Source organism: Actinomyces lilanjuaniae (assembly GCF_003606385.1).
Classification (GTDB): Bacteria; Actinomycetota; Actinomycetes; order Actinomycetales; family Actinomycetaceae; genus Actinomyces; species Actinomyces lilanjuaniae.
Genome location: NZ_CP032514.1, coordinates 746,265 through 802,603 on the forward strand (window position 1 = coordinate 746,265; position 56,339 = coordinate 802,603).

Genomic DNA, 56,339 nt, shown 5'->3' on the forward strand with positions numbered 1-56,339 from the left:
CGGCAACGGCAACTACACGTTTGGTCTCACCGAGCAGTCCGTGTTCCACGAGATCGACCAGGACAAGATCGACCGCGTGCGCGGCATGGACATTACCGTGGTGACCACGGCCAAGACCGATGAGGAGGCCCGCTCCCTGCTCAAGCAGCTCGGCTTCCCCTTCAAGGAGAAGTGACATGGCGAAGACCGCTCTGATCAACAAGGCCAACCGCAAGCCCAAGTTTGGCGTGCGCGCCTATACGCGCTGCCAGCGTTGCGGACGTCCGCACTCCGTGTACCGCAAGTTCGGCCTGTGCCGTATCTGCCTGCGGGAGATGGCCCTGGCGGGCCAGCTTCCCGGCGTGAGCAAGTCCAGCTGGTAAGAACTTACGTCGCAGGTCCGAGAGGAAACCACGACGAGGAAGGGCCGAGGCCCACTCATGACTATGACAGACCCCATCGCAGACATGCTGACTCGTCTGCGTAACGCAAACAGCGCCCACCACGACTCTGTTTCCATGCCGTCGAGCAAGCTCAAGGTCAGTATCGCCCAGATGCTGAAGTCCGAGGGCTACATCGCTGACTACGAGGTGACGGACGCCGAGGTCGGCAAGACGCTCACGCTGACCCTGAAGTACGGTGCCAACCGCCAGCGCGCTATCCAGGGCCTGCGCCGGATCTCCAAGCCCGGCCTGCGCGTCTACGCAAAGTCCACGAACCTGCCCAAGGTCCTGGGGGGGCTCGGAGTGGCGATCCTGTCCACCTCCTCCGGCCTCCTCACCGACCGGCAGGCTGAGTCCCGGGGCGTGGGCGGCGAAGTCCTCGCCTACGTCTGGTGAGGCAAGGAGCGGAGGAAAACCATGTCTCGTATTGGACGTCTCCCCGTTCCGGTCCCGGCCGGAGTGGATGTGACAATTGATGGAAACGAGGTGACGGTCAAGGGCCCCAAGGGTACCTTGTCCCGGACCGTTGCCGAGCCGCTGAGCGTGACTCGTCAGGAGGACGGCTCCATCCTGGTGACGCGGCCCGACGACGAGCGCCGTTCCCGCTCCCTTCACGGCCTGTCGCGCACTCTCATCAACAACATGGTGGTGGGCGTGACCCAGGGGCACGAGAAGAACCTTGAGATCGTCGGCACCGGTTACCGCGTGGTCGCTAAGGGGCAGGGCATCGAGCTGTCGCTGGGCTTCTCCCACACCGTGACGGTCGAACCGCCGGAGGGAGTCACCCTGACGGTGGACGGCAACCTCAAGATCAAGGTGTCGGGCATTTCCAAGGAGCAGGTTGGCGAGGTCGCCGCTAACATCCGCAAGATCCGTCCGCCGGAGCCCTATAAGGGCAAGGGTGTGCGCTACGCGGGTGAGAACGTGCGTCGTAAGGTCGGAAAGGCTGGTAAGTGACCATGGCTTACTCGATCAAGAGGGGCAAAGGAAGCCCCCGGGCCGTGGCCCGCAAGATCCGCCACCAGCGCGTGCGCAAGAAGGTCAGCGGTACGCCCGAGCGTCCTCGCCTGGTGGTGACCCGTTCCAACCGGCACATGGTGGCCCAGGTTGTCGACGACACCATTGGCCATACGCTGTGCGCCGCCTCAACCCTGGAGCAGGCAGCCAAGGGTGTTGAGGGGCACAAGGTCGGAGCGGCCCGCAGGGTCGGCGAGCTCGTGGCGCAGCGGGCCAGAGCGCTGGGCATTGAGGCTGTCGTGTTTGACCGTGGAGGCAACAAGTACCACGGGCGGGTGGCAGCCGTCGCGGAAGGTGCCCGTGAAGGAGGCCTGACGCTGTGATCACCACGACGACAGAGACGACGAGAAAGCAGAGGAACATCTGATGGCTGCACCGCAGCGAGACGGGTCCGCGTCGTCTGACGGCTCGACCCAGCGTGAGAACGAGGAGCGCCGGGGCGAGGGCCGCGGCCGCCGTGACCGTGGCGGCGACCGTCGGGACCGTGGCCGGAGCAACGACGACAAGTACATCGAGCGCGTCGTCTCGATCAACCGTGTCTCCAAGGTCGTCAAGGGCGGCCGCCGCTTCACCTTCACCGCCCTGGTGGTCGTCGGTGACGGCGAGGGGACCGTGGGCGTGGGCTACGGCAAGGCAAAGGAGGTGCCTGCCGCGATCGCCAAGGCCGTGGAGGTCGCCAAGAAGGGCTTCTTCCACGTGCCGATGATCCGCCGTACCATCCCGCACCTGGTCCAGGGCGAGGACTCCGCAGGCATCGTGCTGCTACGTCCTGCCTCCCCGGGTACCGGCGTTATCGCCGGCGGCCCGGTGCGTGCCGTCCTGGACTGCGCCGGTGTCCACGACGTCCTGTCCAAGTCGCTGGGCTCCTCCAACGCGATCAACATCGTCCACGCCACGGTGGATGCCCTTAAGCAGCTGGAGCAGCCTGAGGGTGTCGCCGCCCGCCGGGGCCTGCCCCTGGAGGACGTCGCTCCGCAGTCGATGCTGCGAGCCCGCGCTGAGGGTGAGGCCGACAGGCGCGCCGAGGCTGAGAAGAAGGAGGCCGACAAGGCCGCAGAAGGAGTGCGTGCGTGATGGCTGACACCACGACAAGGCAGAGCGGTGAGCACGGTGCCAGACGGCTCAGGGTCACGCAGGTCCGTTCTGGCATCGGCGGCACCCACCGCCAGCGTGCCTCGCTGCACACCCTGGGGCTGCGCAGGATCCGTCAGAGCGTTGTACGGGAGGACTCCCCCTCCGTGCGGGGTCTGATTGCCACGGTGCGCCACCTGGTTACCGTTGAGGAGGTCTGAGATGGCTGAGTCCAGGAAGACACAGAGGGACACCCAGAAGGACACTGAGGGTGGTCCTGAGACGCAGGCAGCAGGTGGGTCCCGGGTTGTGCGGCTGCACCACCTGCGGCCTGCGGCGGGCTCTAGGAAGGCCAGGACTCGTGTGGGTCGTGGTGAGGGCTCCAAGGGAAAGACCGCCGGGCGGGGTACCAAGGGCACCAAGGCTCGCTACCAGGTCCGCCCTGGTTTCGAGGGCGGGCAGATGCCCCTGCACATGCGCCTGCCCAAGCTTCGCGGCTTCCGCAGCCCCCACCGGGTGGAGTACCAGCCGGTCAACGTGGGGCGTATCGCTGAGCTCTTCCCTGCTGGCGGCACGGTGACCGTGGAGGACCTGGTTGCTGTCGGCGCGGTGCGCAAGGGCCACCTGGTCAAGGTCCTAGGCGGCGGTGACGTGACGGTGGCTCTCACGGTCACCGTGGACGCCTGGTCCGGCTCCGCCAAGGAGAAGATCGAGGCCGCAGGTGGGTCCATCACCACCCGGTGAGCGGCGCACCCGTTTGCCCATGACGAACGCGTGACGGAGCCCGGCCCGTCCAGGAGCATCCTGGAGGCCGGGCTCCGTCAACGGTAGTCTGACCTGGGCGCATACCCGGTGTCCCACCCGTCTGGCGGGTGGAGCCGTGAGACACGACCGACCACACGACACACTACCGAGTACACAGGAGATCGAGTGCTCAGCGCGTTCATCCAGGCGTTTCGGACGCCCGACCTCAGGGCCAAGCTCCTCTTCACCCTGGGCATCATGGCTCTGTTCCGCCTGGGATCGACAGTGCCCGCTCCAGGCGTGGACATGGCCAACGTCCAGGTCTGCGTAGGAGAGGCTGAGGGGCAGGGCCTGCTCAGCCTGATCAACATCTTCTCCGGGGGGGCGCTGCTCCAGCTGAGCGTCTTCGCCCTGGGAATCATGCCCTACATCACCGCGTCGATCATTATCCAGCTGCTGCGCGTGGTCATCCCCCGGTTCGAGGAGCTCCACAAGGAGGGCCAAGCCGGTACCGCCAAGCTGACGGAGTACACCCGCTACCTCACTATCGGCCTGGGCCTGCTGCAGTCAGCCACCATCGTGTCGACAGCGGCCACCGGCCAGCTGTTCGTAGGCTGCTCCGTGGAGGTCGTGCCTGACGCCTCCTTCGTCACCCTGGCTCTCATGGTCGTCACCATGACAGCAGGGACCGGACTCATCATGTGGCTGGGCGAGCTGATCACCGAGCGCGGCATCGGCAACGGCATGTCCCTGCTGATCTTCACCTCCATCGTCGCCCAGTTCCCGGCCAACATGATCTCCATTGCCGGGGGCAACAACGGCCTGTCACGTTTCCTCATCGTGGTGGCGGTGGTTCTGGCGGCCACGTTGGCCGTGATCTTTGTGGAGCAGGCGCAGCGCCGCATCCCCGTCCAGTACGCCAAGCGGATGATCGGTCGTCGGCAGTACGGAGGGTCCACCACCTACATCCCGATCAAGATCAACACCGCTGGAGTCATCCCGGTCATCTTCGCCTCCTCGATCTTGGCTATGCCCCAGCTGGTTGCCGGATTCGGCCGCCCCACCGACGGGTGGGTCATCTGGATCATGAACAACCTCCAGCAGACTCACCCCCTCTACCTGAGTGCCTACGCCGTCCTCATCCTGTGCTTCGCCTTCTTCTACACCGCGATCACCTTCAACCCCGAGGAGACCGCGGACAACATGAAGCGCTACGGCGGGTTCATCCCGGGAATTCGTGCCGGGGAACCGACGGTGCGCTACCTGACCTACGTCATCAACCGTGTCACCACAGCGGGTGCCATCTACCTCGTCCTTCTCGCCCTGCTTCCGACTGTCGCGGTGATCTGGCTGGGGCTGGCCCAGACCCTGCCCTTCGGAGGCACCACCATCCTTATCATGGTGGGAGTGGGTCTCCAGACCGTCAAGGAGATCAACTCCCAGCTCCAGCAGCGCCACTACGAAGGGTTCTTGTCATGAGTGCACGCATGGTTCTTCTCGGTCCACCTGGCGCGGGAAAGGGGACCCAGGCCGCTCGCGTCGCTGAGCACCTGGGCGTCCCGGCGATCTCCACCGGGGACATCTTCCGTGCCAACGTCGCCGAGGGAACTGAGCTGGGGACCCAGGCCCAGGGCTATATCGACCGCGGTGAGTACGTACCGGACTCGGTGACCAACGCGATGGTGGCTGACCGGATCAGCCAGGAGGACTGCCGTGAGGGGTTCCTGCTGGACGGCTACCCGCGTACGCAGGCTCAGGTCGCTGCCCTGGACGAGATGCTGGCCTCCTCCGGGTCCCGCGTGGACCTGGTCCTGGAGATCACCGCCCAGGAAGAGGCCGTTGTCGAGCGCCTGCTGAGGCGTGCCAGTGAGCAGGGCCGCGCGGACGACACCGAGCCGGTCATCCGCCACCGGCTGAAGGTCTACGCCGAGGCCACCGCGCCGCTGGTGGACCTGTACACGCGTCGAGGCCTGCTGGTCAGCGTGGACGGCATGGGCGACGTCGAGGAGGTTACGCAGCGCATCCTCGCGGCACTGTCCCGGCACGACCTGGTCGGCTAGGACCGGCTGCGGTGGGATAGTGCTCGGGCAGCCGTCCGGGCAGAAGGGAGTGCAGCGTGTTCTCACGGGAGCAGATCCAACTGAGGACTCCTGACCAGGTCCGGCATATGCGTCGTGCCGGCCTGGTGGTGGCGAAGGTGCACGCTGCCCTGCGGGAGGCCGTGGCGCCCGGGGTCACCACTGCAGAGCTTGACGTGGTGGCCGCCGAGGTCATCGCACAGTCTGGTGCCAGGTCCAACTTCCTGGGCTACTACGGGTACCCGGCCACCGTGTGCGTGTCCGTCAACGAGGAGGTCGTGCACGCAGTCCCGGGGAAGCGCAGGCTGCGGGCCGGGGACCTGGTCACCTTTGACTGCGGCGCCTACGTCGTGGACGAGGAGGGGACTCAGTGGCACGGTGACGCCGCCTTCACCACCGTGGTCGGGGGTACCTATCAGGACCCTCTCGACGAGCTCGTGGACACCACGACCTATGAGGCCCTGTGGTCGGCTGTGGCTGCCGTCGCGGTCGCCGTCCAGAGTGGCGCCTCCGGTCGCGGGGGGAGGCTCAACGTGGTCGGTGACGCTGTCGAGGCCGTGGTGGAGCGGGCCGCTGAGCACCACGGGCACCGGCTGGGTATTCTCCGGGAGTACGTGGGGCACGGGATCGGCACGCAGATGCACATGTCGCCCGACGTGCTCAACTACTCGGTGAGCCGCCGGGGCCCCAGGCTGAGGCCCGGAATGGTCCTGGCTATCGAGCCGATGCTGACCGCCGGGCCGCCTCGGGTACGCGAGCTCGACGACGGATGGACCGTCGTCACCTGTGACGGATCGCGTGCAGCACAGTGGGAGCACACGGTCGCGATCCTCCCGGGGGGGTGTGGGTCCTGACCGCGCCGGACGGGGGAGCGCAGGGGCTAGAGCCTTTTGGCCTGGCGCCGGTGGTCCTGTCCTGACAGGCGGCCCTTGGCACGCGGTTGGGGGCGGTGCACGTCGGGACCACTCCCGATCAGGCCGACGGCAGGCCGCAAGTGTCGGTGTGTCCGGAAACACCGCGGACGTGGCCGCCAGGGCATGGTAGGTGACAGCGTTCCTGCCGTAGAGTTTGCTGCTGGACGCCTGTCCGTCGATCCTTCCTGCCCATGCACCTTGTCCTCCGGCAGCCGGTGCCGTGGACCAAGTTCCTGTGGTCGGCAGCGGCGTCCGCCGGGCGGCGCTCGTCGTCGGGCACGTTCGAGCGAACAACCACTGTTGGAGGGACATGGCTAAGAAGGACGGAGTCATCGAGGTCGAGGGATCGGTCGTCGAGGCCCTTCCGAACGCGATGTTCCGGGTTGAGCTGAGCAACGGGCACGTAGTGCTCGCGCACATCTCCGGAAAGATGCGGCAGCACTACATTCGTATCCTTCCCGAGGACCGGGTGGTCGTCGAGCTCAGCCCGTACGACCTGTCCCGTGGTCGCATCGTCTACCGTTACAAGTGAGAGCCGGCTCAGTACAGCCGACGGAGGAGCAGCATGAAGGTCAAGCCGAGTGTCAAGAAGATCTGTGACAGCTGCAAGGTGATTCGTCGCCACGGCCGCGTCATGGTCATCTGCGATAACCCGCGGCACAAGCAGCGACAGGGCTGAGTCCAGCCCACGCACCGTGGCCCCTGGCCACCACACAAGGCACCTGTCCCAGCCAGTCCTGCTTAGGCAGCGGGACCGCAACCCCCGGTTCTCGGAGGCCGGGGCCGCCCTGCGGGGCGGGGGAGACGGGTGACGACCTCCGGGAGCACACAGGAGAACCACATCGTGGCACGCATTTCTGGTGTTGACCTACCTCGCGACAAGCGTGTGGAGGTTGCACTGACTTACATCTTCGGGATCGGGCGCACTCGTGCGGTCGAGGCCCTGGCGGCAACGGGGGTCAGCCCCGACACCCGCGTCAAGGACCTGACTGAGGATGAGCTCGTCGCCCTGCGAACCCACATCGACTCCACCTACCAGGTAGAGGGCGACCTGCGGCGTGAGGTCCAGGCGGACATCCGTCGCAAGATCGAGATCGGCTGCTACCAGGGCCTGCGCCACCGTCGGCACCTGCCGGTCCACGGCCAGCGCACCAAGACCAACGCGCGCACCCGTAAGGGTCCCAAGCGCACGGTGGCCGGTAAGAAGAAGGCCAAGTAACACACAGGTAAGCAGACGCTGAGCGGGCTTGCGCCCGCCGCGTAGGACGATCTCACCACGAAGAAGGAAGAATGCCCCCTAAGACCCGCGCCACCGCGCGCAAGACGCGCCGTAAGGACCGCAAGAACGTCACCCACGGCCACGCCTACATCAAGTCCACGTTCAACAACACCATCGTCTCTCTGACTGATCCTCAGGGCGCTGTCATCGCCTGGTGCTCCTCGGGGCAGGTTGGCTTCAAGGGCTCGCGCAAGTCGACCCCCTACGCCGCCCAGCTGGCCGCCGAGGCCGCCGCACGGCGTGCCCAGGAGCACGGGATGAAGAAGGTCGACGTCTTCGTCAAGGGCCCGGGTCCCGGCCGCGAGACCGCTATCCGCTCGCTGCAGGCAGCCGGCCTGGACATCGGCCCGATCACTGACGTCACTCCCCAGGCGCACAACGGCTGCCGCCCGCCGAAGCGCCGTCGCGTCTGAGCCTCATTTGGACCTCACCGGGACGTGGCCGCCCCTGCGAGTGCTTTCTCCGAGCCTTCTAGGCCTTCTAGGGGTGCCGCGGTCCTTGAGGCCTCCAGCCGCTGTCGGCGGAGCGCCAGGGTCGGCACAGCCTTCTGACTGGCCGTCCAACCTGATCAGGAACGGCGTCATATAGCGGGCGCCGCGACGAAAGGAAACCACGTGCTTATCGCACAACGACCCACGCTGACCGAGGAGGTTGTCGAGGAGAACCGCCGGTCGCGGTTCGTGCTCGAGCCTCTCGAGCCCGGATTCGGCTACACGCTCGGCAACTCCCTGCGGCGTACGCTGCTGTCCTCCATCCCGGGAGCGGCTGTCACCTCCGTGCGCATTGACGGGGTGCCTCACGAGTTCCGGACTATCCCGGGCGTCAAGGAGGACGTCGCCCAGATCATCTTGAACATCAAGGAGATCGTCCTGTCCTCGGAGAACGACGAGCCGGTGGTGATGTACCTGCGCAAGTCGGGTCCGGGCGCCGTCGTGGCCGGTGACATCACCCCGCCGACCGGGGTCGAGATCCACAACCCCGAGCTGGTCATCGCCGTCCTCAACGAGAAGGGCAAGCTGGAGATCGAGCTGACTGTCGAGCGTGGCCGCGGCTACGTCTCCGCCAACCAGAACAAGGACCCTAACGCCGAGATCTCCCGTATTCCGGTGGACTCCATCTACTCTCCGGTCAGGAAGGTCTCCTACGAAGTCGAGGCCACCCGTGTAGAGCAGCGCACGGACTTTGACAGGCTGATTGTGGACGTGGAGACCAAGGCCTCGATGACCCCGAGAGACGCCCTGGCCTCCGCAGGCAAGACGCTGGTCGAGCTCTTCGGCCTGGCCCGTGAGCTTAACGTCGAGGCGGAGGGGATCGAGGTGGGCCCGTCGCCGGTGGACGAGGCCTTCCAGCAGGACCTGGCGCTCATGATTGACGAGCTGGACCTGCAGGCCCGCTCCTCCAACGCTCTCAAGCGGGAGGGCATCCACACTGTTGGTGAGCTGGTGTCACGCAGCGAGGCTGACCTGCTTGACATTCGTAATTTCGGTGCGAAGTCCATCTCGGAGATCAAGGACAAGCTGGCCGAGCTGGGGCTGTCCCTCAAGGGCTCGCCGGTCGACTACGTCTCCGACGACGACTACACCGCCAACCCCACGTTCAGCGACGAGCAGCAGGCCTGAGGCCACTCGTCATTCACCTAGGAGACAACCATGCCTCGCCCCACCAAGGGCCCCCGGCTGGGCGGTAGCGCCCAGCACGAGCGCCACATGCTGGCCAACCTTGCCACGCAGCTGATCGTCCACGAGTCCATCAAGACCACCGAGGCTCGTGCCCGCCGCCTGCGTCCCTATGTCGAGAAGCTGATCACCAAGGGTAAGCGTGGTGACCTGCACGCTCGTCGTACCGTGATGAAGAAGGTGACGGACAAGTTCGCCGTCTACCGTCTTTTTGAGGTGCTTGCTCCTCAGCTCGAGGGGCGCGACGGCGGCTACACCCGTATCGTCAAGACCGCGCCTCGTAAGGGTGACAACGCGCCGATGGCGGTCATCTCCCTGGTGCTGGAGCCGGTGGCGCGCAAGGAGGTGGTTGCCGATGCCGTGGCCACAGCCAAGCGGGCAGCGACCCGGGCCGCTGAGGAGGCTGAGGCCGCGACCAGCGCCGCCAGGAGGGACAACGACGCCTCGGCCCCGTCACAACAGGAGGCGGAGGACGCGGGGTCCTCGCAGGCTGGCAGCGAGTCCGAGAAGTCCGAGAAGAAGGACTACGCGGGCTCTGTCCGGCTGGCGGAGGGGTCCACCGAGGCCCCAGACGCTGACCACCAGGTCAAGGGGAACGAGGACTCCATGAAGTACCACGTGCCCGGTTCGCGCTGGTACGACGCTACTGTGGCCGAGGTGTGGTTCGCCTCGGCCGAGGCGGCACAGGCCGCAGGATTCTCCCCTGCTGGTGGTGCGGCAGCCCAGAAGGTGACCGAGGAGGCCTAGACAGCCTTCGCTTCCGGCTCGGCGAAGCCCCTTCCAGATGGGTGTCTGCTGACTGCGGGGTCCGTCTCACGCCTTTCGGTGGGTGAGACGGACCCCGCACTCGTGTATCTCGCGTTCCTGGGCGTCTTCCGGGACGGACCACCCCCTGAGGCGGGACCCGGCTTAGCGCCTGCGGCCTCAGGGGTGGGAAGGGTCTCTACTCCAGCGCGCGGATGATGTCCTCGACAGTGCCCTTGGCGTCGCCAAACAGCATAGAGGTGTTGTCCTTGAAGAACAGGGGTTCTGGACTCCCGCGTAGCCGGTGGCCATGGAGCGCTTGAAGACGATGACACGCCTGGCCTCCCACACCCGTAGGACCGGCATGCCCGCGATGGGTGAGCCTGGCTCGTCTGCAGCCGGGTTGACTGTGTCGTTGGCCCCGATGACCAGGACGACATCCACCTCCCCCAGGTCGTCATTGACCTCGTCCATCTCCAGGACGAGGTCGTAGGGGACCTTGGCCTCGGCCAGGAGCACGTTCATGTGACCGGGGAGGCGGCCAGCCACCGGGTGGATGCCGAAGACGACCTCGACCCCCTCGTTGCGCAGCATCGCTGTGAGGGTGGCAACCGGGTACTGGGCCTGTGCCACAGCCATTCCGTACCCAGGAGTAATGACCACCCGCCGTGCCTCCTGGAGGAGCTGGGCGGTGGTTATGGCGTCGATCTCGTTGATCGTCCCTTCGGCGGTGCCGAGCTCGGCTGTGACTCCCTCGGTACCGAAACCTCCCAGCAGCACAGAGACGAAGGAACGGTTCATCGCTTGGCACATGAGGTAGGACAGATAGGCTCCCGAGGAGCCGACGAGGGCGCCGGTGATGATCAGCAGGTCGTTGTTGACCAGGAAACCTGTGAAGGCGGAGGCCCATCCCGAGTAGGAGTTCATGATGGACACTACGACGGGCATGTCGCCGCCGCCGATGGCGACAACCAGGTGCACTCCCAGGGCCAGGGCGATAACCGTCATCGTCGCCAGGCACGCCCAGGCGGCAGGGGAGTGCTCGGGCAGGGCCATGAAAGCCACCATGAGGCCCAGGGAGACCAGCAGCGCAGCCAGGTTGAGCCAGTTGCGCCCAGGCAGCGTGACAGGACGGCCCGGCACTCGACCGGAGAGCTTGAGCGCGGCTAGCACTGAGCCGGTGAAGGTCACCGCGCCCACGAACACCCCCAGGAAGACCTCACCGCGGTGGAACACGCCGAGCGTGGCCGCCAGGCTGTCGGGAGCGACGTAGGAGCCGTATCCCACGAGCACGGCGGCCAGCCCGACCAGGCCGTTGAGGACGGCCACCAGCTGGGGCATACCGGTCATGGCCACACGCCTGGCCAGCACCATCCCGATGACGGCACCGACAGCAAGTGCCAGGGCGATCAGGATCGCTGTGGTCACCACCCCCTGTCCCGGGTCCGAGGTCAGGGCCAGGGCCGTTCCGGCAGCCACGGCTACAGCCATGCCCAGGGCGCCGGCCAAGTTGCCCCGGGTCGAGGTCTCATGCCGGGACAGCCCGGCGGCAGCCAGGATGAACAGGAGCGCGGCGGCTATGTAGGCGAGGGCCACGGGGGAGGGCAGGCCAGCCGAGGTGCCAGACGCCGTGGACGCGGGAGCCGACAGGGCAGGTAGCAGCATGGACGGTGCGGGTGGCATCGCCTCAGTCCTTCCTGAACATGGCAAGCATGCGGTGGGTCACCGCGAAGCCGCCGAAGACGTTGACGGAGGCCAGGACAACTGCCAGGAAGCTCACGGCGCTGACCAGGAGGTTGTCGTTACCGACCTGCGAGATTGCCCCCAGCAGGATGATGCCGGAGATCGCGTTGGTCACGGACATGAGTGGAGTGTGCAGGGCCGGGGTGACGTTGGAGATGACGTAGAAGCCCAGGACCACCGCCAGCATGAGCACGATGTAGTGGCTCGCCACCGCGACGGGTGTGACCAGGACCAGTGCTGCCAGGGCTAGGGCAGCAGCTACCAGGCCTGCCCGGCGGGCACGGGCGGCGCTCCTGGCTCGGTTCTGCGCCGCCTCCTGTGACGCCGCTGAGGTGTCAGGCGCCTGGGTAGCTGGTGGCACCGTGCCTGCCCCGGCCGTGGGGGCGGCGGACACGGTCACGGCAGGCGGGGGCCACAGGATCTCGCCCGCGTGGGTGACGGTGATGCCCCGTACCACCTGGTCCTCCAGGTCCAGTCTCAGCACGCCGTCCTTGGCCGGGGTCATGAGCGTGAGCAGGTTGACCAGATTCTGCCCGTAGAGCTGGGAGGCCTGGGTGGGAAGCCGTCCGGCCAGGTCCGTGTAGCCCACGATGGTGACGCCGCCGTCAGTAAGGACTACCTCGGAGGGGACCGTCAGCTCGGTGTTGCCGCCGTTGGCAGCAGCCATGTCCACCACGACCGATCCCGGGCGCATCCCCTCCAGCGCGGCGCGGCTCAGCAGCACCGGTGCCTGCCGCCCAGGGACGCTTGCGGTGGTGATGACGATATCAGCCTGGGCCGCCTCCTTGGCGTACAGGGCGGCAGCCAGCTCTGCCTGCTCGGCGCTCATCTGCCTGGCGTAGCCGTCGCTGGAGGCCTCCTGGTGCCCGGGCGCGGAGGGGACGGGGATGAACGTCGCCCCCATGGACCGTACCTGGTCCTCGACCTCAGGACGCACGTCGGTGCCACGCACCTGTGCCCCCAGGGAGGAGGCGGTCCCGATCGCTGCCAGCCCGGCCACCCCGGCACCGATGACGTAGACGGAGGCGGGTGGAAGCTTGCCTGCTGCCGTGACCTGGCCGGTGAACACCCGGCCGAAGTGGGCGGCAGCCTCGATGACGGCGCGGTAGCCAGCGAGGTTGGCCTGGGAGGACAGGACATCCATCGCCTGCGCGCGCGAGATCCTGGGTACCGCGTCCAGGGCGAGCCCGGTCAGGCCGCGTGCCCGCAGGGCCTCGACGAGCCTGGGGCTGCGTGCGGGGGCAAGACGTCCCACGTAGGTCGTACCCGGGCTCATGAGCGCCAGGTGCTCCTCGTCAGGGGCGTCCACCCCCAGCACCACCTCACAGTCCCATACCTGGGCCTCGTCAGTGACCCGGGCCCCGGCCTCCTCATAGGCGCTGTCAGGGAAGCTGGCGGCCTGCCCGGCGCCGCGCTGGACGTGCACCTCGTAGCCGAGACGGACCAGCCGCGACACCGTCTGCGGCGTCGCGGCGACAAGGGCCTGACCTGGTTTCTCACAGGGAATTCCAGTACGCACGTGTCACTCCTTCACCCCGGTCCTGGGCGCCGCTGCGTAGGGGGAGCCTGCGGGCCGTGGGAGGATCATAGGGAGACCCGTCAGCACTGACAAGACTAGCCGCTCAGGCGAGCCGAGTGACGTCTTTGCGGCACCGGGCTGGCAGCGGGTCCCTCCGTCCCGGTCAGCGGGCAGCCATGAGCCAGCAGCGTGCGCCTCCGGTCATGCCAGCCTCGTTGGGGACCACGACGACGTCGTCACCGATCCGGGTCAGCTGGGCGGCGGTGATCCGTCGTGAGTTCCCGCCGCCCAGGTAGAGGCGGTCCCACAGGTACATGGGCCGTAGCGAGTCCACGACGCGTCGCACGCGCCGCGACCAGTGGGCGTCGCCCAGCCGCAGCCGCTCGTGCTCGCCGATGTAGTCGTCGTAGGACAGCCCCCAGCGTACCGGCCCCTGGGACACCTCGACATGCGGTGCCAGGACGCCGTTGTCGAAGACCGCGTTACCCAGGCCGGTCCCCAGGGTGATGATCATCTCCAGCCCGTGGCCGGTGACGACGCCGGCTCCGGCGACCTCGGCGTCGTTGAGGACCAGTGTCGGAGCGTCGAGGCGTTGGGAGACCGCCCTGGCCATGTCGAAACGGGCCCACTGGTCCACCAGCTCGGGCAGGACCCGCGAGCGCGGTCCATCCCGGGTGATGTAGTGGGGGGTGGACACGACCACGCCGTGGCGGATCATCCCGGGCATGCCCACGGTCACTCGGTCGGCGCGGGGCAGCTGGTCCGCCAGGGCCTCGATGGTGTCCACCAGCTTGGTCGGGGGCAGGGGGTAGGGTGTGGAGGTGCGCACGGCACGTGAGACGGTGCTGCCCTCGGCGTCCAGGACAGAGGCCTTGATACCGCCGCCACCACAGTCGACGCACAGGGTGGTCAGTGAGCTCACGGGACTGATGCTAGCGCGTGCCGGGCGGCAGCGCCCGGCACGGCTGCGGGCGCCTGGACCGCCCGGGCGCTGGAGGCGTGTGGTCGGCGCGGCCGGAGTGGTGTGGTCAGAGCGGTCAGGGTGGCGTGGTCGAATAGGCCCATGAGCAAGCGGCGCAAGGTCGGCGGTAGCCCTGGCCCTGAAGGCGTGGCTGCGTCTGGTTCCGCGGACGGGGCGGGCACGGGTGTGGTACGGGTTCGTCTGGACCTCGCCTACGACGGGGCAGGGTTCAGTGGGTGGGCCGCCCAGCCTGGTCTGCGCACGGTAGAAGGTGTGCTGACAGCGGCGCTGACGACGGTGCTGCGCACCCCTGTGCGCCTGACTGTTGCGGGGCGCACCGACGCAGGGGTGCACGCTGTCGGCCAGGTCGTGCACCTTGACGTGCCTGCCGCTGCCTGGCAGGCCCTGCCCGGGCGGTCCCGGCGCGCCCCCGAGCAGGCGCTGCTGACCCGGCTCACTGGAGTCCTGGCCCGGGAGGCCCGGCAGGCGTGGCGTGTCCCAGACCTGCCGAGCACGGTGGAGTCGTCGTCGCAGGGGCCAGGAGGCGGGCAGGACGAGCGGGTGCCGACGGCGGGAAGCACCCGGGCGGCAGGGCGGGTGCCGCGTGGGGCCAGTGACGTGGTCGTCACCGCCGCCAGCCAGGTCGGTCCCGACTTTGACGCCCGCTTCGGCGCCCTGTGGCGCCGCTACACCTATCGGATCAGCGACGGGGCGAGCCTGCGGGACCCACGTCGTCGCGGCCACGTGCTGTGGACGGAGGGCGTGCTCGACGTCGAGGCGATGCAGGCCAGTGCGCTCCCGCTCCTGGGCGAGCACGACTTCCTGTCCTTCTGCAGACCGCGTCAGGGGGCCTCCACGGTCCGCGACCTGAGGCGGCTGTGCTGGCAGCGCGTGGAGGGGGCGGGAGCCGACGCCTCCCTGGTCACCCTGAGCGTCGAGGCCGACGCCTTCTGCCACTCCATGGTGCGCTCCCTGGTGGGGCGGGGCTGGAGGTGGGGCGGGGGCGGCGTCCCGTCGCCTGGCCTGCTCGGCTCCTCGCCGCCCGCAGCCGCCGTGGGGCGGCTCCGGTGGCGCCGCCCCACGGCTTGACCCTGGAGGAGGTGGCCTACCCGGACGCGCACGGGCTGGCGGCGCAGGCCAGACGCTCCCGGGTGCGGAGGTCCCTGTGCTGACTGCGTGTTCCCCGGGCTGGCAGTGTCGGCTGCCTCCGGGCGCTTCCGGTACTGCGGATACGTGGGCTACGTGGGATACGTGGTGGGATTCACGGGGGCGTGTCGGCCCGACTTTTTGACCGCTGCTGCTCCCGGCCGGTAGTGTGTGAGAGTCGTGCAGCACAAGGGTTGCGTGTCCACAGGTGTCTCCCACTCGCCTGGATCGCCCGTGCTCCGACCACTCACCTGACCATGGTGGTCTCGCCGAGCCGCGACGCTTTGACGTGCCTCGGCGCGTCCGCCCGCCAAGAGAAACGAAGGCAACGTCCGTGCGCACGTATACACCGAAGCCTGGCGACGTCGAGAAGCGCTGGTACGTCATTGACGCCACCGACGTCGTCCTGGGCCGTCTGGCAGCCCAGGCTGCGACCCTGCTCCGTGGGAAGCACAAGCCGCAGTTCGCTCCCAACGAGGACTGCGGCGACTATGTCATCATCATCAATGCTGACAAGGTCGTCCTGACCAACGGCAAGGCTGAGAAGAAGTTCGCCTACCGTCACTCCGGCTACCCTGGCGGTCTCAAGGCCGTGCCCTACACCGAGCTGTTGGCCACGCGTCCCGAGCGGGCGGTGTCCAAGGCGGTCAAGGGGATGGTGCCCCACACCAAGCTCGGTCGCGCCCAGCTCAAGAAGCTCAAGGTCTACGCCGGCAGCGAGCACCCGCACGCCTCACAGAACCCGCAGCCCTTCGAGATCACCCAGGTCGCCCAGTAGCGCCCTGCGCTCGGCACTCACGACAAGCAGACAAGCAAAGGACATACCGTGGCTGAGACCACTGTCGACACCGACGCGCTGGACGAGGACAACGTACCGTCCAGCTACACCACTGAGACCGAGGCTCCTGTGGAGGGCCGTGGCCAGTCCGTCACCGCTCCTGGCAGCGGCCTGGGGCGCCGTAAGGAGGCTGTGGCCCGCGTCCGCCTGGTGCCCGGCACAGGCCAGTGGACCATCAACGGCCGCACGCTGGAGGACTACTTCCCCAACAAGCTGCACCAGCAGCTGGTTCGTGCTCCCTTCACCGTCCTTGACCTGGAGGGCCGCTTCGACGTCATTGCCCGTATCAGTGGCGGGGGCGTTTCCGGGCAGGCGGGTGCGCTGCGTCTGGGGATCGCCCGCGCCCTCAACGAGATCGACCGGGAGGCCAACCGGGCCACCCTGAAGAAGGCTGGCTTCCTGACCCGCGACGCTCGTACCGTGGAGCGCAAGAAGGCCGGTCTGCACAAGGCCCGTCGCGCCCCCCAGTACTCCAAGCGCTGACCGGATCCGCCTCCGGGGTCACCACTCCACTAGCCCCCGTCGTCCTCGCGTGAGCGCAGGGCGACGGGGGCAGTGCTGTCGCCTGTCGTCCCACTACGCCTGCACCGCAGGTGTGCCACCGCGTGGTGGCGGCGGTGGCGACGCGAGCGGGGCTCCGCAGGCTCTCAGGTGCTCGCGGGGAGGAGTCTCAGGAATTCTCAAGGCGGGCAGGGAGGGCTGTCCGCGACTGGGCGGATGTAACGCGGGTGTGTCCTGGACCGGGGGCGCGCGTGGCAGGATGGGGCTGACGTAGTGACCGGTTTCCTGACCGTACACCAATCCCAGGAGGTTCTTCTCATGGCTCGACTCTTTGGAACCGACGGCGTGCGTGGCCTGGCCAACGACCTGCTCACCCCCACGCTGGCTGTCCAGCTCGGCGAGGCTGCGGCCCGGGTGCTTACCAGGGACGCTCCTGCTCCTACCGGGGCACGCGGCAGTCGGCCCCGGGCCATCGTCGGGCGTGACACGCGCGCCTCGGGGGAGTTCCTCGACCACGCCATCAGTTCGGGCCTGGCGGCATCGGGTGTGGACGTCACCCGCGTGGGCGTGCTGCCCACACCGGCTATCGCCCACATGACGGCGACCCAGGACCTGGAGCTGGGAGTCATGATCTCTGCCTCCCACAACCCTTTTCCAGACAACGGCATCAAGTTCTTCGGTCGGGGGGGCTACAAGCTGCCTGACGCCGTGGAGGACGAGATCGAGTCCCTCCTGGGCAAGGTGGACAACCGCCCCACGGGGGCTGAGGTGGGCCGAGTCATCAAGGGCGAGACCATCGCTGACCAGAACTACATCAACCACCTCGTGGACTCCGCGGCCACCGACCTGTCGGGCCTGCGTGTCGTCGTGGACGCCTCCAACGGTGCTGCCTCCGCGGTCGGTCCGGCGGCGCTGCGGGCGGCTGGTGCCGAGGTCATCGTCATCAACGCCTCTCCGGACGGCCTTAACATCAACGTCGGCTGCGGCTCCACGCACCCCGAGCAGCTGCAGAGCTACGTGGTGTCCGTGGGCGCGGACATGGGTGTGGCCTACGACGGCGACGCCGACCGCTGCCTGGCGGTGGATGCCGAGGGCAACCTGGTGGACGGCGACCAGATCATGGGCATGCTCGCTATCGGCATGAAGGCTGACGGCACCCTGGGCAGTGACACCCTCGTCGTCACCGTCATGAGCAACCTCGGCCTCATCCTGGCCATGCGTGAGCACGGTATCCGCACGGTCCAGACCGGCGTGGGGGACCGCTACGTGCTGGAGAAGATGGTCCAGGGCGGCTACACCCTGGGTGGGGAGCAGTCCGGCCACGTCATCGACACCGTCCACGCCACCACCGGTGACGGCGTGCTTACCTCCCTGCACGTGGCCGCCCGGGTCAAGCGCACAGGGAAGACGCTGGCCGAGCTGGCTTCCGTGGTGACCCGGCTGCCGCAGACCCTCATCAACGTCAAGGGCGTGGACAAGGCGGCCGCCGGGACCAACCAGACCGTCCAGGACGCCGTGGCCCGGGCGGAGAAGGAGCTGGGGGAGACCGGGCGCGTGCTGCTGCGCCCCTCCGGCACCGAGCCGCTGGTGCGTGTCATGGTCGAGGCCGCCACCCAGGAGCAGGCGGACCGCGTCGCCGGGTCGCTGGCCTGTGTCGTCAAGGACAACCTCAGCCTGTGACCGCCGGGCCAGGCGGAGGGCAGGCTGCCGGAGCGGGGGAGCGCCCTGCCGCTCCTGCGCCCCGGCTGCGCCTTCTTGACCCTGTGCCCTCGTGGCAGGGAAGGCCGTTGACTGGCAGGACCCGTGACCTTCTCTGCCTGCTGGCATCTGCCGGGCAGGGCGGGGCAAGTGAGGATGAGCTTGCCGATGGACTGTGGCCGCACCGGCGCCCAGCTCGCCCTCGTCAGTCCCTCCAGGTCGTTGTCTCCCGTGCCCGCTCCCTGCTGGGCGCTGGCGCGGTCGAGCGCGTGGCCATCGGCTACCGTCTGGCGCTGCGTGCCGACGACGTCGACTACCTCATCGTGGTCAGGTCCGCCCGTCTGGCCGTCGATGCGGCCAGGCAGCAGGAGCTGGCGCGGGTGGTCGCTGTCACGGACACCGCTGTGAGTGAGCAGGGTGCGCAGATGCCAGGGCGTGGCGCCACGGCGGGCCAGGGTCCTCACGGTGAGCTCGTGGGGGAGGCGGCCCGCCTGCTGCACCGGCTCGTCCGGGAGAGGGCGCTGGCGCTGGACCACCTGGGCCGCTACGCCGAGGCCATGGTGCTGCTGCCAGCGCTGGCTGAGTACGACCCGGCGGACGAGCCCGTGCTAGCTGCCCTCGTGCGCGACGAGGCCTGGACCAGCTCGCCAGCAGCGGCTCTGGAGCGCTATGAGGCCTACCGGCGTCGGCTGCGCGAGTCCGGGGCCGCTCCCGGGCCTGTGCTACGCGCCGCCCACGAGGCCGCGCTGAGCGCCGAGCAGCCGGTTCGCCGCGGGATACGGTACGCCTCCACACCGATGGTCGGTCGCGGGGCAGACCTGCGCGCCGTGGAGGACGCGGTCGCAACCAGCCGACTGGTGACCATCACCGGACCGGGCGGGGTCGGTAAGACGCGTCTGGCCCAGGCCGTGGCCGCGCGCAGCGTCCTGCCGGTGGTCCACGTCCTGTCCATGACCGAGCACGCGCCGCGGCATACCAGGTGGTGCCCTGGCGGCGCCGAGAGCCCCTCAGGCCCCGATGTCCTGCGTCTGGCCCGCGTGCTCCTGGCCGGGCTCGGTGCGCACCTTGATGCCGGGAGTGATCCGCGCCGCAGGCTGGGGGAGGTCCTGGCCAGTCCGGGAACGCTGCTCGTCCTGGACGACTGTGAGCACCTTGCCCCGGTGCTGGCCGACCTGCTGGCTCCCCTCCTGAGCACAATGCCTGCGCTGCACGTGCTGGTCACCTCGCGACGCGTCCTGGATCTTGCGGGCGAGCGCGTGCACCGCCTCGGCCCTCTCGCCAGGGGTGACGCGGAGGAGCTCTTCCGTCAGCGTGCTGCGGCGGTGCGCCCCGACCAGCCGCTGGACCAGGCTGACCTGGCCCCTCTGCTGGCCCTGCTGGACGGGATACCGCTCGCTATTGAGCTGGCTGCCGCACGCACCCGTGCCATGTCCCTCGCCCAGATCGGCCAGCGTCTTCCCGGCCACCTTGCTGTTCTGACCGGTTCCCGTGACCTGCCTGAGCGCCAGCGCACGCTGGCCGCTGTCCTCGAGTGGTCCTGGGACCTCCTGGAGCCCGCAGCGCGCCGCGCGCTCAGACGCGCTGCGCTCCTGGCTGACGGCTTCACCCTGGAGACCGCTGAGGCGGTGCTGGGACCCGAGGCTCCTGTGCTCGTCGAGGCTCTTGTGGCACAGTCCCTCCTGCTGGTCGCGGAGGCTGCCTGGTCTGGTGTCCAGGGGGCCCAGGGCGCGCAGAGGACGTGGAGCGGACCCGGGGCACAAGGGGTGCAGGACCTCGCCCCTGGGCTGGTACCTGCTGGCGTGCAGGAGCTGGCAGTCCCCCGGTTCCGGGTGCTCACCAGCGTGCGTGAGCTGGTGCTGTCGCTTCCGGTGGACGCAGCGCAGGATGCCGAGGACCGTGCAGCCGTGCGCGCCTGGGCGCTGGGCCTGTGCACGCCTCTGCTGGCCGTGGAGGCGGGCCGGCAGGAGGAAACGAGTGGTCAGGATGGCTGTAGCGGTGACGCCGGTGGCTCAGCCTCTCCGGACTCGTCCCCGGCGGTCACCTCGGTCATGCTCGAGGAGACTGGGCTCGTCCAGGAGCTGGAACGCGCCCTGGGTGCCTGGGCCGGCTCCGGGCACCAGCCGGGCAGGGACCTGGAGGATGCCTGCGTCATCGGGGCTGCGCTGGTGACCTGCTGGTCATCGAGCTGGGCGTTCCCGCAGATGGCGACCTGGGGCCCTCGTCTTTACCAGCTGGTTGTCACGCCACCGCCAGACCAGCCGGGGGCCCGGGCTCGCTCCAGGATCCTGTACCGCCTGTGCGTGTCCACCTGGCTGCTCGGCCCCCTGCCTGAGCGGGTCCGCCGGGCCGTGCCTGGCGGGGGCGGGCTCGATGACGCGCAGGGGGCGGCGGTGCGGCGCCTAGCACGCACCCGCCGGGAGGACTGGCCGGTACTCGCCCTGGACGAGGACGTCTGGGTGGCCTGGGCGGCAGGACGCTGCGTGTGCACTGACCTGGAGAACCAGGGCCGTCTTGAGACGGCCCTGACCCTGACGGAGACGCTCCTGGACCGGGTGCGAACGGCTGGCCTGCCCGGGCACCACCTCGCCGGGCTGGAGCTGGACCGCCTCAGGCTGCTGCTGGAGATGGGCGAGTACGCGCGGGGCGCACGCGAGTGCGAGCGGCTGTCCCAGGTGCTGGAGCGCAGCAACCTGCCGCAGCGCGGGCTCCACACCTGGGTGGTGGACATGCTGAGCCGCTGCTGCCGGGTCTATCTTCATCCCACACCTCAGGCGGCCGACGCGCTCCTGGAGGAGATGGCGTCCGTGAACGTGCCTGGGACGGTACGGTCGACGGTCCGCCTCGCCAGCTCTGAGATGCACCTGCTGGCTGGCAGACGGCGCCAGGCGGCCCTTGACAGCCGCGAGGCTCTTGACATGGTCGTCCTCGACGGCGCCGCGGTGCCCGGGGGGCCGTGGGAGCTCTACGGGCTGGCCCTCTGCCTGGTCGTTGACGCCGCCCTGACCGGTCCCGAGCGCCGGGGACTGGACCCTCTCGCGGTGCGTCGTCGTGCCTTCCGCGCGCTGGGCCGGACCCTGGGCCCGCGAGGGCGGGCACACAGGACCTGCCGACCATCGCCACGCTCGCGGCGGCGACCGGGCTGTCCATCATGACGGCTGCCTGGCCGGCCCGCGAGCCAGATGGCCCCAGGAGGCTGCGGACGCGGCGGAGGACGGGCTGGGACTGCCTGAGGAGGCGGGGCGGCTGGGAGCGGAGCTGCTTGCCACAGCGCTGCGTCTGGGGCACAACCAGACCTGCCTGGTGGTCTCACGTCCGCGTCTGCTCGCGGCCGCGGGGCGGCTCGGCCAGCCCGGCCCCCAGGCGCTCCGCGAGGCCCAGGAGCGCGTGGGGCGCCTGAGCAGGTCACGCTGCCCGGAACACATGGCGCGGCTGCTGGAGGGGCTGTCAGGCTGGCTGTGAGGCGTGCTGGTCCGCGGGCTGGTAGAGGCGCTCTCCCACCTCCCTGGCACGGGTGGGTGGGGCCGCCCCGGAACCGGGACGGCCCCGGGGCCTCAGGACGTGGCGCGCTGGTGGCGCACCACGGCTGCGGGGGCGGCGGGCGTCATGATGACCAGGCACCCCGGGGCGGCTCAGCCGACGTCGGCGGCGCTGACGGTGCCTGGCGCACCTTGGCGAGAGTGGTCTCGTAGGCCTCGTAGAACACGGGCGCGCTCACGCCGCTGCGCCTGCCGTACTCGTAGACGTCACGGCACACGGCCAGCAGATCCGCCATGTTGGTGTGCAGCGTCATGATCCTGCGAGTCAGGACGTTGCGGGAGAACATGCGTCTCATCATGGGCGCCGACACCACGGCAGGAAGACGGTAGGGGAGAAGGTCCCCGCGGTACCTCCTCAGCTCCACGCCGCGAGCCTCGACGATCCTTGAGGCCTCACGGACGGCCTTGACCACGTGAGCCAGTATGGTGGAGGACCCCATCATCTTCTCCGCGGCCGCAGCGGTGTCGTTGGTATCACCGTACACCCCGGCCACTGACACCACGCCGGCGTTGACGGCCATGTGCAGCCACGTCCACTCCAGCATGTCGTGGGGGTGCTCCAGGGCGATGCCGCAGGAGCGGAAGAGCGCCTCGACCTTCCCGTAGCCGTCAGGGCCGTCAGGGCTGTCAGGGTGGTCAAGGCGGGCCGTGTCCTCGCGCTCCAGCATGAAGTGGTCGAACACGCAGCAGCTGAGCACGCCGTCCCTCATGCGTCCTCCCGCAACCGGGTAGCCCAGGACGGTCCCACGGCCGGAGGTGAGCTCTTCAAGCTCGCTGCGCTCCCCCCAGAAGCCTCCGCACAGGAGGACGGGACCCTCCACACCGAGCGTGCCAAGGTCCTGCATCACGGTGGCCACGTCCTTGTAGGGGACGCTGACCACGATGAGGTCGTAGCGCTCGTGCGTCCTAGGGCGGACCTCGTAGCTGTCGCGCGAGGCAGTCCCCCTCGGGGCCCTGCGCCCGTCCAGGAGGTCGACCTCCAACGAGGTGGTGCCGGCCCTCGGGCTGGAGCCACGTACCAGGTGCTCGACGTCGTGGCCTGCCTTGTGGAACAGGTAGCCGTACGTCGTCCCGATGACTCCCAGGCCGATGACGAGGACGTCCATGGATCTGTGCGGGTACTGATGCTTGCGGGTCGTCATGCCTCAAGCCTGAGGCTCGGCGGTTTCAGGCCGCTTTCAGTCGCCGTGGCTAGAGGCCCCGTCCTGGGGTCAGGACACCCCCCGGCCCCGCAGGTAGGAGACGATGGCCAGCTTGACCTCGGCCAGGTCCTGGGCGGGGTCACCGGTCACCGAGTCGACCGCTACGGCGGGGCGGAACAGCTCGAAGGCCATGGCCGCGGCGGTCTCCAGCCGTGCGTGCTCCGTGTCCGGGTTGCGCTGGGCAAGCACCTCGACGAAGCGGTCTCGCAGCTCGCGGATGGTCTGGCGGGCTGCGGCAGGTCCTTCCTCGTCCTGGGCCGCCCTGTGCGCCAGCCGGGCGAAGGCGCGGTTGGCGGTCTTGAAGGCGTGGATCGGCCCGGCCAGCCGCTCCGTGAGCTCCTCCAGCGTCATGCCCGCACGGTCTCCCGCCCGTTCCAGGTCGATGCTGCCCACGACCGTGCTCAGCTCGTGGACGTAGCGGGCCCACAGCGCGGAGAGCAGGTCGTCCTTGTTCGAGAAGTACTGGTAGAGGGACCCGGGTGAGATACCCGCCTCGGCGGCGACGGCGTTAGTCGTGGTGCGCTCGTAGCCGACCCGGTCGATGACGGTGGTCGCGGCGTCGAGGATGTGCTCCATCCTCTCCAGCCCGCGCCGCTGGCGGCGCGGCTGGCGGCTGGCGGCTGGCACGGTGGCGGGGGGCGTGGAGGGCATGCTGAGAGCGTATCGGAACCGGTGCCCAGGCCTTGCGAGCGCCGTTGTTCGCCCGTAACCTGCTTTGCGAGCAAGTACTCGCATTCTATGAGGAGGTTAGTATGCGGCACCTGGGAGAGCTGGAGGTCAGTGACATCGGTCTAGGGTGCCTGGGCATGTCGTGGGCGTACGGCTACGCGGACCCGGGCCTGGCCCGCCAGACCATCACTCTGGCCGTGGAGGAGGGCGTCACCCTGTTTGACACCGCCGCCTCCTACGGTCACGGCAACAATGAGAGGCTGCTGGGGCAGGCGCTGGGGCGTCGTCGCAGCGAGGTCGTCGTGGCGACCAAGACCGGGCTGACCTCGCTGCCGGTCTTCGGGATCCCCACCGGGCGTGACGGGCGGCCCAGGACGATCCGGCGTGCGGTGGACGACTCCCTCAGACGTCTGGGGACGGACTGGATCGACCTGTACTACCTGCACCGTGTCGACCCCAAGGTCCCGGTCGAGGAGAGCATCGGGGCGATGGCCGAGGCCGTCCAGGCGGGTAAGGTACGTTACCTCGGGGTGAGCGAGGCCACCGCTGAGGAGGTCCGTCGGGCACACGCGACCCACCCCCTGTCCGCCCTCCAGATGGAGTGGTCTCTTTTCCGCAGGAAGGTGGAGGACCAGGTCCTCGGCGTCGCCCGCGAGCTGGGTATCGGCGTGGTCGCCTACAGCCCCCTGGGGCAGGGCATGCTCACCGGTCATCCCTCGTCGACGACGCGCCTGGGACGGCTGGACTACCGGCGGTTCATGCCGCGGTGGCGCGGGGACGGCCTGAGGACAAACATGCGGCAGGTGGCCGTGGTCCAGGAGGTGGCTGACCAGGTCGGGGCGAGCGCGGCGCAGGTGGCGCTGGCGTGGCTGCTGGCCAAGGGGGAGGACGTGGTGCCCATTCCGGGTACCACCAAGCCGCACAACCTTCGCAGCAACCTGGGGGCGTCCACCGTGCGCCTGTCGCCCCAGCAGGTGGAGCGCCTGGACGCGGTGGCCGCTGCCAGCCGCTTCTGAGCTCGCACCCGTGTCACCCGCACTGACCCGCACCGTGGCGCGGCTTCGTGAGACAGGAGCCGCGCCACGGTGCGGCTGCGATGCTGTCTGTCGGCCCTGAGGGGGCCAGGCAGGGGCTTGCCGGCGCCTCAGACCTTAGGCCTTGCGCAGCAGGACCTCGCGCATGTGGTGGTTGGCGTCCTTGCGCAGGACCAGCGTGGCACGGTCTCGGGTGGGGGCGATATTCTCCTGCAGGTTGACCAGGTTGACCGACTCCCAGATCCTGCTGGCTGCCGCCACGGCGATGTCGTCAGGCACGTCGGCGTAGCGCCTGAAGTAGGAGCGCGGGTCGGTGAAGGCGGTGCGCTTGAGGGTGAGGAAGCGGTCCAGGTACCAGCGCCGGATGTCGGCCGGGTCGGCGTCCACGTAGATCGAGAAGTCGATGTAGTCCGAGATGGCCAGGGCCTGGGGACGGTAGGAGGAGCCGAGAGCGGCCGCCTCGTGCCGTAGGCGGGGTGCGGGCTGGAGGACGTTAAGCCCCTCCAGCACCAGGACGTCCGGGCGCTCAACCGTGATGACCTCTCCGGGCACGATGTCGTAGACCGTGTGGGAGTAGACCGGGGCGCTCACTCGGGGCGCTCCCGACTTCACCGCCGCCACGAAGCCCAGCAGGGCACGGCGGTCGTAGGACTCGGGGAACCCCTTGCGGGTCAGTAGCCCTCGCTCCTCCAGGGTGGCGTTGGGCAGCAGGAAGCCGTCAGTGGTGACCAGGTCCACCCGAGGCGTCGCGGGGAAGCGCGAGAGCAGGTGGGCGATGAGGCGTGCCGTCGTCGACTTGCCGACCGCCACCGACCCGGCTACCGCCACGACAAAGGGGGTCGGGGGCTCGTCGATCCCCAGGAAGCCCGAGGTCCGGCGGGCGCGCTCCCGTGTGGTGACGACGTAGTCCTGCAGCAGCGCGGTCAGGGGGCGGTAGACGGCGTCTACCTCGGCTAGGTCGATGGGGTCTCCCAGACCGCGTAGCTTCTCTACGTCAGCCTGGCTCAGCGGTAAGGGAGTGGCGGAGGCTAGCGCTGACCACTGCTGGCGGCTCAGCTCGATGTAGGGCGACAGCCATCGGCTCGGCTCACTGCTTGGCGGGGGCACCGGCTCAGTCTGGCAAAATTCCGCCTCCTGGGCACGTCGGGCCACGTGCGCTGTCGCGGATCACACCGGTGTCTCGCCCAGGTCGCTGGCACCGTAGGGCTGGTCGTGGTTCCATCTAGGTATGTGTGGAATTGTTGGCCATGTCGGCCCCCTGAACACGACCGGCTCCGACCGGTCCCTGACTGTCCTCCTTGACGGCCTGTCCCGCCTGGAGTATCGAGGCTACGACTCCGCAGGGGTGGCCCTGGCCGGGCCTGCGGGCCTGGACGTGGTCAAGGCTGCCGGCAAGCTGGCAGGTCTGCGGGAGCGGCTGGAGGAGTCCTCCCCGGCACCTGCTACCGCTGGGATCGGCCACACCCGCTGGGCCACCCACGGGGGGCCGACCACGGCCAATGCCCACCCGCACCGGGCCGGGCGGGTCGCGGTGGTCCACAACGGGATCATCGAGAACTTCCGCGCGCTGCGCGAGGAGGTGGAGGCCGCCGGGCGCGAGCTCGTCTCCGACACCGACACCGAGGTGGTCGCCCACGTCCTGGACCTGGATTACGGCCAGCGCCTGGCCCTGGCCGGGGAGGGCGCCGACGCGACCGCCGTGCTGGTGGCCTCCATGCGCGCGGTGACCGCCCGGCTGGAGGGTACCTTCGCCCTGCTGGCGCTCAGTTCCGACGCGCCCGGCACCATCGTGGCGGCCCGCCGCTCCAGCCCCCTGGTCATCGGTCTCGGGGAGGGGGAGAACTTCCTGGGATCCGACGTGGCCGCCTTCGTGGCCTTTACCAGGCGTGCGGCCGAGGTGGGCGACGACCAGGTCCTGGCGCTGAGCGCGCAGGAGGTGCGCGTGTGGGATCGCGACGGCGCGGCGGTGGAGCCCGCCACCTGGGAGGTCTCCTGGGACGCCAGCGCCGCCGTCAAGGGTGGCTACGAGACCTTCATGGACAAGGAGATCCACGAGCAGCCCACAGCGGTGGCCGACACCCTGCTGGGGCGGGTGGACGAGCACGGCGAGCTCCAGCTCGACGAGATGCGCATCGAGCCCGCGGTCCTGCGCAGCGTGGACAAGATCATTGTGGTGGCCTGCGGGACGGCGGCCTACGCCGGGCACGTCGCCAAGTACGCCATCGAGCACTGGTGCCGGGTCCCGGTGGAGGTCGAGCTGGCCCACGAGTTCCGCTACCGCGACCCTGTGGTCAGCGAGAAGACCCTCACTGTGGCGATCTCCCAGTCCGGGGAGACCATGGACACCATCCAGGCGGTGCGCCACGCCCGGGAGCAGGGCTCCAAGGTCCTGGCTATCGTCAACACCTACGGCTCCACCATCGCCCGTGAGGCTGACGCGGTCCTCTACACCCACGCCGGGCCGGAGGTCGCGGTTGCCTCCACCAAGGCGTTCCTGGCCCAGATCACCGCCTGCTACCTGCTGGGTCTCTACCTTGCCCAGCTGCGCGGCAACAAGTGGGCCGACGAGGTGACCGACTACCTGGAACGGCTGGCTGCCATGCCCGCCGCGATCCAGCGCGTCCTCGACGAGCAGGCCCCGCAGGTCCGTGACCTGGGCGCCCGGCTGGCCCAGGAGTCCTCCTTCCTGTTCCTGGGGCGCCACGTGGGCTTCCCCGTCGCCCTGGAGGGAGCGCTCAAGCTCAAGGAACTGGCCTACGTCCATGCCGAGGGATTTGCTGCTGGAGAGCTCAAGCACGGGCCGATCGCCCTGGTGGAGGAGGGCCTGCCGGTGTTCGTCATCGTGCCGACCCCGCGGCGTCCTGTCCTGCACGGCAAGGTCATCTCCAACATCCAGGAGATCCGGGCGCGCGGGGCGCGCACCATCGTCATCGCCGAGGAGGGCGACTCCGCCGTAGAGCCCTTCGCCGACCACATCATCCGCGTCCCCGCCACCCCGACGTTGATGATGCCCCTGCTCACGGTGGTGCCTCTCCAGGTCTTCGCCGCGGCCCTGGCCCAGGCCAAGGGGCTGGACGTGGACCAGCCGCGCAACCTGGCCAAGTCCGTCACCGTGGAGTGAGGCCCGCCGTGCCGGTCCCCTCCAGGTCTCCTGACCGCTCCTGCGCCGCCCGTCGTACCCGCTCGTCCACCTGCACCCCGGATAGGGCCTACCCCGTGGCGGAGGTCAGCGCCGCTGAGGCGGCGCTGACCTCCGGGACCGACCGGTATATGCGGGCGGCGGCCTACGCGGTGGCCCGGGCCTGCCGCGCCGAGCTGCGCCGGGTGCGGGGAGGTGTCGCCGGGGGCCGGGTCCTGGCCCTTGTCGGCGGAGGAAGCAACGGGGCGGATACGCTCCTGGCCTGTGCCCTGTTGGCGCGCCGTGGCTGTACTGTCACCGCGCTGCTGGGCACCCGGCACCCGCTGCCCTGGGCGGTGGAGGAGGCCAGGCAGACCGGGGTGGCGGTGGTGGAGGCCACCGCCTCGAGCGCCTCGCGCCCTGCTGGCTGCGCCGACCCTGCCGACCTGCCGCTGTCTGAGGAGGCGCTGGCAGCAATCACCCTGGTGAGGCGCGAGGGGGGAGTTGTCCTTGACGGCCTGACCGGGACCGGAGGAGCCGGCCCGTTGCGCCCTCAGGCTGCCGCCCTGGTCGCCCCGTTTGTGACCGAGGAGCTTGCCGGGGACGCCGGGGGCTTCTGCGAGGACACAGCGGGGGACCTCTCCCAGGACTCTGCCGGGAACGCCGGGACCACAGGCCTCTCGCAGGCTGGCGAGGTGAGGGAGGGCACAGGGGGCCAGGCCCCGGCCCTGGCTACTCCGGCCGCGGTAGGTGCGCCTGCGTGCTCCCCGGGGCTGCGCGGGCGCGGCTGGCGGGTCGTCGCCGTGGACCTTCCCAGCGGCACGGACGCGGACGACGGGACCCTTCCCGGCCCGGTGCTCCCGGCCGACCGCACCGTCACCTTCACCTGCCTCAAGGGCGCCCTGTGCCTGCCTCCGGCCTGCCACCTGGCGGGTGAGGTGGAAGTGGTCGACCTCGGCCTGCCCGTGCCGCAGGGGGAGCCGATCGCGGTGCTGCCCTCCTGGGCCGACCTGTCGGCGACCCTACGCGCTCCCGGCCCGGCTGACCACAAGTACACCCGTGGCGTCGTGGGACTGTGGGCAGGCAGCCACAGCTACCCGGGAGCCGCGGTCCTGGCCGCCTCGGCAGCGGTACGGGCGGGAGCCGGGATGGTGCGGCTGAGTGCGCCCAGGCGGGTGGAGGACCTGGTGCTGGCCCGTCGTCCGGAGGTCGTGCCTGGTGCCGGACGCTGCCAGGCACGTGTCGTCGGTCCGGGCACCGAGCCGCAGGACCGTCCACGTGCCTATGCGCTGCGCCAGGTGCTGCGCCAGGTGCTGGCGCAGGTGGGTTGTGAGCATCCTCCCGGTGGCGCCCGGGCGCCGAGGGGGGCTGGCGCACCGAGGGGGACCGGAGTATCTGCTTGCGCTGCTCCTGCCGTCATTGACGCCGGGGCGCTGGCCCTGCTTCCCGGTCTCGTTGACGAGGGCCTGGCCTGCGGCCCCGAGCACGTCCTGACTCCCCACGCGGGGGAGGCTGCCCGCCTGCTGACATCCCTGGGCTCGCCGTGGAGTCGGGAGCAGGTCAGCCGCCAGCCGCTGGCTGCCGCGCAGGAGCTGACCGGGCTGACCGGTGCCACTACCGTGCTCAAGGGGGCGGTGACCCTGGTGGTCACGCCGGGCAGGCCTGCGGTCAGCGTCCGTGACGCCCCTGGCTGGCTGGCCACCGCGGGCAGCGGTGACGTCCTGGCGGGAGTGCTGGGAGCCCTTCTGGCTGCTGCGGCCGCCCGGGCTGAGCAAGGTGGCCCGCCTCTGTCCGAGGTGGTGGGCACCGTGGTCTCCTCGGCAGTGCGGCTGCACGCGCAGGCGGGCGTCGTGGCCGCCCGGCGCCGTGATCCCGGGGCCGGGGAGGCTGGGGAGGGCAGGGGCGCAGGCCGCTCGACGGCCTGCCCGGTGGGCCACCCGGTGGCCGCCCTGGACCTGGCCGACGCCTTACCCGAGGCCTGGGCCACGCTGGTGCTCGGGTCCCGGTGACGCTCGAGGACGTCGGACAGTGGTGCGACAATCTGTGCCGTGACTACTTGGCAGCCCCCCTCTAGCGCCCTCGGCGCCGGTAACCTCGTGCACGGCCCGGCCGCGACCTCGCGTGCCGTGGTGGACCTGGGGGCTGTGGCCCACAACGCCGCCGTGCTCGCGCGGGCTGCGGGCACGCCATGGATGGCCGTGGTCAAGGCCGACGCCTACGGGCACGGGCTGGGGCCGGTGGCCACCACCTGCCTGGACGCCGGGGCCACCTGGCTCGGTGTCGCCCAGCTGGCAGAGGCCCTCCACCTGCGACGCCTCCTGGACGAGGCGGGCGTGGCCCGCCCGCAGCCCGGCCCGGACGCCGTGCCCACCAGCCGGGCTCCACGGCTGCTGACCTGGATCCTGCCGGTCGTGACGGCGCAGGAGGCGGCGCGCCCCGGCTCGTCGGTGAGAGCGGCTCTGGACGCGGACCTGGACCTCTCCGTGGCCACTGTGGACCAGGCGCGTGCTGTGGCCGTCGGTGCCCGCGCCCAGGGGGTGAGGGCACGTGTCCACCTCAAGATCGACACCGGCATGTCCCGGGGCGGTGCCGTGGCAGAGGACCTGGCGGAGGTGGCCCGCGTGCTGCGTGAGGAGGAGCAGGCCTCGGGCCTGGTGGTCGTGGGTCTGTGGTCCCACCTCTCCCGCGCTGACGAGCCCGCCTCTGGCTCCACCCAGGAGCACCTGGCGCGGTTCCGGGCGGGGGAGGAGGTCGTCCGGCAGGCGGGGCTGCGGCCCCGGCTGCGCCACCTGGCGGCAACCGGCGGGCTCCTGTGGCACCCTCAGGCCCGTCTGGACCTGGTCCGTGCAGGTATCGGCCTGTACGGCCTCAGCCCTGACCCCTCGCTGGTCTCCGGCCAGGAGCTGGGTCTGCGCCCGGCCATGCGCCTGGAGGCTCCTTTGACCCTGGTCAAGAGGATCGCAGCGGGCCAGGCCGTGTCCTACGGGGGGACCTGGACGGCGCCGACCGACCGCTGGGTGGGGGTCGTGCCCCTGGGGTACTCCGACGGCGTGCCGCGGGCCGCCTCCTCCTGCGGCCCGGTGTCGGTGGGGCGGTACCGGACCACGGTGGTGGGCAGGGTCTGCATGGACCAGGTCGTTGTCGACCTGGGGCCGGCGGCCGGGCCGGACGGGGTCGCGGTGCCTGCCCCGGCAGCAGCCGGGGATGTCGCGGTCCTGTGGGGGGCGCCGTCCCCGGGGCCGGACGGTCCCCCGGTCCCCACGGCTGACGAGTGGGCCCGGGCCTGCGACACGATCAACTACGAGATCGTCACCCGTCTGGGACCCCGGGTCCCCCGGTACTACCTCCCTGCGGGTGGCGCGACAGGCTACGCTCAGCCCACCGGCAGCGAGGAGTAGGTATGAGCACCCGGCAGCCCTCCCAGGACACCCAGGCCCGTCAGACCTCCCAGGTCGCCCAGGTCACTGTCACTACCGCGGACGCCGACGCAACCCGTGCCCTGGGCTCCCGCCTGGCTGCCCTGCTGCGCCGCGGAGACCTGGTCCTGCTTAGCGGGGACCTGGGGGCCGGGAAGACCACCCTGGCCCAGGGGGTCGGCTCGGCCCTGGGGGTCCGTGGCCGGGTCTCCTCCCCGACCTTCATCATTGCCCGGGTCCACCCCTCCCTCGGGACGGGGCCGGACCTCATCCACGTGGACGCCTACCGCCTGGAGTCCCTGGAGGAGGTTGACGCTTTGGACCTGGACTCCTCCATGGAGGACTCCGTCACCGTGGTGGAGTGGGGACGGGGCAGGGCCGAGTCCCTCAGCGACAGCCGTCTGGAGATCGAGGTACGGCGTCGTGCGGGGGGTGAGGACCACACCTGCCCCCGGCGGCTGCCGGGTGACGCCCAGGGTCAGGTGACCGGTGGGGCCGACAAGGCTCCGGGCGACATGCTCCAGGGTGACCTCATGCGGACCGACGACCCGCGCGACCCGCGCGAGGTCGTCGTGCGGGCGGTGGGCCAGCGGTGGGCAGGCGTCAGCCTTGCGGACCTGGTACCTGGTGAGGGGTGAGCAGGTGAGCACAGTGAGTCGCGGGACGGGTCGGCGCCCGCCCCGGCGGGAGAGGGCAGCAGGGCGCTTGCCGGGCGCACGCGCGTACCCGGCCCGGGCGGGTGCGGACCCGCTGCCTGCGGCCCTGGTCGTGCTGGCTGTGCTGGTGGTGGTAGTGGTACCGGTGGGCTCGGCAGCCCCGGGCGTGCCCTGCCCTGCGCAGAAGGAGTCCCCGGCCGTGGTCGAGGAGCAGTCGGCCTCCTCCACGGCTGTGCCGGGCACGGACCCTGAGGACGTGGCGCAGACCTGGATGAGCGACGTCGGCGCCACGCTGGTGCGTCAGCACACGGGTGAGCAGCAGGCGGAGGTCGAGATCAGCCAGGTCCGGCCGGTCCACGCGTGGGCGCCAGGCTTCCTTGACGGCAGCGAGCCGACAGCAGCCCCCGTGCCCGTCGGCAGCTGGGCGGCTGCGGCGGCCGTCGGCGAGGAGCCCGTCGGGCTGGTCGTAGTGGAGGTGGACGAGGCCTCCGCCAGCGTCGTTGACGACGACGTCGTCCTTGACGGCTCCCTGGCCGAGGACGTCGCAGGTCTGGGCACCTCCGTCCTCGTCCACGACGTGGAGGTCGCTGCCTGGTACGCGGTGGAGCCCGCAGGGGCCATGACCGTGGTCGCCCTGGGAGAGGTGTCCTCCACGCTGCTGGCGGGGCCCATCAGCCTGGTCGACTACGGCCAGGTCCTGCGCGAGCGCAACGGTGCCGAGCCCGTGGTCTCCACCTCTCAGACCCAGGTGCAGGCTGGGGCGGGAGGCTGGGCGGTGTGGGGGCCGGTGCTCGCCGTCGTCGCGGTCGGGGTTCTGGCAGTAGTCGTCACGGTGCGTCATGAGCGCAGGGTGACTGCGCCGCTGCGCCAGGCCCGCCAGAGGATGCCCCTGGGCTCGGACACTATTCCGGACAGCCACGTCAACCACCTACAGGACTAGCCTGGCTAGGCTGTTCCTGTGCGTATCCTCTCCGTCGACTCCTCGCTGGGTACCCAGGTCGCTGTCCTCGCCGCCCCTGGTCCCACCGGTACCGGTGGGACCAGCCCTGTCGTCCTGGCGCACATGGCGCAGGACAGTGCCCGTCAGCACGCCGAGTCCCTGGGGCCCATGCTGGCTCAGGTGCTTACAGACTCCCAGGCCGGGGACGCGGCGCTGGACGCCGTCGTCGTCGCTACCGGCCCCGCCCCCTTCACGGGGCTGCGTGCCGGCCTTGTCGCCGCTAGAACAGTAGGACGGGCGCGCGGTGTCCCCGTCTACGGGGTGCCCAGCCTGGACGCCGTCGCCCGCGCGGCCCTGGACGCCCTCACCGGGGCCGATGCCGTCAGTGACCCGGTGGTCGACCCGGTGGTCCTGGTCGCCACCGACGCCCGGCGCAGGGAGGTCTACGCCGCCCGTTACCGCGGACTCGGCCCCGACGACGTCATCCGGCTCGGTGAGATCGTCGTGTGCCCGCCCCAGGACGTGGGGGACCTGGGCAGCTGTGACGCGGTGGCGGGCTCGGGAGCGGTCCTCTACCCCGTCATCCGCTCCTCAGTCTCCCCCACCTCCCTCTCCTCCACCTCCGAGGGCGGGGGGCAGGTCCTGACCCCGGTCTCCGGGGACTGCCGCGCCCAGGTGCGTGTGGCACTGGCCCGTCTGGCACGTGGCGAGCAGCTGCCTACCGACCCCCTCTACCTGCGCCACGCTGACGTCCACGTCCCACCGGCCCGTGGCGGCAGCCAGTGACTCAGGAGCACTCGCCTGTCCACCGGCCCGTGAGCGTACGGGACATGACCCCGCTGACCTGGCCCAGGTCGCCGCGCTGGAGGAGGAGGTCTTTGCCACCCAGGCCTGGAGCCCCCGACTCCTGCGCTGCGAGCTTGACGCCCATGCTACCCGGGGGGACCGGCGCTACGTCGTGGCGGCACAGGGGCAGGAGGTCCTGGCCTACGCGGGTGCCTACCTGGGTGACGGTGCCGGTGAGGCCGACCTGCTGGTCGTGGCCACAGCACCCTGGGCCCGGCGCCGCGGGCTGGCGGGCACCCTGGTCACCACCCTGGTTGACGACGCCCGCCGCGCGGGCTGCCGGTCCGTGCTGCTGGAGGTCCGCGAGTCCAACGCCGTGGCCCGTCGGCTCTACCAGTCGCACGGGTTCGAGGTGATCGGGCGCCGCCGCCGCTACTACGCCGACCCGCAGGAGGACGCCGTGGTCATGCGCCTGGTGCTGCGTGAGACCACTGGCCCTGTCGGCGCCGAGGTCGTGTAGTAGTGCGGCGGCCTCACAGATTTGCCTGATGGTGGTGTCACGAAAAGCGTGTGCAGTGTTGGCGCCCGCTGCGCGCGGGAGACCCCGCCCGGTCTGGTGGCGCGGTAGTGGCCGGGCGCGTCATTGCAACGATGCGGTGGAGGCGACGTGTCGCCGGGCAGTCCCGGGAGGCCAGTAGGACCTTGATAGGGCAAGAAGCTGCCAGTCATTGGATAGTCTTGGGCCGTGGCCAAAACACCTGCTCGTCCCGCGCCGAGGCGGACCGCTTTCCTCACCACGGTCTTCAGGAAGCGCCTTATGGCGTTCTCCGGCATCGTCTTCATGGTCTACCTCCTCCTGCACATGTACGGCAACACCCACTACTTCGAGGGTGAGATTGCCTTCGACCACTACTCGTACTGGCTGCGTACCCTCCTCCAGCCGCTCCTGCCCTACAGCGGGCTGCTGTGGATCCTGAGGGTTGTGCTGCTTGCCTGCCTGGTGATCCACGCGGGCTGCGCCTTTGACCTGTGGCTGCGTAACAGGAGGGCGCGCGGCTCGGACAGGTACGCGGTGAAGAAGCCCGGGGCCGACTACTTCGCCTCCCGCTACGCCATGCGCACCATGCGCTGGGGCGGGGTCATCCTGCTGCTGTTCATCATCTTCCACATCCTGCAGCTCACCACCCTGCACATCACCCCTGGCGGCCACTACGAGCACGGCCGCGCCTATATGAACATGTACTACGGCTTCCAGCTGTGGTGGGTGTGGCTCGTCTACGCCGTCGCCCTGGTGGCCCTGTGCCTGCACGTGTGGCACGGGGTGTGGTCAGCCCTGCAGACCCTGGGAGCGGTGCGCGGCACCACCATCCCCTTCATCCGGCTTGTGGCCTTCGTCGTCGCCTTCGCCCTCTTCATCGGCTTCCTCACGGTACCCACCGCCATCCTCCTCGGCCTGACCGAGCCGCCGATGGACGCCGTCGAGTACGCCACCAGGGCCGCTGAGGCCGGCATCGGATCGTCCCACTGAGAGTGAGCAGGTGACCACTATGACAGCAACTACTGTGATGACGACCGCCGATCCGGCCGCCACGGACGGGCTCGTTGACGGCCTGTACCGCGAGGGCGACAAGATCGCCGACACCAAGGCCCCCCATGACGTGCCCATCGACCGCCGCTGGGAGCAGCGCAAGTTCGAGGCGGCTCTGGTCAACCCGGCCAACCGCCGCAAGCTGGACGTCATCGTCGTGGGTTCCGGCCTGGCCGGGGGCGCGGCGGCAGCCTCCCTGGGCGAGCAGGGCTACAACGTCAAGGTCTTCTTCTACCAGGACTCGGCTCGTCGGGCGCACTCCATCGCCGCCCAGGGTGGTATCAACGCCGCGAAGAACTACCGCAACGACGGGGACTCCACCTATCGGCTCTTCTACGACACGGTCAAGGGAGGGGACTACCGGGCCCGGGAGGACAACGTCTACCGACTGGCGGAGGTCAGCGCCAACATCATCGACCAGTGCGTGGCCCAGGGGGTGCCCTTCGCCCGTGAGTACGGGGGCCTGCTGGACAACCGCTCCTTCGGCGGCGTCCAGGTCTCGCGGACCTTCTACGCCCGCGGCCAGACCGGCCAGCAGCTGCTCATTGGTGCCTACCAGGCCCTGGAGCGCCAGGTGCACGCCGGGACCGTCACGGAGTTCCGCCGCCACGAGATGGTCGAGCTTATCGTTGTGGATGGGCGCGCCCGTGGGATCGTCTCGCGTGACATGGTCACCGGCGCCATCGACACCCACCTGGCCGACGCGGTTGTACTGGCCTCGGGCGGCTACGGCAACGTGTTCTTCCTGTCCACCAACGCGATGGGCTGCAACGCCACCGCCATCTGGCGGGCGCACCGCAAGGGCGCCTACTTCGCCAACCCCTGCTACACCCAGATCCACCCCACCTGCATCCCTCAGTCCGGTGACTTCCAGTCCAAGCTGACCCTGATGAGCGAGTCCCTGCGCAACGACGGGCGCATCTGGGTCCCCAAGAGGGCCGAGGACTGTGACAAGGACCCCCGTGACATCCCCGAGGAGGATCGCGACTACTACCTGGAGCGCATCTACCCGGCCTTCGGCAACCTGGTCCCGCGTGACATCGCCTCCCGCCAGGCCAAGAACATGTGTGACGAGGGACGTGGCGTCGGCCCGGCGATCAAGGAGCGCGACCCTGCCGGCAACGAGCGCATGATGCGTCGCGGCGTGTACCTGGACTTCTCTGAGGCTATCGGCCGCCTGGGGCGCGACGCGGTCTCCGCGCGCTACGGCAACCTCTTCGAGATGTACCAGCGCATCACCGGTGACGACCCCTACGAGGTGCCCATGCGCATCTACCCGGCCGTGCACTACACCATGGGCGGCCTGTGGGTGGACTACGACCTGGAGTCCAACATCCCCGGGCTGTACGTGGCGGGGGAGGCGAACTTCTCCGATCACGGCGCCAACCGCCTGGGCGCCTCGGCGCTGATGCAGGGGCTGGCGGACGGCTACTTTGTCCTGCCGGACACGATGAACGACTACCTGGCGGACATGCTGCGCCTGGGCAAGGTTGACCCCGGCGCCCCCGAGATCGCCCAGGCCAGGCGCGATGTCGAGGAGCGCATCGCCCGGCTCATGGCGCTGCGCGGCAGCCGCAGCGTGGACGACTTCCACATGGCCCTGGGGCGCATCATGTGGGAGTACTGCGGGATGGAGCGTCGGGAGGAGGGCCTACGCACCGCGATCAGGCAGATCCGGGAGCTGAAGAAGGAGTTCTGGCGCGACGCCCGGGTCACGGGCCAGGCCGACGAGCTCAACCAGGCCCTGGAGAAGGCCGGTCGTCTCCTCGACTTCTTTGAGCTTGCCGAGCTCATGTGCATTGACGCCCTGCACCGCAGGGAGTCCTGCGGCGGGCACTTCCGGGCTGAGTCCCAGACCCCGGAGGGGGAGGCGATGCGCCACGACGACGAGTTCCTCTACGTGGCGGCCTGGGAGTGGGGCGGGGACGACCAGCCGCCGGTCCTCCACAAGGAGGACCTTATCTACAAGGACATCGAGCTCAAGCAGCGGAGTTACAAGTGAACATCAAGCTCAAGATCTGGCGCCAGCAGAACCAGGACTCCCCGGGGCACTTCGAGGAGTACGCCATGAGCGGCATCGAGGAGCACATGAGCTTCCTGGAGGTCCTTGACCTGCTCAACGAACAGCTCTTTGCCGAGGGCAAGGAGCCGGTGGCCTTCGACTCGGACTGCCGTGAGGGGATCTGTGGCCAGTGCGGCGTGGTCATCAACGGCCAGGCCCACGGTCCCATCCGCTCCACCACCTGCCAGCTGCACATGCGTCACCTCTCGGAGGATCCCTCCTTCAAGGACGGCTCTACCATCACCATCGAGCCGTGGCGCTCCACTGGCTTCCCGGTGCTGCGCGACCTTATCGTGGACCGCAGCGCCCTGGACCGCATCGTCCAGGCGGGCGGCTACATCTCGGTGAACACCGGTGGCGCGCCTGAGGCCCACTCCGTGCCCGTGCAGAAGGAGAAGGCTGACGCCGCCTTCGAGGCAGCCGCGTGCATCGGCTGCGGCGCCTGTGTGGCTGCCTGCCCCAACGCGTCGGCCATGCTGTTCACCGGCGCCAAGATCGCCCACCTGGGCCTGCTGCCGCAGGGACAGCCTGAGCGCCTGGCGCGGGTGGTGAGCATGCTGGGCCAGCACGACGCTGAGGGCTTCGGTGGCTGCACCAACATCGGTGAGTGCGCGGCGGTGTGCCCCAAGTCGGTGCCTCTGGAGGTCATCTCCCGCCTCAACCGCGACCTGGGCCACGCCCTGTGGAAGGGCCAGAAGGCCCACTGACCTCCTGCTGCACATCGTCAGGGCGGGCGACCCGGCCGGAGCGCCGGATGCGCGGCGTTGCGGGAGCCTACCCGTGTGGGTAGCAGGCTGAAGACGTGTAGCAGGCGGGGCGTGCGCGCCGCATTCGGGGCGCTAGGCTGGCTGCCGTGAGCAGTCCCCTGATCCTCGGTATCGAGTCCACCTGTGACGAGACCGGCGTGGCGCTGGTGCGTGGCGAGACGCTCCTAAGCGAGGTGACGGCCACCTCCATGGAGGAGCACGCGCGCTACGGCGGCATCATCCCCGAGATCGCCTCCCGCGCCCACCTGGAGTCCTTCCTGCCCACCTTGGATTCCGCCTTGGAGCAGGCGGGAGTCAACCTGGAGGAGGTGGACGCGGTCGCGGTCAGTGCCGGCCCCGGGCTCGTCGGGTCGTTGACGGTGGGTATCTCGGCTGCCAAGGCGCTGGCCGCCTCCCTGGGGGTACCCGTGTACGGCGTCAACCACGTCGTGGGGCACCTGGCTGTGGCCGGGCTGGTAGGCGAGTCGCTTCCGCAGCGTTTTGTGGGGCTGGTCGTCTCCGGCGGGCACTCTAGCCTGCTGAGCGTGCGCGACCTTGCTGCCGACGTCGAGGAGCTGGGGGGCACGCTGGACGACGCCGCAGGCGAGGCCTTCGACAAGGTCGGGCGTCTTCTGGGGCTGCCCTACCCGGGAGGACCGCACGTGGACCGGCTGGCCCGTGAGGGGGACGTCACTGCAGTCCGCTTCCCCCGGGGGCTGGCTGCGGCCAAGGACAGGCAGCGCCACCGCTACGACTTCTCCTTCTCAGGTCTCAAGACGGCGGTAGCCCGTCACGTCGAGTCCGCTCAGGGCAGCGGTGAGGAGGTCCGCCGGGCCGACGTGTGCGCGGCGTTCTCCGAGGCCGTCAACGACTCCCTGACGGCTAAGGCGGTGCAGGCCTGCCTGGACTACGACTGTGACACGCTCGTGGTCGGGGGCGGCTTCTCCGCCAACTCCCGTCTGCGCCAGCTGGCCGCCCGTCGCTGCGAGGCTGCGGGACTGGACCTGCGGATCCCGCCGCCGCGCTACTGCACCGACAACGGGGCACAGATTGCGGCCCTGGGAGCGGCGGCAGTGCGGTCGGGCCTGCCCCCCTCACCCATGGGCTTCGGTCCCGACTCCAGCATGCCGCTGGACGTCACGGTGGTGCGGTGAGGCGGAGGAGAGCACCTCGGCGGGGCGCAGCGGGCGGCCTGCCCGGGCCTCGGCGAGCAGGAGCCTGACCGCAGCCTCCTTCATGCCTCCTGCCGCGTGGGCGGCGGCGATCTGGCGCTGGTAGGAGGCCCCGGTCTCCAAGGTCGCACGCACGCCGTCGAGCTCGGCCGCGCACCCCAGGTCCTCGGCCACGGGCGCCAGCTCTGCCAGCATCCGCGTAATGGTGTCTGCCACCGGCTCCTCCTCGCCTGCGGCGTTGACGATGAGGACGGCCTCCATTCCGTAGCGGGCCGATCGCCACTTGTTCTCCGCCACGTACCAGTCTGGCATGGACTCCAGCTCCTGGCCCCGGTCCAGGCGGCGGGAGAAGTCCTCTACCAGGCACTGGGTCAGGGCGGCGACCCCGGCCAGCTCGGTGAGGTTCGTGGCGGCGTCGCAGGCACGGACCTCGATCGTACCCAGACGGGGCGAGGGGCGCACGTCCCAGCGGATCTCCGAGAACTCCTCGATGACGCCGGTGCGGATGAGGTCGCCGGTGTAGCCTTCCAGCTCCTCCCAGGAGCCGAGCTGCTCGGGTGCCCCGGCTGTGGGCAGCTGCTGGAACATCATGGCCCGGTTGTCGGCGTAGCCGGTGTCAGTCCCGGCCCAGAAGGGCGAGGACGCGCTCAGGCACTGTAGGTGGGCGGTACGGGTGAGCAGGGCGCTGAGGATCGGCAGGACCTTGGCACGCTCCTCTACGCCCACGTGGACATGGGTGCCAAAGATGAGCATCTGGTGCCCCCACAGCCGGGTGCGGTCCACCAGTCGCGCGTAGCGCTCGGCGTCGGTGACCTTCTGCACCAGCGGGTCGGCGAAGGGGTGGGTGCCAGCCGAGGCAAGGTCCACCCGCAGGGGGTTCGTCACCGGCAGGACCCGGTCGAAGGCGAAGGCAAGGTCCTCCATGCACTGACTCACGGTGGAGCGCGCCCCGGAGACCAGCTCGATGGTGTTAAGCATCATCTCCCCGTGGATGTGCGGGTCGTCCCCGACAGCAGCGAGGACCTCCGCCGCGCACTGACGCAGGTCGAGGCTGTCACGGTCGATGAGGGCCAGCTCCCACTCCACGCCCAGGGTGGAGCGGGGCGAGGAGGCGAAGGCCAGCCGGTGGCGGCGCGGGTGGTCCGCCGCACGAGCCGCCGCGTCACAGGCTGGAGCGGGGGGCGCAGGAGGTGCGGTGCGGGATACGGACATCGGTTCTCCTTGGGTGGACCGGGACGAGTCACGGGTTGTCAGACGTGGCGGGTCAATGATGAGGGGCGGGGGTGGCTGCGAGGCGGTGCCGGCCAGAGCGGCTGGCCGGGCGGGTGCGCGGTGAGACGCCACAGGGGGCTCACAGGGGGGTGTCGTCCGCAGGGACAGGGCGGACTGGGTGTCCAGCGCTGGTCGGCTCGACGACGAGGACCACTCCTCTGGCGCTGCTGCCGACCCTGGTCACCAGCCAGGTCTCACTGGCGTTCCCGCGCAGCCGCAGCGAGGCGCGTAGCGCCTCCGGGGAGACCTCCACGCCGCGCCGGTGGATCTCCAGGCTGCCGATCCCGTGGGCGCGTACTCGTGAGCGCAGTGCCTTGAGACGCAGGGGCAGGACCTCGCGCAGGTGCCAGGAGCGTAGGAAGGGTGACAGCCCGGGACCTGCCGGGGTGCTGCCTGTCAGGTAGGCGATGCGAGGACCGACAGGTCGTGCCCCTAGGCGCTCAGCGGCCAGGGCCACCAGGCCCGCACGGATGACGGCGCCGTCGGGCTCGTGGATGAGGGGGCCGAGGTCCTCAAGGGAGACGACGGGGTCGAGCTGGGCGGGAGGCAGCGAGGGGTCGGTGCCGTCGGGATCGCTCAGTAGGTGCGAGGTGGTGCCTCCTGAGCCGTCGTCGTGCAGGACCAGCGCGGAGCGTCCCGGCCCCTCAGGAGCCAGGGGGCCGCACCACACGGCGGCCTCCACGACGTCGCGGTCCACACTGACCCACTGCACGTGGGCGTCGGGAGGCAGCTCGGCGTGGTCGGTGCCCGGGGCGATCTTGACGCCGAGGGCGTCCACCCTTCCGCGCAGGGCCAGGACCTCCTCCAGCGGCGGTGACCACTGCCCGGGGCTGGTGAGCCGCCTGCCGTCGGCGCGGCGCGCGGGGTCAGCGAAGACGGCGTCGACGCCCTCGGCGGCCAGGTCCACCTCCAGGGCGTCCGCGCACCGGACAGTGGCGTGAGGGAAGGGCATGAGGTTGACCGTGGCCAGGGCGGCAGTGGTCTCGTCGCGATCGACAGCCAGGACGGGCAGCTCAAGGCCGGCCAGGGCGATGGCGTCCCCGCCGATGCCGCACCCGAGGTCTGCCACGCGAGCGGACTCGGCTGCCGCGTAGCGTGCGGCGTGGTGGGCGGCCACGGTCAGGCGGGTGGCCTGCTCCAGACCGTCGGGCGTGAAGAGCATCGTCTGGGCGAAGGGGCCGAACTTGGCGGTGGCCCGGGAGCGCAGCCGTTGCTGGGTCAGGGCCGCGGACACCAGGGCGGGGGCGTGGCCCTCCTCCCGTAGCGAGCGGCTCAGGGCCAGGGACTGCTGGGGGTCGTAGGGGGGCAGGGAGGACAGGAGCGCCCACCCCTCAGGAGTCAGCAGCAGGGCGAGGTCGGAGGTGGCCATCGGGGTGATCATGTCACGGCCGGGCCCGCAGCCGGGTCAGGCGCTCGGGGCGGTGCGGTGGTGTGATGGGACGGCTGTAGGGGAGCAGCGCAGGTGAGGTAGCAGGTGAGGTAGAAGGACGCCCCGGAAGCGGTACGGAACAGTGTGGGGGCAGCGCGGGAACAGCCCGGCGGGTGACTGACGCCGTTGGCGAAACCAGGAGGACATGTTGGCACTCGCATTGACTGAGTGCTAACACCGTCGTAGATTCTGGCCAGGCGCAGGCCGTGTCCTGGCGCTTCCCGCTCTGGCTGGGCCCGGTCGGGGGTGGTGGGCGCGATCTGCGACTTGCGCTCCACCTGTCTCTGGTCGGCTCCCGCGACGGCGGCCAGCTGCTCCCGTGGAGGGCGAACACGTCGTTCCACCGCACGCTGAGAAGCGAGAAGGGGAGGTCCCCAATGTCGATCTCCATCAAGCCGCTCGAGGACCGTATCGTCGTCCAGACCCTCGAGGCTGAGGAGACCACCGCATCCGGTCTGGTCATTCCTGACACCGCCAAGGAGAAGCCGCAGGAGGGCAAGGTCGTGGCCGTGGGTCCCGGCCGTGTCGACGACTCCGGTAACCGTGTCCCGGTCGACGTCGCCCAGGGCGACGTCGTCATCTACTCCAAGTACGGAGGCACCGAGGTCACCTATGAGGGCGAGGACTACCTCATCCTCTCCGCCCGTGACGTCCTCGCCGTCGTCACCAGGTGACGCCCGCAGGCGCGTGACCCTCGTGGTGCTGGCTGGCACTGGTTGGCGCTGTAACCGGTGACGCCGTGCCGACGTCGGTCGGTAGCAGTCACCTGTCCGGCTGCCAGTCAGTGGCATCAGTGACAGCATCATGTGGCAAGGGGAGAAGCACCAGTGTCGTGCTTCTCCCCTTCGTCTTACCGCTGCGCCTGGCGGACTCTGCCGTAGTAGCCGGGTCGTGGCGGCCCCTGACGGCCCGGACTGGTCAAACCTGGTCAGTTGTACGCGGGTCGCGGTGTCCGTGAAGGGCCTGTGAGGGCCGCGTGCGGAGTCAGGCGGAGGTGCTGACGAGGCGGCGGGCCTCGTGCTCGTGGTAGGTGCGGCGCTCGTCCTCGCTCATGCCGCCCCACACCCCGTAGGGCTCATGGGTGCGCAGGGCGTGCTCGCGGCACTCGTTGATGACGGGGCAGCGTTGACAGATCGCCTTGGCGCCGTCGTCCCGCTTGCGGCGCGAGCTGCCCCTCTCCCCGTCGGGGTGGAAGAACACCGCTGAGTCCATGCCTAAGCAGGCTCCCCGGTACTGCCACTCCCACAGTGCCGAGATTGGTCCGGGTAAGCGTGAGGAGTCGTGCATCGGACCGTCCCTCCTTACGACGAGTTGCAGGGTTCTGTGCCGTACCCGTGGCACGGCGGCTAGGCACAACAGTAGGATCCTACAAAGCGAATGGCAAGATTTTTTTGCATCTTTATGATTGAAAAACGACCACGCGGTGCAAAAGAGATGTTCTCTCCATGATAGCCGCCCCCGTCGGGACAGTGTGCGTGGATCGCCGAGCCCTTGCGGGCACGTGCGTACGGGTGGCGCGACGTCTTACCATGCCCGTGTGAGCGACTCGATCACCAGCCCCGACGTCTACGCCCCCACCGGACTGACTTACGACGACGTGCTCCTGCTGCCACGCCTCACGGACGTCGTCCCCTCCGAGGTCGATACCACCTCCCGCCTGACCCGCAGGATCTCCCTGGCCACGCCGCTGGTCTCCGCCGCGATGGACACCGTCACGGAGTCGGCCATGGCCATCGCTATGGCCCGGCAGGGCGGCGTCGGCGTCCTGCACCGCAACCTGCCCATTGAGGAGCAGGCCGAGCAGGTCAGGCGCGTCAAGCGCTCCGAGTCCGGCATGGTGACCGACCCGGTCACGGTCGGGCCCGGGGCCACCATCGCCGAGCTGGACCGGCTGTGCGGCCACTACAAGGTCTCCGGGCTGCCCGTGGTGGAGGAGGACGGCAGCCTCCTGGGCATCATCACCAACCGGGACCTGCGTTTCGTCCCCACCGACCAGTGGTCGGTCCTGACGGTGCGCGACTGCATGACTCCGCGCGAGCGCCTGGTGACCGGCCCGACGGGGATCTCCCGGGAGGCGGCCAAGGCCCTCCTGGCTGAGCACCGGGTCGAGAAGCTGCCCGTCATCGACCCGGACGGGCGGCTGACCGGGCTGATCACCGTCAAGGACTTCGTCAAGACCGAGCAGTACCCCCAGGCCACCAAGGACGACGCCGGGCGCCTCGTGGTGGGCGCCGCGGTGGGCTACTGGGGCGACACCTGGCAGCGCGCAACCGCCCTGGCGGAGGCCGGTGTGGACGTCCTGGTGGTGGACACGGCCAACGGGGGTGCCCGGCTGGCGCTGGAGATGATCGGCCGGCTCAAGTCCGACCCCGCCTTCAGCGGCATTGAGGTCGTCGGCGGCAACGTGGCCACGCGGGAGGGCGCCCAGGCCCTCATTGACGCGGGCGTGGACGCGGTCAAGGTGGGGGTGGGGCCGGGGTCGATCTGCACCACGCGCGTGGTCGCGGGGGTGGGAGTGCCCCAGGTGACGGCTGTCTACGAGGCCGCACGTGCCTGCGCCCCTGCCGGGGTGCCGCTGATCGCCGACGGCGGCCTGCAGTACTCCGGCGACATCGCCAAGGCCCTGGTGGCTGGGGCGGACACGGTTATGCTGGGCTCCCTGCTGGCAGGCTGTACCGAGTCCCCCGGGGACCTGGTCTTCGTCAACGGCAAGCAGTGGAAGCGCTACCGGGGCATGGGGTCGCTGGGGGCCATGAGCTCGCGCGGGCGCACCTCCTACTCCAAGGACCGCTACTTCCAGGCGGACGTCTCCGGTGACGACAAGCTCATCCCCGAGGGCGTGGAGGGGCAGGTCCCCTTCTCCGGGTCTCTGGCGGACGTGGTCTACCAGCTGGTCGGTGGCCTGCACCAGTCCATGTTCTACGTTGGCGCGCGTAGCGTGACCGAGCTCAAGGAGCGGGGCCAGTTCGTGCGCATCACCAGCGCCGGGCTCAAGGAGTCCCACCCTCACGACGTCAAGATGACCGTCGAGGCGCCCAACTACACTGGCCGCCCGGAGGCCTGAGCCGCAGGCGGCTCGGGGACCGGCCACTGCAGGGGGACCGGTCGCCTGGAGGGGTTCGTGCGGGCCAGCCACGCGTTGAAGGACTCTGCCCAGCGGCGGTGCTCCCGGGCCTGCCAGGCGACCAGCTCGTCAACCTCCAGGCGTGCCAGGACGGGGTGGGTCTGGACCATGGCCTCCAGGACGTCGAGTGTGGCGGCGACGTCCACCTCCGCGGTGTGCAGGGTGGTGTCAGGCGTGACGCCGTAGACCTCGCACAGGTCACTCAGGCGGCGTTTGCCACGGCGGAAGCGGTCAGCGGCCCGGTCCATGACCAGGGGGTCCACCACGGGCGCCGGGGGGTGCCCCAGCTGCTCCTCCAAGGTAGGCAGGTGGTGGCGGACCAGCTCGTGGTCCAGGAGGGTGAGGTCGAATGAGGCGTTGAAGACCACCACGGGGGTCCCGGCCCGCAGGGCCGTGACCAGCTCGGCGGTGAGCTCGCGCAGGACCTGGGCCGGAGGGCTGCCAGCGCCGCGGGCCTGCTCGGTGGTGATCCCGTGGACGGCCGCCGCGGCCTCGGGGATCTCGACTCCTGGGTCCGCCAGCCAGGTGCGCACATGGCGCGCCCGCGCCTCCTGCCCGGTCGCTGGTCCACGCCACACCAGGGCGGCGGTGACCAGGTGGTCCCGGGCTGGGTCCACGCCTGTGGTCTCGGTGTCGAGGCCCAGCAGCGGGCCGTCGGTCCACGAGCCGGGTCGGTGACTGCGGCTCGTGCGGCTGTGGTCCTCGTGGTCGGTACGCATCGCTGAAGCATGCCACGGGCCGCCGACGCTGCTGCCGCTGGAGGCTACTGCTGGTCGCTGACGGTCACTGTTGGTCACGATGTTGTGGCGCTCCCGGCGGGGGATTGAGGAGGAGGGGCAGCATCCGGGGAGGGTGGAGTTGTAGGAATGCTCAGATCTCGTTGTGGTCTCCTGGTTTCCCTTCCTTGGCGGTAGGTGGGTCGGTAGCGTGCGGTGTGGTCGCATGGGCACCGTGTACCAGGCTCCTGGGGGTGGTGTACCGGCTGCCTGCCCGTGTGGGCGGGTGGCCATCAGCAAGCCGAGGAAATAGGACGAGGGGGCGTCGTGGCTGCGGCACCGTTTGACGAGACGAGGATCCCGTGCCTGGCGTTTGACGTGGAGTCGCTGGACACTGCCGCGAGCAACCTTGAGACGAGGGCGGGTGACCTGCGGGCGGCGGGGGAGTCGGTCAAGTCCACGTGGGCGGGGATGCAGGTGTGCTACAGGGCTCCTGAGCAGGAGACCTTGTACGCGGCGATGGACCCGGTGGCTGAGGACTCCGACACCCTGGCCACGGGTATCGAGTCGGTGGCCTCGGCGCTGTCCACCTTCGCTGACACGGTGTCGTCGCTGAGGACCCGGGCTCAGGCGCTCAAGGAGGACGTGCTGGCGTTCAAGGAGGAGATCGCGGGGGACCCGGAGTGGGACCACGACCAGGACCTGGTCAACAAGAACAACGGGTTCATTGAGCGGGCCTCGGTGATCCAGGCGGACATGTGGGAGGCCGAGCGCGAGTGCGCCAACTCGATCCGGGCGCTGGACGGGCTGGCTGCCTACCAGGTGGACTCCGGGGCTGGGGGTGAGCTGGCCTACGGGTACTCGGCGGAGGACATGAAGGGTGCTGAGGGGCTGCCGTGGGGTGAGCGGGTGGACCGCCAGGACGGCTGCCTGAGGTCGGCTGGGACGGCGGTCAAGCGTTTCGTGTGGGACGGCCTGGTGGTGGACGGGATCGGCGGGTCGCTTGAGGCCCAGGCCAGCCTGGTGGGTGTCGAGCTCGGCGGGGAGGAGGGGTTCTTCAGCTTCAGTGGTGACACCGCCAGGCAGACCTGGCAGGGTCTGGCGGGCCTGGTAGGGGCGACGTGGGACCAGGACGGGGGCCTCAGCTTCCAGAGGGGGACCGCGGCTGAGGCCTGGAAGGAGGTGGGCAAGGGTCTGGTGGCGTGGGACATGTGGGGGCAGGATCCCGCCCGTGCGGCGGGCAGCGTGGTGCCTGACCTCGCAGTGGTGGTGGCTTTCGGTGCTGCGGGTGCGGCTGCTCGTGGTGGCGGGACTGTCGTGCGCGGGGCTGGTGGTCTGGGCAGGGTGTCGCGGGCGGCGCGGGCTGCTGTGGTGGCCCAGCGGGTCGCGGACTTCATGGACCCGGTGGGCACCGCGCTCAGCAAGGGGGCGAGCAGGGTCGCGGGCCTGGTGGCGACCCAGTTCGACTTCAGCGGGCTGGGTGAGGTCATGGACCGTGTCCGTGGCCGGGGCGGGTCCCAGGCCCCGGAGGTGCCTGGCCCGCACTCGGTGGACGCGGGGCCTGGGCGCGCGGGTGACCTGCCGGAGGTGGGTGGCTCGCGTGGTCACGGCCCCCACGGCGGGGACGCCGGGGGCGGGACCGGTGGCCGGGGCCAGGAGCTGCCCGGCCAGGAGGTGCCTGTCGGCAAGGGGGCTCAGGAGCCGTCTGCCTCCCACGGTGGTGGCCGGAGCGGCCAGGCCGACGGCGGGGAGGCCCCCCTCCACCGCAGCGGTGACGCGGACGGTGCTGGTGCTCCTGGGGCTGGCGCGCGGGGCCGCCACGCGGACGGCGCTGACGGTGATGCTGCTGAGGCGGGCGCCCCCTCTGGGCGCCACCGTGCTGACGGCGACGCGGGTGGTGCCCACGGATCTGACCCTGCTGGTCACCCTGCTGGTCGTGGTGACAGCGCCGACGCGCAGGCCCCGGCCCGCAACCGCGCCGACACCGAGGGTGCTGAGGCGGGCGCCCCGTCTGGGCGCCACCGTGGTGACGGTGACAGTGGTGGTGCTGAGGGCTCTGGCCGTGCTGGTCACGACCGTGGTGAGGGTGCTGAGGCGGGCGCCCCGGCCCGCCACCGTGCTGATGGTGACCCTGCTGAGGCGGGTGCCCCGTCTGGTCGCCACAGGGCTGACGGGGCTGACGGTGAGTCCTCGGCCCGTCACCGCGCCGACACCGAGGGTGCCGATGCGGATCCGTCTGGCCGCCACGGGGCTGATGGTGATGGTGCTGGGGCCTCTGGTCGTGCTGGTCACGGCCGTGGTGAGGGCGCCGATGGTGAGTCCTCGGCCCGCCACGCGGCTGACGGTGCTGACGGTGCCGGTGGTCGTGGTGACGGCTCTGGTGGCTCCGGCCATGGTGGTGGCGGGGACGGCCCGTCCGAGCGTGGCAGCAGTGGCGCGGACGGTGACGGTGATGGTGGCTCCTCGGGTGATCGGTCTGTGGCCCAGCGGCTTGAGGAGCGTCGGCAGGAGGCTGACCAGGACGCGTTCAACCAGGAGCACCGGCCCCGGGTGGAGAGCACGGTGGAGGTCGGCAAGGGCAGTGACCTGGCTCCCCGTCACGACGAGCCGTTCGGGCGGGGTGTGGAGCTGGAGCCCAGCACCTGCTACCAGGTGGAGGGGCGGGGCAGCTTCTACACTGATGGGTCTGGTGTGGTGGTGCACGTGGAGGCGCACTCGGCGGTGGAGCGTCGTGGGTGGTGGGACATCCGTAGTCCTATGAACCCGGACCTGAGGGACCCTCTTCCGAGTGCGACCTACACGGTGGACGGGAGGTTCCACTACACCACGGACGAGTGGGGGCGCACGGTGCGCATCCAGGTGGACGGGCTGGACGAGGTCTCGGAGACTTACGACTCCTCCCGGGCGCGTAGGCGTATCGGCAACTACGGTGGTGACGGCTTTGACGGGGGGCATCTGATTGCTCACCGGTTTGGTGGGGGCCGGAGGACATCAACGTGGTGCCTATGCGCAGAACCCTCAACCAGGGGACTGAGGGGATGTACCCGTACAGTTACAAGAAGCTCGAGGACGACATCGCCGCCAGCCAGGGAGCCTACGAGAACATCGACATCCGGATCGAGTACGACGGGCCACCAGGGGTGGAGCCGGGGACCTCGCTGAGCGGGGTGCCCCAGGCAGGCCGGGTGCCTGTGAAGTTTGAGGTCTACGCGACTGATGTGAAGGGTAGGCCGGTTGAGATTGACCCGTTTGTCAACAAGTGAGTGCTGCTAGGAGGGGTGTATGTCGTTTGACTGGCGTGCTGCGAGTGCGGGTGAGCTGCTGTCTCGTGTTGAGGAGGGGACGGCTGAGTGGCTGCGGGCTGAGGGCGGTGATGGCGTCCAGGTCCGGGTCCTGGGGATAGGTTTTCGCCAGTCCATCAGGATCGTGATGACGCGTGGTGGTGAGGAGGTGAGTGTGTTCATGCCTGACGAGATCGTCTCCGTCATAAGCGACCTGCGTGAGAAGCAGGTGGTTGCTGGGTGGGGTGCGTGGACGTGGTGTCGGCTGTGGATGGTGGCGGGGGAGTGGGTGCTGCACCAGGAGTGTGACTGGATGCGCGAGCCGGTGCTCGAGGGGCCTGCTGGTGGGCGTCCCCCTCCGGGTATCTGTGCCCTGGAGCTGGAGCTCTACCCCCGGGATGCGGAGAACATCCCCGGGTGGATGGCGGAGGGTGTGGCGGCCAACGAGAGACGGAAGGCTGCCAACGCCCGTCGTCGTGAGGCCAGGCGCGCCAAGAAGGAGAAGGAGCGTGAGCGCCAGGCAGCCAAGGCCCAGGCCGCTGAGGCCGCTTCGCAGGAGGCTGCCCAGTCCGCCGTCCAGGATGCTGCCCGGGGTGTGCCCGGTGCCGGGCAGGCCGCCCAGGGTGGGGGCGGTGCTGGTGGGTCCGCGGGGTGAGGCCTGTCCGGGGGCGGGCCTGGGCGTGTCACGTGGTGCTGGAGTGGGTCTGCCGGGAGGGGCGGGGCAGCTTCTACACCAATGACGCCGGTGTGGTGGTGCACGTGGAGGCGCACTCGGCGGTGGAGCGTCGTGGGTGGTGGGGCATGCGCGAGCCGTTGAGCCCGGACCTGAGGGACCCTCTGCCGAGCGCGACCTACACGGTGGACGGGAGGTTCCACTACACCACGGACGAGTGGGGTCGTACGGTGTGTATCCAGGTGGATGAGCTCAGGAAGGTTGATGGTGACCTGGAGAGGTACCGTTCGGAGTCGGTCCAGGAGCGGGTCGGTAAGTACGGTGGTGAGGGCTATGACGGGGTCACCTGTCTGGTCACCAGTTCGGCGGGGCTCCGGAGGACATCAACGTGGTGCCCATGCTGCGCAAGGTCAACCAGAACCACCCGGACAGCTTCTACAGGCTGGAGAAGGAGATCGCCGCCAGCCAGGGAGCCTACAAGCACCTGGACATCCGGATCGAGTACGGCGGGCCACCAGAGGCTCCTTCGGGCACGTCCCTGAAGGGCGTGCCCACCGCTGACCGGGTGCCCACCGAGTTCCGCGTCTATTTGGCTAACGCTGGGGGCGTGCCGAGGACGTTTCCGAACAGGTGAGTACTTCGAGAATTAAGGGGATGGGTCTTATGGCTAGGTTGTCGGAGATGTCTGCTGGGGAGCTTCTCGCTCGTTCTGAGGAGATGCTGGCTGACTGGCTGCGTGAGGAGGGCGGGCAGCGTGTTGACATCGAGTTCATGGGCGTGGGGTGGACGCAGCAGTTTGATCCCCAGCTCACGCGTGGTGGGCAGCGGTCGCGTGTGATCCCACCTCATGAGGTCAACTCCTTCATGACGGAGCTGCGTGATAGGCAGGTTGTGCCTGGGTGGGGTGCGTGGACGTGGTGCCGGCTGTGGATGGTGGCGGGGGAGTGGGTGCTGCACCAGGAGTGTGACTGGATGCGTGAGCCGGTGTTCGAGGGGCCTGCTGGTGGGCGGCCTGACCCGCGTACCTGTGCCAACGAGTTGGAGCGTCATCCCCGGGATTGGGAGAACGTCCCGGACTGGATGGCTGCGGGTGTGGCGGCCAACGAGAGGCGCAAGGCTGCCAACGCGCGTCGTCGTGAGGCCAGGCGCGCGAAGAAGGAGCGTGAGCGCCAGGCAGCCCAGGCCCAGGCCGCTGAGGCCACCGACCGGCAGGGCGGGAGCGGTACCGGGGAGGTCTCCGGTGGCGAGCCCGGTGCCGGGCAGACCGCCCAGGATGGGGGCGGTGCTGGTGGGTCCGCGGGGTGAGGCCTGTGTGGTGGTGGGCCGGGGCAGGTCAGTGCTGTTGGCGCTGGGGCTTCCTGGGTGGCTTCTACACTGATGGGTCTGGTGTGGTGGTGCACGTGGAGGCGCACTCGGCGGTGGAGCGTCGTGGGTGGTGGGGCATGCGCGAGCCGTTGAACCCTGACCTGAGGGACCCTCTTCCGAGTGCGACCTACACGGTGGACGGGAGGTTCCACTACACCACTGATGAGTGGGGGCGCACGGTGCGCATCCAGGTGAAAGGGCTGGACGAGGTCTCGGAGACTTACGACTCCTCCCGGGCGCGTAGGCGTATCGGCAACTACGGTGGTGACGGCTTTGACGGGGGGCATCTGATTGCTCACCGGTTTGGTGGGGGGCCGGAGGACATCAACGTGGTGCCTATGCGCAGAACCCTCAACCAGGGGACTGAGGGGATGTACCCGTACAGCTACAAGAAGCTCGAGGACGACATCGCCGCCAGCCGGGGCGCCTACGAGAACATCGACATCCATATCGAGTACGACGGCCCACCAGGGGTGGAGCCCGGCACCTCCTTGAAGGGCGTGCCCAAGACCGACCGGGTACCTGTGAAGTTTGAGGTCAGGTGGGTTGCGAACGGTGTCCCGCGTAGCAAGCCGTTTGAGAACTTCTAGACCTGGAAGGATGTGGCTGGTGTGGGTATGCATGACATGGGCCCGCAGGAGGTCTTTGCCCGGGCTGAGGAGCTGCTGGCGGGGTGGCTGCGTGAGGAGGGGGGCTCCCGCCTCGAGGTTGAGATCCAGGGCATCGGGTTCGTCCAGGACCACCTGATGTGGATGACTGTTGACGGTGAGGCCAGGAGTGTCCAGCCGGAGTCCAGTGAGACGGGCTTTGCCGTGAATGACTTGCGTCGTGCGCAGGCTGTGCCTGGCCTGGGTGCGTGGACGTGGTGCCGGCTGTGGATGGTGGCGGGGGAGTGGGTGCTGCACCAGGAGTGTGACTGGATGCGTGAGCCGGTGTTCGACCCTCCTGGTGGTGGGCGGCCCGGCCCGGGTGACTGTGCGCTGGAGCTGGAGCGCTACCCCCGGGATGCGGAGAACGTCCCGGACTGGATGGCTGCGGGTGTGGCGGCCAACGAGAGGCGCAAGGCTGCCAACGCGCGTCGTCGTGAGGCCAGGAGAGCCCGGAAGGAGAGGGAGCGCCAGGCAGCCCAGGCCCAGGCCGCTGAGGCCACCGACCGGCAGGGCGGGCAGGAGGCTGCCCAGTCCGCCGTCCAGGATGCTGCCCGGGGTGTGCCCGGTGCCGGGCAGGCTGCCCAGGATGGGGGCGGTGCTGGTGGGTCCGCGGGGTGAGGCCTGTGCCGGTGGTGTCGGCTGGGGCTTCTTGGGTGGCTTCTACACTGATGGGTCTGGTGTGGTGGTGCACGTGGAGGCGCACTCGGCGGTGGAGCGTCGTGGGTGGCTGGGGATAACGCAGGACGCGCTCAACCCGGACCTGAAGGACCCTCTGCCCAGCGCGACCTACACGGTGGACGGGAGGTTCCACTACACCACTGATGAGTGGGGTCGTACGGTGCGTATCCAGGTGGATGAGCTCAGGAAGGTTGATGGTGACCTGGAGAAGTACCGCTCGGAGTCGGTCCAGGAGCGGGTCGGTAAGTACGGTGGTGAGGGCTATGACGGGGGTCACCTGTCTGGTCACCAGTTCGGCGGGGCTCCGGAGGACATCAACGTGGTGCCCATGCTGCGCAAGGTCAACCAGAACCACCCGGACAGCTTCTACAGGCTGGAGAAGGAGATCGCCGCCAGCCGGGGCGCCTACGAGAACATCGACATCCGGATCGAGTACGACGGCCCACCAGGGGTGGAGCCGGGGACCTCGCTGAGCGGGGTGCCCCAGGCAGGCCGGGTACCCACCGAGTTCCGTGTCTCATGGACTGATGAGCAGAGGATGAGAACGGTTCCGCGCCGTTTTGTCAATGAGTGAGAAAGGCGGCTGGTCTTGGTGAGTATGTCTCGTATGTCTGCTGAGGAGTTGATGGTTCGTGCCGAGAGCCTGCTTGCTGAGTGGCTTCCTGGTACTGGTGGTTCCCGGATTGATATTGAGATCAGTGGAATAGGGCTGGTGTCTACGCTGGGTCCTAGCAGGGTGACTCAGGACGGGGTGAGCCGGTTGGCGGAGGTTCCTGACGAGATTCTGTCCGTGGTTGGCAAGCTGCGTGATAGGCAGGTTGTGCCTGGCCTGGGTGCGTGGACGTGGTGCCGGCTGTGGATGGTGGCGGGGGAGTGGGTGCTGCACCAGGAGTGTGACTGGATGCGTGAGCCGGTGTTCAAGGGGCCTGGTGGTGGGCGGCCCGGCCCGGGTATCTGTGCCCTGGAGCTGGAGCGCTACCCCCGGGATGCGGAGAACGTCCCGGACTGGATGGCGGAGGGTGTGGCGGCCAACGAGAGGCGCAAGGCTGCCAACGCGCGTCGTCGTGAGGCCAGGAGGGCGAAGAAGGAGCGTGAGCGCCAGGCAGCCCAGGCCCAGGCCGCTGAGGCCACCGACCGGCAGGGCGGGAGCGGTACCGGGGAGGTCTCCGGTGGCGAGCCCGGTGCCGGGCAGGTCATCCAGGACGGGGGCGGTGCTGGTGAGTCCGCGGGGTGAGGCCCGTCCGGGGGCGGGCCGGAGTAAGTAAAGGGGGATGCTGCTGTGCGTGTGCGTGACATGGGCCCGCAGGAGGTCTTTGCCCGGGCTGAGGAGCTGCTGGCGGGGTGGCTGCGTGAGGAGGGGGGCTCCCGCCTCGAGGTTGAGATCCAGGGCATCGGGTTCGTCCAGGACCACCTGATGTGGATGACTGTTGACGGTGAGGCCAGGAGGGTTGTCCCGTCTTTTGATCTTACCAGGGCGGGGTTTGCCATGGATGACCTGCGTGAGAAGCAGGTGGTTGCTGGGTGGGGTGCGTGGACGTGGTGCCGGCTGTGGATGGTGGCGGGGGAGTGGGTGCTGCACCAGGAGTGTGACTGGATGCGTGAGCCGGTGCTCGAGGGGCCTGCTGGTGGGCGTCCCCTCCGGGTATCTGTGCGCTGGAGCTGGAGCTCTACCCCCGGGATGCGGAGAACATCCCCGGGTGGATGGCTGCGGGTGTGGCGGCCAACGAGAGACGGAAGGCTGCCAACGCGCGTCGTCGTGAGGCCAGGCGCGCCAAGAAGGAGAAGGAGCGCCAGGCAGCCCAGGCCCAGGCCGCATCCCCGTGACCGGGAAAGTTCAGGTTCGCACCGGGACCGGGTGCCACAGGCTGCATATCTTTGGACTGCCTGGCGGGAGTAGCCGTGCGCTGCTGCCCGGAACTCTGCGGATCTCTTCTGCCGGGACGTGATGAGGGCGGCCCAAGATGTGCAGAGCGCGTGCAGCAGCGGGGCTAGTGCCCCTGGGCGTGCTCGGCGTCGTCGGTGAGATAGGCCAGGGGACGGACCAGGTCGAAGGGTGTGGCAGTGTCGGTGGTAGTGAGAGTGCCGTCCAGGTCGTGGGTGGTGCCGTCAGGCAGGCTCCAGGTGGCGGTCCAGGTGGTGGTCAGGGTGATGGTGACGTCGGTGGCAGTCGTGGCGTAGGTGTGGTGGACGGTGTGGTCGGGCCAGGGGGCGCCGGGGTCGGTGGTGGTGTCCGTGGTGGCGTCCCCCCAGTCCCAGCGGTAGGAGGTGGGAGTGGCGGTGACGGTGACCTGGGTCCCGGCCACGGTGGTGGTCAGGGTCTGCGGGGCATCGCTGGTGTAGGCGATGACAGGCTTGGTGACCAGTGCCTGGGGACCGCCCGGCTGGCGGGTGAGCCCGTTGCCGGAGACCATGAGGCGCTGGACGTCGGAGACCGTCAGGGTGACCGGCTCGGGCTGGGCGACGGGGAGCTGGGGGGCTGCCTGCGGGGTGGGGTCCTTGCAGACCAGCTGGCAGGCGAGCAGCTCGGTGAGGGCGTTGGTGCACTCGGGGCCGGTGACGGACTGGGCACACCCCTGGCGGACGTTCTCCTCCAGCTGGGGCAGGATGGAGCGGTCAGGCGGGGCGGGTGCCTGGTCCCCTCCTGGGGAGCCCCCTCCCGGAGAGCCTCCACCACCCGATCCGCCCGTCGTGGTCCCGGGTGGGACCACGGTCGTGGTCGTGGAGCCGCCCACGCTCAGGCCGGAGTTGCCGGACCGGTATACGGAGATGCGGTCATCGTCCCCGGTTGCTAAAGCGGGCGGGGCCATAGCCAGGACGGTGGACAACAGGCACAGGACCAGGACGCATCCCCACCACGTCGCTGCCCTCCGGCGTCGTCCCGGCCCGGGGTTTCTGGAGGGACGGGGCGCGTGTGCGCAGGCCGGGTCCGGGATGGCGCGAGCCGGAACGGTGGGAAGCGGGACGGCTGTGTACCTCACTGGTCCTCCTCATAGACCTCGGCCTCGCCCAGGAGCCACTGGCCGTCGCGGTAGATGAGGGCAAAGGTCATCATCTTCTGCGTCTGGGCCTCGTAGACCTGCGGGTCGCTTCCGCTGCCGTCGTAGCGGTAGACGGCATCGTGGTCGAAGACGAGGTCAACGCGGGAGTAGTGGTAACCCTGCTCGGGATCGGCGTAGCCGGACTGAGTGACGTTGGTATTCCAGATTTCTTCCCACCCGCCCTGGGCGTGGAGACTGTTGGTGTTGTCGGTGACGGACTGGCAGAAGACGCAGCCGCTGTCCTCGGTGTGCTCCTGCCACAGGCTCAGGTCTCCGGTGGCACTGATGTAGGGAATGAGACTCAGCAGGTACTCGGCGGTGGCGATGGCCCCCTCGGGGGTCTGCTCGTCCATGCCTGCGGGTCGGTCCGGTGGGGGCGTCGCCAGGGCTGCTTGGCGACTGGTCTCCTGCTGCGGTGGGAGGGGAGGCAGTGAGAGTGTGGGCGAGGGCGTGGTGCTGGCTGTGGCTGGGGAGGACATCGAGGTCGGCGAGGTGGCCGCCGTCCCGTCCGCCCGGGAGCACCCGCCCAGGCCGCACGCCGTGGCGGCGAGGAGGCCGACGAGGACTCCCACGGACGCAAGGACCAGGGTGCGATGGCTGGGCGCGTGCCGCCCACATCGTCCGCACCATCTAGGGCACCGGGAGCCCGGAGTCGGGCTCGCTCCAGGTGCCCGACGCGAGTGCTGGGAGTACAGGGACATGACAGCCACCTTTGACAGAAGCGGTGGAGGGGCGTGTCCCGCCAGCCCCAACTAATGACGTGACTGGCAGAACTGGGTAAACTGTAGCGGTGCTGGCGTCCACGGTCCAGCCCTCAGTGGGTATTGTGGAGGGCGC

At 69.5% G+C, this 56,339-nt stretch carries 55 protein-coding genes and 3 pseudogenes (1 of these 58 only partly in view); 46 read left to right on the plus strand and 12 right to left on the minus strand.

All coding sequences use genetic code 11. The annotated features are described in order from the left end of the window. From rplE to rplQ, 17 genes and pseudogenes are all read left to right on the plus strand, one after another. A protein-coding gene (rplE, locus tag D5R93_RS03235) for a 50S ribosomal protein L5 (RefSeq protein ID WP_119837043.1) crosses the window boundary here: on the plus strand, window positions 1–175 show its end. The gene continues 407 nt to the left of window position 1, outside the view; only the last 175 of its 582 coding nucleotides appear in the window; the start codon falls outside the window, past its left edge; its stop codon occupies window positions 173–175. Between the two features lies 1 nt (window position 176). Next, a complete protein-coding gene (locus D5R93_RS03240) occupies window positions 177–362 on the plus strand; it encodes a type Z 30S ribosomal protein S14 (RefSeq protein WP_119837044.1) in 186 nt (61 codons plus the stop codon). A 57-nt stretch (window positions 363–419) separates the two neighbouring features. Next, the gene (gene rpsH, locus D5R93_RS03245; protein WP_119837045.1) at window positions 420–818 is read left to right on the plus strand and encodes a 30S ribosomal protein S8; all 399 of its coding nucleotides are present in this window, start codon (window positions 420–422) and stop codon (window positions 816–818) included. Window positions 819–839: 21 nt separating this feature from the next. Continuing rightward, complete coding sequence (rplF, locus tag D5R93_RS03250) at window positions 840–1,379, plus strand: 50S ribosomal protein L6 (protein WP_119837046.1); 540 nt, start codon at window positions 840–842, stop codon at window positions 1,377–1,379. A 2-nt stretch (window positions 1,380–1,381) separates the two neighbouring features. Further along, the gene (rplR, locus tag D5R93_RS03255; RefSeq protein WP_119837088.1) at window positions 1,382–1,762 is read left to right on the plus strand and encodes a 50S ribosomal protein L18; all 381 of its coding nucleotides are present in this window, start codon (window positions 1,382–1,384) and stop codon (window positions 1,760–1,762) included. Window positions 1,763–1,805: 43 nt separating this feature from the next. After that, the gene (rpsE, locus tag D5R93_RS03260; RefSeq protein WP_119837047.1) at window positions 1,806–2,513 is read left to right on the plus strand and encodes a 30S ribosomal protein S5; all 708 of its coding nucleotides are present in this window, start codon (window positions 1,806–1,808) and stop codon (window positions 2,511–2,513) included. After that, on the plus strand, window positions 2,513–2,731 hold the full coding sequence (gene rpmD, locus D5R93_RS03265) for a 50S ribosomal protein L30 (RefSeq protein WP_120205769.1): 219 nt from the start codon (window positions 2,513–2,515) through the stop codon (window positions 2,729–2,731). The genes rpsE and rpmD overlap by 1 nt, the downstream gene beginning before the upstream one ends. Before the next feature lies 1 nt (window position 2,732). After that, window positions 2,733–3,254 carry a 50S ribosomal protein L15 gene (rplO, locus tag D5R93_RS03270; RefSeq protein WP_119837048.1) on the plus strand — a complete coding sequence of 174 codons (522 nt, stop codon included), beginning with the start codon at window positions 2,733–2,735 and terminating at the stop codon, window positions 3,252–3,254. Between the two features lie 186 nt (window positions 3,255–3,440). Further along, window positions 3,441–4,733 (plus strand): preprotein translocase subunit SecY, encoded by a 1,293-nt coding sequence (gene secY, locus D5R93_RS03275; RefSeq protein ID WP_119837049.1) that lies wholly within the window; start codon window positions 3,441–3,443, stop codon window positions 4,731–4,733. Beyond that, window positions 4,730–5,314, plus strand: a complete 585-nt coding sequence (locus tag D5R93_RS03280; protein WP_243106915.1) for an adenylate kinase — start codon at window positions 4,730–4,732, stop codon at window positions 5,312–5,314. Before secY ends, D5R93_RS03280 begins: the two co-directional genes overlap by 4 nt. A gap of 56 nt (window positions 5,315–5,370) precedes the next feature. Next, a pseudogene (map, locus tag D5R93_RS03285) lies at window positions 5,371–6,251 on the plus strand (type I methionyl aminopeptidase). 305 nt (window positions 6,252–6,556) lie between these two features. Then, complete coding sequence (infA, locus tag D5R93_RS03290; RefSeq protein ID WP_003781847.1) at window positions 6,557–6,778, plus strand: translation initiation factor IF-1; 222 nt, start codon at window positions 6,557–6,559, stop codon at window positions 6,776–6,778. 33 nt (window positions 6,779–6,811) lie between these two features. Continuing rightward, on the plus strand, window positions 6,812–6,925 hold the full coding sequence (gene rpmJ, locus D5R93_RS03295) for a 50S ribosomal protein L36 (protein ID WP_026408797.1): 114 nt from the start codon (window positions 6,812–6,814) through the stop codon (window positions 6,923–6,925). A gap of 165 nt (window positions 6,926–7,090) precedes the next feature. Then, a complete protein-coding gene (gene rpsM / locus D5R93_RS03300; RefSeq protein WP_120205771.1) occupies window positions 7,091–7,465 on the plus strand; it encodes a 30S ribosomal protein S13 in 375 nt (124 codons plus the stop codon). A gap of 71 nt (window positions 7,466–7,536) precedes the next feature. Continuing rightward, window positions 7,537–7,938, plus strand: coding sequence for a 30S ribosomal protein S11 (rpsK, locus tag D5R93_RS03305; protein WP_119837052.1), 402 nt, complete (start codon window positions 7,537–7,539; stop codon window positions 7,936–7,938). A gap of 201 nt (window positions 7,939–8,139) precedes the next feature. Then, window positions 8,140–9,144, plus strand: coding sequence for a DNA-directed RNA polymerase subunit alpha (locus D5R93_RS03310; protein WP_119837053.1), 1,005 nt, complete (start codon window positions 8,140–8,142; stop codon window positions 9,142–9,144). Window positions 9,145–9,174: 30 nt separating this feature from the next. Continuing rightward, window positions 9,175–9,948 carry a 50S ribosomal protein L17, sunset domain variant gene (gene rplQ, locus D5R93_RS03315; protein ID WP_120203799.1) on the plus strand — a complete coding sequence of 258 codons (774 nt, stop codon included), beginning with the start codon at window positions 9,175–9,177 and terminating at the stop codon, window positions 9,946–9,948. Window positions 9,949–10,144: 196 nt separating this feature from the next. On the opposite strand, the pseudogene D5R93_RS03320 reads toward rplQ, so the two are convergent. The 3 genes and pseudogenes from D5R93_RS03320 to D5R93_RS03330 form a co-directional block, all read right to left on the minus strand. Then, window positions 10,145–11,610, minus strand: a pseudogene (locus tag D5R93_RS03320) (NAD(P)(+) transhydrogenase (Re/Si-specific) subunit beta). A gap of 22 nt (window positions 11,611–11,632) precedes the next feature. Continuing rightward, entirely contained in the window at window positions 11,633–13,207 is a 1,575-nt protein-coding gene (locus D5R93_RS03325) for a Re/Si-specific NAD(P)(+) transhydrogenase subunit alpha (protein WP_119837056.1), read from the minus strand. A gap of 163 nt (window positions 13,208–13,370) precedes the next feature. Further along, window positions 13,371–14,129: an ROK family protein gene (locus D5R93_RS03330; protein WP_119837057.1), complete on the minus strand. Its 759-nt coding sequence runs from the start codon at window positions 14,127–14,129 to the stop codon at window positions 13,371–13,373. Between the two features lie 225 nt (window positions 14,130–14,354). Here D5R93_RS03330 and D5R93_RS03335 point away from each other — a divergent pair. The 6 genes and pseudogenes from D5R93_RS03335 (at window position 14,355) to D5R93_RS13100 (ending at window position 21,810) form a co-directional block, all read left to right on the plus strand. Next, window positions 14,355–15,340, plus strand: a pseudogene (locus D5R93_RS03335) (tRNA pseudouridine synthase A). A 308-nt stretch (window positions 15,341–15,648) separates the two neighbouring features. Next, complete coding sequence (gene rplM / locus D5R93_RS03340; RefSeq protein WP_119837059.1) at window positions 15,649–16,092, plus strand: 50S ribosomal protein L13; 444 nt, start codon at window positions 15,649–15,651, stop codon at window positions 16,090–16,092. A gap of 48 nt (window positions 16,093–16,140) precedes the next feature. After that, on the plus strand, window positions 16,141–16,635 hold the full coding sequence (gene rpsI, locus D5R93_RS03345; protein ID WP_119837060.1) for a 30S ribosomal protein S9: 495 nt from the start codon (window positions 16,141–16,143) through the stop codon (window positions 16,633–16,635). Window positions 16,636–16,971: 336 nt separating this feature from the next. Next, the gene (gene glmM / locus D5R93_RS03350; protein WP_120203802.1) at window positions 16,972–18,333 is read left to right on the plus strand and encodes a phosphoglucosamine mutase; all 1,362 of its coding nucleotides are present in this window, start codon (window positions 16,972–16,974) and stop codon (window positions 18,331–18,333) included. After that, entirely contained in the window at window positions 18,330–21,503 is a 3,174-nt protein-coding gene (locus D5R93_RS03355) for an ATP-binding protein (RefSeq protein WP_162933804.1), read from the plus strand. Before glmM ends, D5R93_RS03355 begins: the two co-directional genes overlap by 4 nt. Before the next feature lie 148 nt (window positions 21,504–21,651). Then, entirely contained in the window at window positions 21,652–21,810 is a 159-nt protein-coding gene (locus D5R93_RS13100) for a hypothetical protein (protein ID WP_162933805.1), read from the plus strand. Window positions 21,811–21,952: 142 nt separating this feature from the next. Here D5R93_RS13100 and D5R93_RS03365 read toward each other — a convergent pair whose 3' ends face one another. Together D5R93_RS03365 and D5R93_RS03370 are read right to left on the minus strand one after the other, a co-directional pair. Beyond that, on the minus strand, window positions 21,953–23,029 hold the full coding sequence (locus D5R93_RS03365) for a ketopantoate reductase family protein (RefSeq protein WP_243106916.1): 1,077 nt from the start codon (window positions 23,027–23,029) through the stop codon (window positions 21,953–21,955). A 69-nt stretch (window positions 23,030–23,098) separates the two neighbouring features. Then, complete coding sequence (locus D5R93_RS03370; RefSeq protein ID WP_119837064.1) at window positions 23,099–23,740, minus strand: TetR/AcrR family transcriptional regulator; 642 nt, start codon at window positions 23,738–23,740, stop codon at window positions 23,099–23,101. Between the two features lie 101 nt (window positions 23,741–23,841). Between D5R93_RS03370 and D5R93_RS03375 the strand changes: the two genes are divergently transcribed. Beyond that, window positions 23,842–24,774, plus strand: coding sequence for an aldo/keto reductase (locus D5R93_RS03375; protein WP_119837065.1), 933 nt, complete (start codon window positions 23,842–23,844; stop codon window positions 24,772–24,774). Between the two features lie 135 nt (window positions 24,775–24,909). Here the strand turns inward: D5R93_RS03375 and coaA are convergent, their stop codons facing one another. After that, on the minus strand, window positions 24,910–25,899 hold the full coding sequence (gene coaA, locus D5R93_RS03380; RefSeq protein ID WP_182911410.1) for a type I pantothenate kinase: 990 nt from the start codon (window positions 25,897–25,899) through the stop codon (window positions 24,910–24,912). Window positions 25,900–26,020: 121 nt separating this feature from the next. Between coaA and glmS the strand changes: the two genes are divergently transcribed. The 11 genes from glmS (at window position 26,021) to tsaD (ending at window position 39,258) form a co-directional block, all read left to right on the plus strand. After that, window positions 26,021–27,913 carry a glutamine--fructose-6-phosphate transaminase (isomerizing) gene (gene glmS / locus D5R93_RS03385; protein ID WP_120203812.1) on the plus strand — a complete coding sequence of 631 codons (1,893 nt, stop codon included), beginning with the start codon at window positions 26,021–26,023 and terminating at the stop codon, window positions 27,911–27,913. A gap of 8 nt (window positions 27,914–27,921) precedes the next feature. After that, window positions 27,922–29,919 (plus strand): bifunctional ADP-dependent NAD(P)H-hydrate dehydratase/NAD(P)H-hydrate epimerase, encoded by a 1,998-nt coding sequence (locus tag D5R93_RS03390; protein ID WP_243106917.1) that lies wholly within the window; start codon window positions 27,922–27,924, stop codon window positions 29,917–29,919. Between the two features lie 39 nt (window positions 29,920–29,958). Further along, window positions 29,959–31,308 carry an alanine racemase gene (gene alr, locus D5R93_RS03395; protein ID WP_243106918.1) on the plus strand — a complete coding sequence of 450 codons (1,350 nt, stop codon included), beginning with the start codon at window positions 29,959–29,961 and terminating at the stop codon, window positions 31,306–31,308. A gap of 2 nt (window positions 31,309–31,310) precedes the next feature. Continuing rightward, window positions 31,311–31,964 (plus strand): tRNA (adenosine(37)-N6)-threonylcarbamoyltransferase complex ATPase subunit type 1 TsaE, encoded by a 654-nt coding sequence (gene tsaE, locus D5R93_RS03400; RefSeq protein WP_120203816.1) that lies wholly within the window; start codon window positions 31,311–31,313, stop codon window positions 31,962–31,964. A gap of 4 nt (window positions 31,965–31,968) precedes the next feature. After that, on the plus strand, window positions 31,969–32,922 hold the full coding sequence (locus D5R93_RS03405) for a hypothetical protein (RefSeq protein ID WP_162933806.1): 954 nt from the start codon (window positions 31,969–31,971) through the stop codon (window positions 32,920–32,922). Between the two features lie 18 nt (window positions 32,923–32,940). Beyond that, complete coding sequence (tsaB, locus tag D5R93_RS03410; RefSeq protein ID WP_120203822.1) at window positions 32,941–33,708, plus strand: tRNA (adenosine(37)-N6)-threonylcarbamoyltransferase complex dimerization subunit type 1 TsaB; 768 nt, start codon at window positions 32,941–32,943, stop codon at window positions 33,706–33,708. Beyond that, window positions 33,692–34,228: a ribosomal protein S18-alanine N-acetyltransferase gene (rimI, locus tag D5R93_RS03415; RefSeq protein WP_120203825.1), complete on the plus strand. Its 537-nt coding sequence runs from the start codon at window positions 33,692–33,694 to the stop codon at window positions 34,226–34,228. The genes tsaB and rimI overlap by 17 nt, the downstream gene beginning before the upstream one ends. Before the next feature lie 225 nt (window positions 34,229–34,453). After that, on the plus strand, window positions 34,454–35,236 hold the full coding sequence (locus D5R93_RS03420) for a succinate dehydrogenase cytochrome b subunit (protein ID WP_119837071.1): 783 nt from the start codon (window positions 34,454–34,456) through the stop codon (window positions 35,234–35,236). A 19-nt stretch (window positions 35,237–35,255) separates the two neighbouring features. Continuing rightward, entirely contained in the window at window positions 35,256–37,298 is a 2,043-nt protein-coding gene (locus tag D5R93_RS03425) for a fumarate reductase/succinate dehydrogenase flavoprotein subunit (RefSeq protein ID WP_243106919.1), read from the plus strand. Further along, entirely contained in the window at window positions 37,295–38,065 is a 771-nt protein-coding gene (locus D5R93_RS03430; protein WP_119837073.1) for a succinate dehydrogenase/fumarate reductase iron-sulfur subunit, read from the plus strand. Before D5R93_RS03425 ends, D5R93_RS03430 begins: the two co-directional genes overlap by 4 nt. 146 nt (window positions 38,066–38,211) lie before the next feature. Further along, window positions 38,212–39,258 (plus strand): tRNA (adenosine(37)-N6)-threonylcarbamoyltransferase complex transferase subunit TsaD, encoded by a 1,047-nt coding sequence (tsaD, locus tag D5R93_RS03435; RefSeq protein ID WP_119837094.1) that lies wholly within the window; start codon window positions 38,212–38,214, stop codon window positions 39,256–39,258. On the opposite strand, the gene D5R93_RS03440 is transcribed toward tsaD, so the two are convergent. Next, window positions 39,199–40,488, minus strand: a complete 1,290-nt coding sequence (locus tag D5R93_RS03440) for a glutamate--cysteine ligase (RefSeq protein ID WP_119837074.1) — start codon at window positions 40,486–40,488, stop codon at window positions 39,199–39,201. The genes tsaD and D5R93_RS03440 overlap by 60 nt on opposite strands. Window positions 40,489–40,627: 139 nt before the next feature. Then, window positions 40,628–41,917: a class I SAM-dependent methyltransferase gene (locus D5R93_RS03445; RefSeq protein WP_119837075.1), complete on the minus strand. Its 1,290-nt coding sequence runs from the start codon at window positions 41,915–41,917 to the stop codon at window positions 40,628–40,630. A gap of 437 nt (window positions 41,918–42,354) precedes the next feature. Here D5R93_RS03445 and groES point away from each other — a divergent pair, with 437 nt between their 5' ends. After that, the gene (gene groES, locus D5R93_RS03450) at window positions 42,355–42,651 is read left to right on the plus strand and encodes a co-chaperone GroES (RefSeq protein ID WP_119837076.1); all 297 of its coding nucleotides are present in this window, start codon (window positions 42,355–42,357) and stop codon (window positions 42,649–42,651) included. Window positions 42,652–42,961: 310 nt separating this feature from the next. Here groES and D5R93_RS03455 read toward each other — a convergent pair whose 3' ends face one another. Then, window positions 42,962–43,264, minus strand: coding sequence for a WhiB family transcriptional regulator (locus tag D5R93_RS03455; protein ID WP_119837077.1), 303 nt, complete (start codon window positions 43,262–43,264; stop codon window positions 42,962–42,964). Between the two features lie 250 nt (window positions 43,265–43,514). Here D5R93_RS03455 and guaB point away from each other — a divergent pair, with 250 nt between their 5' ends. After that, entirely contained in the window at window positions 43,515–45,041 is a 1,527-nt protein-coding gene (gene guaB, locus D5R93_RS03460; protein ID WP_119837078.1) for an IMP dehydrogenase, read from the plus strand. Here guaB and D5R93_RS03465 read toward each other — a convergent pair. After that, the gene (locus D5R93_RS03465; RefSeq protein WP_120203828.1) at window positions 45,017–45,820 is read right to left on the minus strand and encodes an exonuclease domain-containing protein; all 804 of its coding nucleotides are present in this window, start codon (window positions 45,818–45,820) and stop codon (window positions 45,017–45,019) included. The two genes, guaB and D5R93_RS03465, sit on opposite strands and share 25 nt — an antisense overlap. Window positions 45,821–46,144: 324 nt before the next feature. Here D5R93_RS03465 and D5R93_RS03470 point away from each other — a divergent pair, with 324 nt between their 5' ends. The 9 genes from D5R93_RS03470 (at window position 46,145) to D5R93_RS14460 (ending at window position 54,288) form a co-directional block, all read left to right on the plus strand. Continuing rightward, window positions 46,145–48,979, plus strand: a complete 2,835-nt coding sequence (locus D5R93_RS03470; protein WP_120203830.1) for a hypothetical protein — start codon at window positions 46,145–46,147, stop codon at window positions 48,977–48,979. Window positions 48,980–49,099: 120 nt separating this feature from the next. After that, a complete protein-coding gene (locus tag D5R93_RS13495; RefSeq protein WP_205570086.1) occupies window positions 49,100–49,753 on the plus strand; it encodes a hypothetical protein in 654 nt (217 codons plus the stop codon). A gap of 364 nt (window positions 49,754–50,117) precedes the next feature. Continuing rightward, the gene (locus D5R93_RS03480) at window positions 50,118–50,405 is read left to right on the plus strand and encodes a DNA/RNA non-specific endonuclease (RefSeq protein ID WP_120203832.1); all 288 of its coding nucleotides are present in this window, start codon (window positions 50,118–50,120) and stop codon (window positions 50,403–50,405) included. Next, a complete protein-coding gene (locus D5R93_RS03485; protein ID WP_162933807.1) occupies window positions 50,402–51,076 on the plus strand; it encodes a hypothetical protein in 675 nt (224 codons plus the stop codon). The genes D5R93_RS03480 and D5R93_RS03485 overlap by 4 nt, the downstream gene beginning before the upstream one ends. Before the next feature lie 83 nt (window positions 51,077–51,159). Beyond that, window positions 51,160–51,726, plus strand: coding sequence for a DNA/RNA non-specific endonuclease (locus tag D5R93_RS03490; RefSeq protein WP_162933808.1), 567 nt, complete (start codon window positions 51,160–51,162; stop codon window positions 51,724–51,726). A gap of 21 nt (window positions 51,727–51,747) precedes the next feature. Beyond that, complete coding sequence (locus tag D5R93_RS13500; protein ID WP_205570087.1) at window positions 51,748–52,404, plus strand: hypothetical protein; 657 nt, start codon at window positions 51,748–51,750, stop codon at window positions 52,402–52,404. Continuing rightward, a complete protein-coding gene (locus D5R93_RS03500; protein WP_162933809.1) occupies window positions 52,373–53,038 on the plus strand; it encodes a DNA/RNA non-specific endonuclease in 666 nt (221 codons plus the stop codon). Before D5R93_RS13500 ends, D5R93_RS03500 begins: the two co-directional genes overlap by 32 nt. Window positions 53,039–53,089: 51 nt before the next feature. Next, complete coding sequence (locus D5R93_RS03505) at window positions 53,090–53,698, plus strand: hypothetical protein (protein ID WP_162933810.1); 609 nt, start codon at window positions 53,090–53,092, stop codon at window positions 53,696–53,698. Window positions 53,699–54,165: 467 nt separating this feature from the next. After that, window positions 54,166–54,288: a hypothetical protein gene (locus D5R93_RS14460; protein ID WP_279221383.1), complete on the plus strand. Its 123-nt coding sequence runs from the start codon at window positions 54,166–54,168 to the stop codon at window positions 54,286–54,288. 164 nt (window positions 54,289–54,452) lie between these two features. Here the strand turns inward: D5R93_RS14460 and D5R93_RS14465 are convergent, their stop codons facing one another. Together D5R93_RS14465 and D5R93_RS03515 are read right to left on the minus strand one after the other, a co-directional pair. Then, the gene (locus D5R93_RS14465; RefSeq protein ID WP_259390672.1) at window positions 54,453–55,442 is read right to left on the minus strand and encodes a zinc transporter; all 990 of its coding nucleotides are present in this window, start codon (window positions 55,440–55,442) and stop codon (window positions 54,453–54,455) included. Next, entirely contained in the window at window positions 55,439–56,074 is a 636-nt protein-coding gene (locus D5R93_RS03515; RefSeq protein ID WP_120203843.1) for a DUF6318 family protein, read from the minus strand. Before D5R93_RS03515 ends, D5R93_RS14465 begins: the two co-directional genes overlap by 4 nt. Between the last annotated feature and the right edge of the window lie 265 nt (window positions 56,075–56,339).

Bases quoted from the DNA above. Each gene is read 5' to 3' on its own strand.
- rplO (WP_119837048.1), top strand. From the start codon at position 2,733: ATGGCTGAGTCCAGGAAGACACAGAGGGACACCCAGAAGGACACTGAG.
- D5R93_RS14460 (WP_279221383.1), top strand. From the start codon at position 54,166: ATGGCTGCGGGTGTGGCGGCCAACGAGAGACGGAAGGCTGCCAACGCG.
- D5R93_RS03505 (WP_162933810.1), top strand. From the start codon at position 53,090: ATGGTTCGTGCCGAGAGCCTGCTTGCTGAGTGGCTTCCTGGTACTGGT.
- D5R93_RS03455 (WP_119837077.1), bottom strand. From the start codon at position 43,264: ATGCACGACTCCTCACGCTTACCCGGACCAATCTCGGCACTGTGGGAG.
- rplQ (WP_120203799.1), top strand. From the start codon at position 9,175: ATGCCTCGCCCCACCAAGGGCCCCCGGCTGGGCGGTAGCGCCCAGCAC.
- rpsE (WP_119837047.1), top strand. From the start codon at position 1,806: ATGGCTGCACCGCAGCGAGACGGGTCCGCGTCGTCTGACGGCTCGACC.
- glmM (WP_120203802.1), top strand. From the start codon at position 16,972: ATGGCTCGACTCTTTGGAACCGACGGCGTGCGTGGCCTGGCCAACGAC.
- D5R93_RS03465 (WP_120203828.1), bottom strand. From the start codon at position 45,820: ATGCGTACCGACCACGAGGACCACAGCCGCACGAGCCGCAGTCACCGA.
- infA (WP_003781847.1), top strand. From the start codon at position 6,557: ATGGCTAAGAAGGACGGAGTCATCGAGGTCGAGGGATCGGTCGTCGAG.
- D5R93_RS03370 (WP_119837064.1), bottom strand. From the start codon at position 23,740: ATGCCCTCCACGCCCCCCGCCACCGTGCCAGCCGCCAGCCGCCAGCCG.
- D5R93_RS03500 (WP_162933809.1), top strand. From the start codon at position 52,373: ATGGGGGCGGTGCTGGTGGGTCCGCGGGGTGAGGCCTGTGCCGGTGGT.
- rpsK (WP_119837052.1), top strand. From the start codon at position 7,537: ATGCCCCCTAAGACCCGCGCCACCGCGCGCAAGACGCGCCGTAAGGAC.
- D5R93_RS03240 (WP_119837044.1), top strand. From the start codon at position 177: ATGGCGAAGACCGCTCTGATCAACAAGGCCAACCGCAAGCCCAAGTTT.
- tsaE (WP_120203816.1), top strand. From the start codon at position 31,311: ATGAGCACCCGGCAGCCCTCCCAGGACACCCAGGCCCGTCAGACCTCC.
- glmS (WP_120203812.1), top strand. From the start codon at position 26,021: ATGTGTGGAATTGTTGGCCATGTCGGCCCCCTGAACACGACCGGCTCC.
- rpsH (WP_119837045.1), top strand. From the start codon at position 420: ATGACTATGACAGACCCCATCGCAGACATGCTGACTCGTCTGCGTAAC.
- D5R93_RS13495 (WP_205570086.1), top strand. From the start codon at position 49,100: ATGTCGTTTGACTGGCGTGCTGCGAGTGCGGGTGAGCTGCTGTCTCGT.
- D5R93_RS03375 (WP_119837065.1), top strand. From the start codon at position 23,842: ATGCGGCACCTGGGAGAGCTGGAGGTCAGTGACATCGGTCTAGGGTGC.
- D5R93_RS03440 (WP_119837074.1), bottom strand. From the start codon at position 40,488: ATGTCCGTATCCCGCACCGCACCTCCTGCGCCCCCCGCTCCAGCCTGT.
- groES (WP_119837076.1), top strand. From the start codon at position 42,355: ATGTCGATCTCCATCAAGCCGCTCGAGGACCGTATCGTCGTCCAGACC.
- rpmD (WP_120205769.1), top strand. From the start codon at position 2,513: ATGGCTGACACCACGACAAGGCAGAGCGGTGAGCACGGTGCCAGACGG.
- rplF (WP_119837046.1), top strand. From the start codon at position 840: ATGTCTCGTATTGGACGTCTCCCCGTTCCGGTCCCGGCCGGAGTGGAT.
- rpmJ (WP_026408797.1), top strand. From the start codon at position 6,812: ATGAAGGTCAAGCCGAGTGTCAAGAAGATCTGTGACAGCTGCAAGGTG.
- D5R93_RS03365 (WP_243106916.1), bottom strand. From the start codon at position 23,029: ATGACGACCCGCAAGCATCAGTACCCGCACAGATCCATGGACGTCCTC.
- rplR (WP_119837088.1), top strand. From the start codon at position 1,382: ATGGCTTACTCGATCAAGAGGGGCAAAGGAAGCCCCCGGGCCGTGGCC.
- D5R93_RS03425 (WP_243106919.1), top strand. From the start codon at position 35,256: ATGACAGCAACTACTGTGATGACGACCGCCGATCCGGCCGCCACGGAC.
- D5R93_RS03280 (WP_243106915.1), top strand. From the start codon at position 4,730: ATGAGTGCACGCATGGTTCTTCTCGGTCCACCTGGCGCGGGAAAGGGG.
- D5R93_RS03445 (WP_119837075.1), bottom strand. From the start codon at position 41,917: ATGGCCACCTCCGACCTCGCCCTGCTGCTGACTCCTGAGGGGTGGGCG.